45 protein-coding genes, 1 tRNA gene and 2 pseudogenes (1 of these 48 running past the window's edge) are annotated in these 57,671 nt (G+C 55.0%); 35 read left to right on the top strand and 13 right to left on the bottom strand.

Going from position 1 to position 57,671, the window contains the following annotated elements; genetic code table 11:
• The 3 genes in view from HMPREF9412_RS26130 to HMPREF9412_RS26120 are tightly spaced (at most 46 nt apart) and all read left to right on the top strand, a layout consistent with a single transcriptional unit that may run on beyond the window.
• On the top strand, positions 1-1,215 hold the 3' portion of the coding sequence (locus HMPREF9412_RS26130; RefSeq protein WP_009594814.1) for an ammonium transporter. The gene continues 225 nt to the left of window position 1, outside the view; the window shows 1,215 of its 1,440 coding nt (coding positions 226-1,440); its start codon lies off the left edge, out of view; its stop codon occupies positions 1,213-1,215.
• A 46-nt stretch (positions 1,216-1,261) separates the two neighbouring features.
• On the top strand, positions 1,262-2,341 hold the full coding sequence (locus tag HMPREF9412_RS26125; RefSeq protein ID WP_009594782.1) for a DUF294 nucleotidyltransferase-like domain-containing protein: 1,080 nt from the start codon (positions 1,262-1,264) through the stop codon (positions 2,339-2,341).
• Positions 2,338-3,078 carry a 3'-5' exonuclease gene (locus HMPREF9412_RS26120; RefSeq protein ID WP_009594792.1) on the top strand — a complete coding sequence of 247 codons (741 nt, stop codon included), beginning with the start codon at positions 2,338-2,340 and terminating at the stop codon, positions 3,076-3,078. Before HMPREF9412_RS26125 ends, HMPREF9412_RS26120 begins: the two co-directional genes overlap by 4 nt.
• A gap of 36 nt (positions 3,079-3,114) precedes the next feature.
• On the opposite strand, the gene HMPREF9412_RS26115 is transcribed toward HMPREF9412_RS26120, so the two are convergent.
• On the bottom strand, positions 3,115-3,648 hold the full coding sequence (locus HMPREF9412_RS26115; RefSeq protein ID WP_009594841.1) for a M67 family metallopeptidase: 534 nt from the start codon (positions 3,646-3,648) through the stop codon (positions 3,115-3,117).
• A 493-nt stretch (positions 3,649-4,141) separates the two neighbouring features.
• On the opposite strand from HMPREF9412_RS26115, the gene HMPREF9412_RS26110 reads away from it, so the two are divergent.
• Positions 4,142-4,693, top strand: coding sequence for a TlpA family protein disulfide reductase (locus HMPREF9412_RS26110; protein WP_009594850.1), 552 nt, complete (start codon positions 4,142-4,144; stop codon positions 4,691-4,693).
• A 91-nt stretch (positions 4,694-4,784) separates the two neighbouring features.
• Here the strand turns inward: HMPREF9412_RS26110 and cimA are convergent, their stop codons facing one another.
• Positions 4,785-6,401 carry a citramalate synthase gene (cimA, locus tag HMPREF9412_RS26105; RefSeq protein ID WP_009594856.1) on the bottom strand — a complete coding sequence of 539 codons (1,617 nt, stop codon included), beginning with the start codon at positions 6,399-6,401 and terminating at the stop codon, positions 4,785-4,787.
• A 352-nt stretch (positions 6,402-6,753) separates the two neighbouring features.
• On the opposite strand from cimA, the gene HMPREF9412_RS26100 reads away from it, so the two are divergent.
• The 6 genes from HMPREF9412_RS26100 (at position 6,754) to HMPREF9412_RS26070 (ending at position 12,773) form a co-directional block, all read left to right on the top strand.
• The gene (locus HMPREF9412_RS26100) at positions 6,754-8,076 is read left to right on the top strand and encodes a DNA polymerase IV (protein WP_009594849.1); all 1,323 of its coding nucleotides are present in this window, start codon (positions 6,754-6,756) and stop codon (positions 8,074-8,076) included.
• Between the two features lie 189 nt (positions 8,077-8,265).
• Positions 8,266-8,505 (top strand): ferredoxin, encoded by a 240-nt coding sequence (locus HMPREF9412_RS26095; RefSeq protein ID WP_009594795.1) that lies wholly within the window; start codon positions 8,266-8,268, stop codon positions 8,503-8,505.
• Between the two features lie 167 nt (positions 8,506-8,672).
• On the top strand, positions 8,673-10,079 hold the full coding sequence (locus HMPREF9412_RS26090; RefSeq protein ID WP_009594783.1) for a L,D-transpeptidase: 1,407 nt from the start codon (positions 8,673-8,675) through the stop codon (positions 10,077-10,079).
• Between the two features lie 328 nt (positions 10,080-10,407).
• Positions 10,408-11,502, top strand: a complete 1,095-nt coding sequence (locus HMPREF9412_RS26080; RefSeq protein ID WP_175320810.1) for a quinone-dependent dihydroorotate dehydrogenase — start codon at positions 10,408-10,410, stop codon at positions 11,500-11,502.
• A gap of 25 nt (positions 11,503-11,527) precedes the next feature.
• On the top strand, positions 11,528-12,340 hold the full coding sequence (locus tag HMPREF9412_RS26075) for a GTP pyrophosphokinase (RefSeq protein WP_009594858.1): 813 nt from the start codon (positions 11,528-11,530) through the stop codon (positions 12,338-12,340).
• Positions 12,330-12,773, top strand: a complete 444-nt coding sequence (locus HMPREF9412_RS26070; RefSeq protein WP_009594816.1) for a DUF309 domain-containing protein — start codon at positions 12,330-12,332, stop codon at positions 12,771-12,773. Before HMPREF9412_RS26075 ends, HMPREF9412_RS26070 begins: the two co-directional genes overlap by 11 nt.
• A 154-nt stretch (positions 12,774-12,927) precedes the next feature.
• On the opposite strand, the gene HMPREF9412_RS26065 is transcribed toward HMPREF9412_RS26070, so the two are convergent.
• Positions 12,928-13,383: a PCYCGC motif-containing (lipo)protein gene (locus HMPREF9412_RS26065; protein WP_009594847.1), complete on the bottom strand. Its 456-nt coding sequence runs from the start codon at positions 13,381-13,383 to the stop codon at positions 12,928-12,930.
• On the bottom strand, positions 13,380-13,907 hold the full coding sequence (locus HMPREF9412_RS26060) for a thioredoxin family protein (protein ID WP_009594843.1): 528 nt from the start codon (positions 13,905-13,907) through the stop codon (positions 13,380-13,382). The genes HMPREF9412_RS26065 and HMPREF9412_RS26060 overlap by 4 nt, the downstream gene beginning before the upstream one ends.
• A 160-nt stretch (positions 13,908-14,067) precedes the next feature.
• On the opposite strand from HMPREF9412_RS26060, the gene HMPREF9412_RS26055 reads away from it, so the two are divergent.
• From HMPREF9412_RS26055 to HMPREF9412_RS25995, 13 genes are all read left to right on the top strand, one after another.
• Complete coding sequence (locus HMPREF9412_RS26055) at positions 14,068-15,672, top strand: RsmB/NOP family class I SAM-dependent RNA methyltransferase (protein ID WP_009594851.1); 1,605 nt, start codon at positions 14,068-14,070, stop codon at positions 15,670-15,672.
• Entirely contained in the window at positions 15,669-16,430 is a 762-nt protein-coding gene (locus tag HMPREF9412_RS26050) for a pseudouridine synthase (protein WP_036673650.1), read from the top strand. The genes HMPREF9412_RS26055 and HMPREF9412_RS26050 overlap by 4 nt, the downstream gene beginning before the upstream one ends.
• 30 nt (positions 16,431-16,460) lie before the next feature.
• Positions 16,461-17,261 carry a Cof-type HAD-IIB family hydrolase gene (locus HMPREF9412_RS26045; protein WP_009594801.1) on the top strand — a complete coding sequence of 267 codons (801 nt, stop codon included), beginning with the start codon at positions 16,461-16,463 and terminating at the stop codon, positions 17,259-17,261.
• 255 nt (positions 17,262-17,516) lie between these two features.
• Positions 17,517-18,731: an ABC transporter substrate-binding protein gene (locus tag HMPREF9412_RS26040; RefSeq protein ID WP_009594859.1), complete on the top strand. Its 1,215-nt coding sequence runs from the start codon at positions 17,517-17,519 to the stop codon at positions 18,729-18,731.
• A 48-nt stretch (positions 18,732-18,779) separates the two neighbouring features.
• Positions 18,780-19,850 carry an ABC transporter substrate-binding protein gene (locus HMPREF9412_RS26035; RefSeq protein WP_009594785.1) on the top strand — a complete coding sequence of 357 codons (1,071 nt, stop codon included), beginning with the start codon at positions 18,780-18,782 and terminating at the stop codon, positions 19,848-19,850.
• A 9-nt stretch (positions 19,851-19,859) separates the two neighbouring features.
• Positions 19,860-20,732 carry an alpha/beta hydrolase gene (locus tag HMPREF9412_RS26030; RefSeq protein ID WP_009594796.1) on the top strand — a complete coding sequence of 291 codons (873 nt, stop codon included), beginning with the start codon at positions 19,860-19,862 and terminating at the stop codon, positions 20,730-20,732.
• Positions 20,713-21,498 carry a 2,3-dihydro-2,3-dihydroxybenzoate dehydrogenase gene (locus HMPREF9412_RS26025; RefSeq protein ID WP_009594793.1) on the top strand — a complete coding sequence of 262 codons (786 nt, stop codon included), beginning with the start codon at positions 20,713-20,715 and terminating at the stop codon, positions 21,496-21,498. Before HMPREF9412_RS26030 ends, HMPREF9412_RS26025 begins: the two co-directional genes overlap by 20 nt.
• 78 nt (positions 21,499-21,576) lie before the next feature.
• Positions 21,577-22,821, top strand: a complete 1,245-nt coding sequence (dhbC, locus tag HMPREF9412_RS26020) for an isochorismate synthase DhbC (RefSeq protein ID WP_009594820.1) — start codon at positions 21,577-21,579, stop codon at positions 22,819-22,821.
• A 3-nt stretch (positions 22,822-22,824) separates the two neighbouring features.
• On the top strand, positions 22,825-24,477 hold the full coding sequence (locus tag HMPREF9412_RS26015) for a (2,3-dihydroxybenzoyl)adenylate synthase (RefSeq protein ID WP_009594812.1): 1,653 nt from the start codon (positions 22,825-22,827) through the stop codon (positions 24,475-24,477).
• Between the two features lie 21 nt (positions 24,478-24,498).
• Positions 24,499-25,482: an isochorismatase family protein gene (locus HMPREF9412_RS26010; protein ID WP_009594821.1), complete on the top strand. Its 984-nt coding sequence runs from the start codon at positions 24,499-24,501 to the stop codon at positions 25,480-25,482.
• Between the two features lie 15 nt (positions 25,483-25,497).
• Positions 25,498-32,727: an amino acid adenylation domain-containing protein gene (locus HMPREF9412_RS26005; protein WP_009594807.1), complete on the top strand. Its 7,230-nt coding sequence runs from the start codon at positions 25,498-25,500 to the stop codon at positions 32,725-32,727.
• Positions 32,711-32,938: an MbtH family protein gene (locus HMPREF9412_RS26000; RefSeq protein WP_009594789.1), complete on the top strand. Its 228-nt coding sequence runs from the start codon at positions 32,711-32,713 to the stop codon at positions 32,936-32,938. Before HMPREF9412_RS26005 ends, HMPREF9412_RS26000 begins: the two co-directional genes overlap by 17 nt.
• Complete coding sequence (locus tag HMPREF9412_RS25995) at positions 32,935-34,383, top strand: MDR family MFS transporter (RefSeq protein WP_009594804.1); 1,449 nt, start codon at positions 32,935-32,937, stop codon at positions 34,381-34,383. Before HMPREF9412_RS26000 ends, HMPREF9412_RS25995 begins: the two co-directional genes overlap by 4 nt.
• 296 nt (positions 34,384-34,679) lie before the next feature.
• On the opposite strand, the gene HMPREF9412_RS25990 is transcribed toward HMPREF9412_RS25995, so the two are convergent.
• Positions 34,680-36,068 carry an RsmB/NOP family class I SAM-dependent RNA methyltransferase gene (locus HMPREF9412_RS25990; protein WP_009594818.1) on the bottom strand — a complete coding sequence of 463 codons (1,389 nt, stop codon included), beginning with the start codon at positions 36,066-36,068 and terminating at the stop codon, positions 34,680-34,682.
• A gap of 192 nt (positions 36,069-36,260) precedes the next feature.
• A complete protein-coding gene (locus tag HMPREF9412_RS25985) occupies positions 36,261-37,424 on the bottom strand; it encodes a GGDEF domain-containing protein (RefSeq protein WP_009594845.1) in 1,164 nt (387 codons plus the stop codon).
• A gap of 108 nt (positions 37,425-37,532) precedes the next feature.
• Here HMPREF9412_RS25985 and HMPREF9412_RS25980 point away from each other — a divergent pair, with 108 nt between their 5' ends.
• The 3 genes from HMPREF9412_RS25980 to HMPREF9412_RS25970 are packed head-to-tail and all read left to right on the top strand — an operon-like array spanning position 37,533 to position 43,195.
• Positions 37,533-38,669 (top strand): glycosyltransferase family 4 protein, encoded by a 1,137-nt coding sequence (locus HMPREF9412_RS25980; protein WP_009594786.1) that lies wholly within the window; start codon positions 37,533-37,535, stop codon positions 38,667-38,669.
• 9 nt (positions 38,670-38,678) lie between these two features.
• Complete coding sequence (locus HMPREF9412_RS25975) at positions 38,679-39,986, top strand: metallophosphoesterase family protein (RefSeq protein WP_009594825.1); 1,308 nt, start codon at positions 38,679-38,681, stop codon at positions 39,984-39,986.
• Between the two features lie 11 nt (positions 39,987-39,997).
• Positions 39,998-43,195, top strand: a complete 3,198-nt coding sequence (locus HMPREF9412_RS25970; RefSeq protein ID WP_254664116.1) for an AAA family ATPase — start codon at positions 39,998-40,000, stop codon at positions 43,193-43,195.
• 48 nt (positions 43,196-43,243) lie between these two features.
• Here HMPREF9412_RS25970 and HMPREF9412_RS25965 read toward each other — a convergent pair whose 3' ends face one another.
• Positions 43,244-44,290: a YkvI family membrane protein gene (locus HMPREF9412_RS25965; RefSeq protein ID WP_009594806.1), complete on the bottom strand. Its 1,047-nt coding sequence runs from the start codon at positions 44,288-44,290 to the stop codon at positions 43,244-43,246.
• A 253-nt stretch (positions 44,291-44,543) separates the two neighbouring features.
• Here HMPREF9412_RS25965 and HMPREF9412_RS25960 point away from each other — a divergent pair, with 253 nt between their 5' ends.
• The 4 genes from HMPREF9412_RS25960 to HMPREF9412_RS25945 all read left to right on the top strand — a co-directional run bounded on the left by HMPREF9412_RS25960 (position 44,544) and on the right by HMPREF9412_RS25945 (position 46,390).
• Complete coding sequence (locus HMPREF9412_RS25960) at positions 44,544-45,113, top strand: xanthine phosphoribosyltransferase (protein WP_009594853.1); 570 nt, start codon at positions 44,544-44,546, stop codon at positions 45,111-45,113.
• 211 nt (positions 45,114-45,324) lie between these two features.
• Positions 45,325-45,654, top strand: a complete 330-nt coding sequence (locus tag HMPREF9412_RS25955; RefSeq protein ID WP_009594840.1) for a hypothetical protein — start codon at positions 45,325-45,327, stop codon at positions 45,652-45,654.
• 118 nt (positions 45,655-45,772) lie between these two features.
• Entirely contained in the window at positions 45,773-45,991 is a 219-nt protein-coding gene (locus HMPREF9412_RS25950; RefSeq protein ID WP_009594842.1) for a hypothetical protein, read from the top strand.
• Positions 45,992-46,060: 69 nt separating this feature from the next.
• The gene (locus tag HMPREF9412_RS25945; protein ID WP_009594838.1) at positions 46,061-46,390 is read left to right on the top strand and encodes a carboxymuconolactone decarboxylase family protein; all 330 of its coding nucleotides are present in this window, start codon (positions 46,061-46,063) and stop codon (positions 46,388-46,390) included.
• Positions 46,391-46,458: 68 nt separating this feature from the next.
• Here HMPREF9412_RS25945 and HMPREF9412_RS25940 read toward each other — a convergent pair whose 3' ends face one another.
• Entirely contained in the window at positions 46,459-46,899 is a 441-nt protein-coding gene (locus HMPREF9412_RS25940; RefSeq protein WP_009594815.1) for a hypothetical protein, read from the bottom strand.
• Between the two features lie 178 nt (positions 46,900-47,077).
• On the opposite strand from HMPREF9412_RS25940, the gene HMPREF9412_RS25935 reads away from it, so the two are divergent.
• The 3 genes from HMPREF9412_RS25935 (at position 47,078) to HMPREF9412_RS25925 (ending at position 48,727) form a co-directional block, all read left to right on the top strand.
• Positions 47,078-47,161, top strand: a tRNA-Leu gene (locus tag HMPREF9412_RS25935).
• Positions 47,162-47,310: 149 nt separating this feature from the next.
• Positions 47,311-47,625: a DUF6944 family repetitive protein gene (locus HMPREF9412_RS25930; RefSeq protein ID WP_009594837.1), complete on the top strand. Its 315-nt coding sequence runs from the start codon at positions 47,311-47,313 to the stop codon at positions 47,623-47,625.
• 220 nt (positions 47,626-47,845) lie between these two features.
• Positions 47,846-48,727, top strand: a complete 882-nt coding sequence (locus HMPREF9412_RS25925) for a divergent polysaccharide deacetylase family protein (protein WP_009594787.1) — start codon at positions 47,846-47,848, stop codon at positions 48,725-48,727.
• Between the two features lie 178 nt (positions 48,728-48,905).
• Here the strand turns inward: HMPREF9412_RS25925 and HMPREF9412_RS25920 are convergent, their stop codons facing one another.
• A complete protein-coding gene (locus HMPREF9412_RS25920; RefSeq protein ID WP_009594832.1) occupies positions 48,906-51,146 on the bottom strand; it encodes a methyl-accepting chemotaxis protein in 2,241 nt (746 codons plus the stop codon).
• 204 nt (positions 51,147-51,350) lie between these two features.
• The gene (locus HMPREF9412_RS25915; protein ID WP_009594852.1) at positions 51,351-52,151 is read right to left on the bottom strand and encodes an N-acetylmuramoyl-L-alanine amidase; all 801 of its coding nucleotides are present in this window, start codon (positions 52,149-52,151) and stop codon (positions 51,351-51,353) included.
• Between the two features lie 148 nt (positions 52,152-52,299).
• Between HMPREF9412_RS25915 and HMPREF9412_RS25910 the strand changes: the two genes are divergently transcribed.
• Positions 52,300-52,491, top strand: coding sequence for a YqzE family protein (locus tag HMPREF9412_RS25910; RefSeq protein ID WP_009594854.1), 192 nt, complete (start codon positions 52,300-52,302; stop codon positions 52,489-52,491).
• A 291-nt stretch (positions 52,492-52,782) separates the two neighbouring features.
• Here the strand turns inward: HMPREF9412_RS25910 and HMPREF9412_RS25905 are convergent, their stop codons facing one another.
• The 3 genes and pseudogenes from HMPREF9412_RS25905 to HMPREF9412_RS25895 form a co-directional block, all read right to left on the bottom strand.
• Complete coding sequence (locus HMPREF9412_RS25905) at positions 52,783-53,898, bottom strand: hypothetical protein (protein ID WP_036673644.1); 1,116 nt, start codon at positions 53,896-53,898, stop codon at positions 52,783-52,785.
• 145 nt (positions 53,899-54,043) lie between these two features.
• Positions 54,044-55,005 (bottom strand): annotated as a pseudogene (locus HMPREF9412_RS25900) (YqhG family protein).
• A gap of 1 nt (position 55,006) precedes the next feature.
• Complete coding sequence (locus HMPREF9412_RS25895; protein WP_036673642.1) at positions 55,007-56,764, bottom strand: DEAD/DEAH box helicase; 1,758 nt, start codon at positions 56,762-56,764, stop codon at positions 55,007-55,009.
• 422 nt (positions 56,765-57,186) lie between these two features.
• Here HMPREF9412_RS25895 and HMPREF9412_RS25890 point away from each other — a divergent pair.
• Positions 57,187-57,671: pseudogene (locus HMPREF9412_RS25890) on the top strand (adenosylcobalamin-dependent ribonucleoside-diphosphate reductase); the annotation flags it as partial.

Here is a 57,671-nt window from a genome sequence, read left to right as displayed (position 1 = left end):
AAGACCTTTCTGACCTTCGGCATTTCGATCGTAGCCTTCTGGGCGCTAGGGTTTGGTCTAGCCTTCGGTAACGGCAACAGCTTTTTCGGATTTGAAGGCTTCTTCTTAAGCGGCGACAATGCAGCAGGCTCATTTGATTCCTTGTCCGCATACGATGTGCCGACGACCATCATGTTCCTGTTCCATCTGTCCTTTGCGGCCGTATCCTTGGCGATCGCTTGCGGCGGTATGGCAGAACGAGCAAAGCTGAGCGTTTATATCGTGTTTGGATTGCTGTTCACCATCGTGATTTACCCCATCGTTGCTCACTGGGTGTGGGGCGGCGGCTGGCTCGGCGCTCTGGGCATGCAGGACTTTGCCGGATCGACGGTCGTTCATTTGACAGGCGCAACAGCAGCACTGGTGGCTACGATTCTTCTGAAGCCTCGCCTTGGCAAATATAATAAAGACGGGAAGCCTAACAGCATACCGGGTCATAACCAAGTTTTATCCGTACTCGGCGTATTCATCATCTGGATCGGCTGGTTCGGGTTTAACCCGGGCAGCACCATCTCGGCACTCACAGACGGTTTCTTCGGTTTCGTGGCATTGAATACGAATATCGCAGCGGCGGCAGGCGCGCTGGCCGCATTGCTGATCTCTTGGGCGGTTCTTGGCAAAGCGGATATTCCTAGCATGCTGAACGGTATCCTCGCTGCATTCGTTGCCATCACAGGCGCTTGTGCTTTCGTGGAGCCTTGGGCGGCCGTCGTGATCGGTGCCGTAGCGGGTACGATTACGTTCTTTACGGCGCAATGGTTTGACCGCAAAGGTATCGATGATCCTGTATATGCATTCTCCGTACACGGCATTGCCGGTATGTGGGGTGCCGTGTCCACCGGATTGTTCGCGGCTCCTAGGCTTGTTGAAATCACGGGCGTAGGCAAGGAAGGATTGTTCTACGGCGGGGGCTTCGGCCAGCTCGGCGTTCAGCTTCTGGGTCTGATCGGCACGTTTGCATTCGTTCTGGTGATCTCGTTCATCATTCTGTATATCATGAAAGTTACGATGGGCATCCGCGTAACGGAGGAAGAGGAATTGATGGGTCTTGATATCAGTGAACATGGAACCTACGGATATCCGGAGCAAATGAAACTTTTGGTGGAATCCGAAGGGAAGTCTCCCGAGTTCCGTTCCGGAAGCAAAGCGGTTCCAGGAAGCGACGCGGCTTTATAAGCTCACAATTAATTGTTCATGAAATAAGTCAGAAGGAGGCCGCGGCATGAAACCTCTGAAATCCGTAAATCTGTTTCCGGCATTGTCGGAAATTCAGAAAGCAGCAACAGCCCAGCAATTACGAGATGAACGGATCGCTTGTCAGAACCATCTCATCGAGATGCGCAGTAACATGGAGCTGAGAGAGTGGATCGCATCCGTGAATACGATGCACGATCTGATTGGACAGCGTGCCGCGGCAATCTGTGAGCAGGACATGTGGGAGGCTGGCTTTGGCCGGCCTCCTGCGCGTTATGCTTTTGTTGCTTTTGGCAGCTGCGGAAGGCAGGAAGCTACGCTGTGGAGCGATCAAGACAACGGTTTGATCATTGGCGATGAGCTGGAAGAGGAGGCGCTCCCCTTCTTTCGGGAATTTGGGCTTCGGCTGGCGAATCTGTTGGAATATCTCGGGTACCCGAAATGCTCCGGAAAAGTGATGTGTTCCGAGCCATTATGGAGCAAGCGGCTTGGCGATTGGAAGAATCAGATCAGCGAATGGTGCGGAGACCGGCAGTGGGAACCGATACGAAACTTCATCATTGCTTCGGACCTGCGCCATATATCGGGCAATACCGAGCTCTCGGAGGCGTGGGTGGACCATTTCCGCAGCTCCGTCGAGCAGCATCCGGACATCGGCCATGCCGTGCTGCGGAACACGGTCAAGCATAAAGCAACGCTGAATGTCATGGGGCGAATCGTGACGGAGCGGTTTGGAGAGCATGCCGGCGAGTTTGACGTGAAGTATGGCGTTTATATTCCGCTGGTGAACAGCATACGCACCATGGCGCTGCAGCGGGGGATCATCGAAACCTCGACGCAAAAACGCATGGAGAAGGTGATGCTGCTTGAAGGCGGGAACCTGCTGCTGGAAAGCGTGCAGCGCGCTTTTTTGACGGCGCTTCGGCTGAGAAACGATACGCCCTTTCGGGTGGAGGACGGACTGATTACGAGCAGCGGGTATATCCCGCAGGAGCAGCTCAAGAACAAAACCATGCAGTACGAGCTTCGCGATACGCTTGGAGTGGTGAGACGGATACACCGGTCATTGCAGCGCGAGCATCGTTTTGCGGAGAGGAGAAGCCCATGACTGAACCGGGACAATCGAACGGCGGTTTCTGGAGATCGCTTCGTTCGGGTAACATCAATTCCGCCATCGCCTCCATGCGCGGGGCGCAGACAGCCCAGCAGTTGGCATTCATCCGATCCCAGATGAAGGATAACCGAAGGCCGGAGGTTCTGGGCACCCCGCTGGACGAGCTGGAGGTTGTCGTGTTCGATCTGGAGACGACCGGTTTCAACCACCAGCACGGCGATGAAATATTGTCTTTCGGTGCGATCCGGGTCATCGGTGAGCAGGTGATCGAGAATGAAACCTTTCATATGATCGTGAACAGCGGTGCCCCGGTGTCTCCATTCATTGCCGAGCTTACGGGTATCACGCAGCAAATGGTTGATGCAGCCCCGCCTTTAATGGAGGGGCTGCATGATTTCATGGCCTTTATTGGGGGGAGGGTGCTTGTTGCCCATGCGGCCGCGCATGACCGGGGATTCTTGAACGCAGCCTTGTGGAAGACCTCCAAGGTTCGATTAACGCATCGGCTGCTCGATACGATGATGCTCGCGCAGAGGTTATATCCCGAACAGAAGGATTACAGTCTGGATGAGCTGCTGCGAAGCAGCGGCATTCCGGTGGAGGGAAGGCACCATGCTCTGTCCGATGCGCGCATGACCGCCCGGCTGTGGGCGGATTACATGAAGGACATTCAGGCGCGCGACCAGGCTACCACGCTAGGAGATTTATACGTCTATCTAAGCGAGGGGTAGCATTGGGAGTGGAGATTGGTGGTGTCCGCCAGTTCGTCATTCCTTTAGGATCGCGAACGGGATCGGGGCAAGAGAATAAAATGCCCTTCCCTGAAGCGACCAGGAGCTTGGCGCCAGCTGGCTGAAGGATTCGCGTTCTTCCTCACTCCGGATAATTTTGTAGGCATGGAGCTGCAATGCGTTTAAGCCGGAGGCGCCGGGAACTGCAGGAGAAGCAATAGCATACACCCGGAGCAACCCGCCGAAGGATTGGAGCTGGAGCAGATCCTCGCCCGAGGGGTCAGGCATGGTATGCGGGTGACTGTGAAACAAACCGACGATGCCTTTTTCAGCCAATACCAAGCGAGTCCACTGAACGGGGTCCAGATGAAAAGAATGCAGCGGAAATTCCGCTGTATTTTTTACGGGAATATATTGCGTAACGGTGATTGACCGGCTTGCTTCATCGGCATGCCCGATAAGGACGCCGCAAGCTTCCTCCGGCAAATTATGATGCATATGGTCCGACATATGCTCTTTGACGGCCTCGCGCAGCAGAAGCCGCTCCAGGGACGCGTGAGACGGGTTCATGTATAATCCTCCTGGATCATATAATTGGTCTGATCTTATGATGGTGTCGATCGCGTGTTTGAAAGATCAGGGTTTCAGGGTACAATAGGGACTATAAGTGCGTGTTCAAAAAGGTCGATTTTCAGCACCGAAGCTAATGCTTCCGATGTGCGTTTTTTCAAAACGCTTCAGTTGGATAAAGCTAGGGAGTGAGGAGCGGAGCTACACGTTTTCGCAGAAAACGCCTTCGAAAGCATCTGCTGTTTTGGGTACGTGAGCACCGGAAGGCCCGGCTGAATTCAAGATTCGATGCCGAGCTGCTTCCTGATTCGCTTCGTGTTAGATATAGAATTTATGAGTTATCAGTGGAACTGATGAAATTCTATATCGCAAGAAAACCTACCTATGCATCGCGGCCGCTCATCCTTGCAGTGGCCTCGATAGAGGTTTTCTTATCAAAAGCGGACTTTTTGAACAACCTCTATAACTAAGTTTAGCAAAGGAACCTATACCTATGAAACGTAATATCATCATTATCGTCCTGCTTCTGGTCGCGGCAGGCGCTGTTGTCTATAATCAAGCCGGCGACGATATCCAGGCCGTCTTCATGCAGGAGAAGCCGCTTCCGACGGAGACGGGGGCCAAAGCCGGCCTACTTGCCCCGACCTTTACCTTGAAGGGGATGGACGATAAGTCCTATTCCGGCGGCGGAGCCCGCGATAAAGCAATGCTTGTCAATTTCTGGGCATCCTGGTGCGAGCCGTGCAAGCAGGAGGCACCGGAGCTCGACAAGTTGGCTGCAGAGTATGCAAGTGAGCTCGAAATCTACGGCGTGAACGTGTCCAAGTATGACAATGCGAAGAAAGCGCGTCAATTTGTTCAGGATTTTAACCTTCAATACCCGATCCTTCTCGATACGAAAGGAGAAGTGTTCGAGGAGCTGTATAAAGGGCAGGTTTTCCCGACAAACGTGCTGATCGATCGTAACGGCGTGATTCAGGAAATCATTCTGGGCGCTCCCGATCCCAAGGATCTTCGTAAAAAGGTGGCCAAGCTGTTAAATTAATCGTTTGCTTAGCCAGCTGACAAAACCAAAAAAAAGCGCGGCCGCCATGTCCTGAACATGGTGGATACGCGCTTTTTATATTGGACATAACCTAATGATTTACCAAGCCTTGCCTTGCCGCAGACTCATGCACCTGCTCCGGGGAAATCTGGCCGAGCAGCGCATAACGCATACTGTCCACCAGCGCTTCCCAGCTGGCCTCGATGACATTGCTGGATACCCCTACGGTGTTCCAGGCATTCTCGAAGTTCTTGGATTCGATCAGCACCCGGACCTTGGCTGCCGTTGCATCCTTGTCATCCAGCACACGCACCTTATAGTCGGCAAGATGCATTTCCTTGAGCGTCGGGAAGTATTGGACCAGCGCTTTACGCAGCGCATTATCGAGCGCATTGACCGGACCGTTGCCTTCCGCAGCAGTATAGATGCTCTCGCCGGCGACGTTGACTTTGACGAAGGCCTCGGAGACGACCGGCTGTCCGGCCGACTTCTCGACCAGCATCTTGAAGGACTCGAAGGTAAACAGCTCCTTGAGCTCTCCGTTCGCTTCCCGAAGAAGCAGCTCCAGGGAAGCGTCTGCGCCCTCGAATTGATACCCTTCATGCTCGAGATCCTTGATTTTTCCGATAATATGCTTGGATTGCTCGCTTGCGGGATCAAAGTCAAGCCCCATGTCCTGCGCCTTTGATACGATATTGCTCTGCCCCGCGAGCTCGGAGACCAGCACGCGCTGTTTGTTTCCGACCTTCTCCGGTTCGATATGCTCGTACGTTCTGGAATCGCGCAGGATCGCGGAAACGTGGATGCCTCCCTTATGGGCGAAGGCGGCGTTGCCGACATACGGCTGGTTAACCGGCATGTTAACGTTGGCGATTTCGCTGATATACCGTGCGGTATTCGTCAGCGTGCGGAGTTTGTCGTCACCGATGCACTCATACCCGAGCTTCAGCTGCAGATTCGGAATGATGGAGCATAGGTTGGCGTTCCCGCATCGTTCCCCGTATCCGTTCATCGTTCCCTGCACATGCCGGACACCGGCCTGCACGGCGCTCAGGGTGTTGGCAACGGCAAGCTCGCAGTCGTTGTGGGTATGAATGCCGAGCGGAGCGCCAGGCAATGGACCCGTCAGCGACGTGACAATGTCCGAAATCTCGTGCGGGAGACTGCCGCCGTTCGTATCGCACATGACAAGCCAGTCGGCGCCTGCTTCCCGTGCCTTGGACAATACGGCAACAGCATATTCCGGATTGTTCTTGTAACCGTCAAAAAAGTGCTCGGCATCAAAAATGACCTCGAGGCCTTTCCGCTTCAGGAAAGCGATGGAATCATAAATCATGGCCAAATTCTCTTCGAGTGTCGTTTGAAGCGCCGTATGGACGTGGAAGTCCCAAGACTTCCCGACCAAGGTAGCGGCAGAAACGCCGGATTCCAGAATGCGAAGCAGATTGGCATCCTGGTCGGCAATGGAACCTTTGCGCCGGGTGCTGCCAAAGGCGGTTACTTTTGAGGTTAAGCCGAGATCCTGGACTCTTTTGAAAAATTCGATGTCCTTGCTGTTGCTTCCCGGGATACCGCCTTCAATATAATGAACACCAAGAGCATCGAGCTTCTTGGCGATTTTGACCTTGTCGTCCGCTGACAAGCTGATTCCTTCGCCCTGGGTTCCGTCGCGAAGTGTCGTATCAAAGATGGAAATGGACTTAGACATGATGTCCTCCTTTGGGTGTCCGGGATTGGACCGCATTGTTTATAATTTTGTATTATAGCATTTCTTTGCGGGAAAGTAACAGAGTAAAACAAACTTTTCCCTCAAGGGGCCCATCCTTGACCCTTGCGAAGGGGGACGGTATGCTGGAGGCGTTAATTCGGGGGCAGCCGTGCGTACATGATTCGCTTAGTGGACAAGATCATACAGGCATCGATCTCTAAAAACGGTATAATGGAAGAGGCACCATTGCCTCAAGTACCGTAACCGTCATTCAGACCGAACCCTAAATAATGGGGCGACCCTATTCCCTATAGATTATGAAGAACCGTACCGAAGAAAGAAGGAATTCTGCGTGGGACCAATCGACGATTATTATCCGGCCAGCGGCCGCGTTATCCTGCATGTGGATATGAATGCTTTTTACTGCTCCGTGCATGAGGCGGAGGAGCCGGAGCTCTATCGCGGCAAAGCCACGGCTGTCGCAGGCAGCATCGAGCTGCGCAAAGGCGTCATCGTCACCTGCTCCTACGCGGCGAGGTCGCTGGGGATCCGCACCGGCATGAACGTGAGGCAGGCGCTGCGAATCTACCCTGACCTGATGATCATCCAGCCGGATTTCCATCTGTACCGCAAGTATTCCAATGCGTTCATGAACATAGCTTATGCCTATACGCCGCTGCTGGAAGCGACTTCGATCGATGAATGTTACCTGGATATTACCGGCTCGAAGCAGTTCGGCACCCCTCTGGATATCGCTCGGGAAATCCAGGAGCGCATCCGCGAGGAGCTGTCGCTACCGTGCTCGGTCGGCATTGCTCCCAATAAATTGCTGGCCAAGATGGCCTCGGACATGAAAAAGCCCAACGGGCTGTCCGTGCTGCGAATTCGGGACGTCCCGCAGGTGCTTTGGAATAAACCCTGCGCGGAGCTGTTCGGCATCGGGAGCAAGACGGCCGACAAGCTGCGCAAGCTGAACATTCAGACCATCGGGCAGCTGGCTGCCGCCGACGAAAGCCTGCTGACCTCGACCTTTGGCGTGATGGGGTCATGGATGAAACGGGCGGCCAGCGGCATCGATCATGCCCCTGTCGTCGCGGAGCGGGAACAGAGCAAGTCCATCGGACACACGACCACGCTCCCGCAGGATGTTACCTCGGCTGAGGAGGCCAGAAGGGTGCTGCTGAACTTAAGCGATCAGGTAGCGCGCCGTCTCCGCAGGCAAGGCTTGGTGACCAGCGGCATTCAAATTACGCTGCGCACACCGGACATGAAGACGATCACCAGGTCGAGGCATCTTGCCATTCCGACGGAAAATACCGAGGACATCTACCGGGAAGCATGCGAGCTGTATAACCGGCATTGGAAGCAGGACAAGCCGCTCCGTCTGCTCGGCGTCACGCTGCAGCAGCTCACGGCGAAGGAGGAATCCGCCATTCAGCTGGACCTGTTCGACTACGAGAAGCAGCCCAAGAAAGAGTCGCTGACCCGGGTGATGGACGAGCTGCGCAATAAATTCGGCGAGAGCGCGGTACTGACCGCCGGCATGCTGGGCGATGACCCATCGTCCTTAATCCGCAATCATAAGCGGAGAGGTACATCTTTACAGATGGATTTTGCAAGGGAACTGGGGAACGATAATAAAAATGCCGATCGTCAGGACCGAGATCGCGATTAGACGTTTTTTTGTTCGTCACAGAACAGCTCATTGGCCTGCAAGTACAGCCGATTTTTGTCGGAAAATGTTAGGAAATTTATTTGTATTCCTAAAACAATTGTATTAATATATGTAGATGGTGGCGGCAGAACCGTCAGCTTATACTATGTTTATTGAGATGTTTATAGATATACAGGAGGAAGAGAGACTATGGCGAAGTTTACTTGGGTAGATAAAGATACCTGCATCGCATGCGGCGCATGCGGCGCAACGGCACCCGACATTTACGATTACGACGACGAAGGCCTGGCAGAAGTTATTTTCGACGGGGACAACAACCGCGGGGTAACGGAAATTCCGGAAGATATGCATGACGACATGCTGGATGCTTGCGACGGCTGTCCAACAGATTCAATTCGGATTGCAGACGAGCCGTTTAACGCAGAATAACAAATTCCGCTCGATCCCTGATATTCCATCTTGAACTTATACCGACGTCCTCTGCCCGACTAAGGCAGGGGGCGTTTTTTCATATCCGGGGACTCATACATAATCGGAGCGTTAATTCCGATATACAGGATAATAGAGGTAAAAATGTCATTATAGGAGGCTCTCGAATGAACAATTCGCTGTACCTCAAAAGATATGTGGAGACGCATCCTGATAATAAAATGGCCTGGTACCTGCTGGGCAAGGAGTATGAGCAGGCCGGCGAGCAGGGCAAGGCGAACTACTGCTACAACAAGGCCGAAGGGGTCTACGAAGCCTTTGAGCTGAGTCAGGTCCCGTCCGACATATGGAAAAATTACGAGCATCGCTTATTGGAGATGGAGAAGGACAAGGAGCGCAAGCGAAAGAGGACCCGGCGTTTGCTAGCGGCGCTGGTGCTTCTCCTGCTGGTTTTCCTTCCGCCCGCCCAGGCGCCGGGCTCCGCTACAGGGAATCTTGCGGAAGATTTGTTCCCGCCGCATGAGTGGGCGTCCGCCAATGCGCTTAACAAAGAGAAGCCGAATTCGCGCAAGGAACCGCTGTACACAGCCGTTCCTTCCGGCCAAGGCAAGGATTCCGCGGGTGCGCTGTCCTCATTGCTTCAGCATCCGCAGCAGCTGCCGAATTGGTCGGTTGCGCTGGGGATGAAGCATTCGGGCAAATGGCTGCTGTGGAGCCGGGACATGGAACGGTTATATGGTCTGCATCGGAATGATCAAGGCGCGATCGCTATTCAGCCTTACGAGGGAGCAGCCGAAGAGTGCGATTGCGAGCCTGCGGACAGTTCGAGGCTTAAGCGGAGCGCGGGGCAGTGGGCCGATCTGCAGGTTGAGACGGCCGTTCTGCAGGAAGCGGCCAAACAGTATAAGGCTCGGCACGGCCGCCTGCCCAAAAGCTTGGATGAATTGACACAGCCGTATCCGAATAATTGGCTGTCCGGCCGCTCGAAAGCGATGGAGCAGATGTTCGAAACGTTAATGCAGCAGCAATCCCAAGGAGCTGGCGGTCAAGGGCAAGCGGGACAGCAGCCGGGGAACAGCACGGAGGAACCTGGATATTGGGGGACTTCGCCGAGCGGAGACCCCTTTTTCGAACAGCCGCTTCAGGTCATCATTGACCGGAAACGGCATCGGCTGGCCGTCGTAAGCGGCGGCATCCTGCTGCGTAATTATGAGGTCGGGCTCGGCGGAGCCAAAACGCCGTTGGGTGATTTTCATATCAACGATAAGGTAGTCAATCCGAACGGAACCACGAAGGGTCCCTACGGCACGCGGGGAATGCAGCTTTCCGATACGCTGTACGCGATACACGGGACGCTGGACATGGACAGCATCGGCGCGAACGAATCCGAGGGCTGTATCCGTATGCTGACTGAGGATGTGGAGGAGCTGTTTGACTTGGTTCCGATGGGAACCGCCGTGAAAATAAGGGAAGGGGTCCTGCCCGAGGACCTGTGGACGCCGAAAGAGCGTTTTAAGCTCAAGCATACCCAGGGTCAGACCAACCCGGGCAAGGTGTATCACTGGCTGGATTAAGGCTGGGCGATCACAATCAGAACGATAATCAGGATAATCAGAAGAGCGATGCCGGAGCTGATCCATAGTATGGCCTTCTTATTAACCTCTTCTTTTTTTGCTGCAAGGTCGGAGGCTTACGTTTGGCTGACATGTCTTTCCCCTCTTTCTCTCATGATCGTGAAATGATTTGTACAATCTTCCTTTATTGTAAGGGGTTTGTCCTAAAATTGCCATATCGCTTTCAAGCCGGGACGATCGCTCAGTTTATGCCGAAGAACTTTCTTTTTGAGGAAGAAACGGATAAACTGAAGGATAGAGAAATAACTGGATGAGAGGAAGAGTGGATGTGCTGTACCGCAACATAGGCAAACCTATATTTTTTAGACTGGATCCCGAAAAAGCCCACCACCTTGTGGTTGGCGGCCTTGGACGTGCCTCCGGCGTGGTCGGCGCAGACGCTGTCATGCGGGGGATGTATGGTGTGAACGAAACGCCGGATTTGGCAGTGGACCTGTTCGGGCTTCATTTCCCGACGCCGGTCGGACTTGCCGCCGGGTTGGACAAAAATGCTCACGCCGTCAAAGGCTTCTCCTCCATCGGCTTCGGATTTATGGAAGTAGGCACGGTAACCCCGAAGGGACAACCAGGCAATGAACAGCCGCGATTGTTCCGGCTTCCTCCGGATGAGGCGCTCATCAACCGGATGGGCTTCAATAACGAAGGGGCCGAGGCCATGGCCAAAAGGCTGTCCGCACTCAAGGAACGCCGCATTCCGGTTGCCGTCAACATCGGGAAGAACAAGGCAACGCCAAACGAGAAAGCCAACGATGATTATGAAGCTTGCATTCAAGCTTTATTTCCGTATGGCGACTTTTTTGTTGTCAACATCAGCTCGCCGAACACGCCGGATTTGCGCAGCCTTCAGCATGGAAGCGAATTGTCATCCCTGCTGGAAGCTGTGATGAACGAAATGTCGCGGCAGGCGAAGATCCATGGGGGCGAGAAGGCCGTTCTGGTGAAGATTGCGCCGGATGTGAGCGATGAGGAGCTGGAATTCATGGTGGATACGATCAGCGCTAGCGGCGTTTCCGGCATTATCGCCACGAATACGACGCTTTCGCGGGACGGCCTGACGCACAGCAACGCCAAGGAAACCGGAGGCCTGAGCGGCAAGCCGCTGCGGAACCGCTCGACGGAGATCGTGTCGCGAATCTACAAGCAAACCGGCGGTTCGCTTCCGATTATCGGTTCCGGTGGAATTTTTACGGCAAGGGATGCTTATGACAAAATACGGGCAGGCGCAAGCCTGGTGGAAATTTATACAGCACTTATCTATGAAGGGCCAGAGGTGAATCGCAAGCTTCATTCCGGTCTCCGGGAGCTGCTTGCACGGGATGGCTTCAGCCATATTTCCGAAGCCGTCGGCGCTAATCATCGGTAAAGGGGTAAAGACAGGAGGCAAGGCGATGGACGTTAGAGACTGGGGGACATTTTTGCTTCCGTATGAGCAGACCGTTGAGGAATTGAAGGTCAAATTCAAGACGATGCGTTCCGAACTGAAAAAAAGGGAGGAATACGCACCCATCGAATTCGTAACGGGTCGGGTCAAACGGATCTCGAGCATACTGGACAAGGCGAAACGCCTCAATGTGCCGATGGACCAGTTGGAAACCGGGATTGAGGATATCGCAGGCATTCGCATTATGTGTCAATTCGTGGAGGATATTCGGCGGGTGGCCGAATATATCCGGGCACGGAAAGACCTAACTGTGCTATATGAGAAGGATTACATTACCAATTTCAAAGAGAGCGGCTATCGGAGCTTTCATATGATCATTGAATATCCGGTGCAAACGGCTTTGGGACAAAAGAAGGTGCTTGCCGAAATTCAGATCCGCACGCTGGCCATGAATTTCTGGGCTACGATTGAGCATTCCCTTAGCTACAAGTACCGTGAAAGCCTGCCGGATGACATTCGGGCGCGCCTGAAGAAGGCCGGAGAAGCGGCCAATACGCTGGATACGGAAATGTCGAGCATCCGTGAGGATATTCTGGAGGCGCAGCGGCAGTTCGAGGACGATTCCAATATTACCACGCAGGTGCTGAACGCGATACACAAGCTGTACTTTTTCCATCTGGTCAACGAGGCGATCGCATTCCAGAGCCGCTTTAATGCGATATGGCAGGCTCATGACATGGATGAGATGAAGGTGCTTCTGGACGAAGTGAAGGAGCTGCTGGCGGCAGCCAAGAAGAAAGTAAATGAAGATGAGCTATGAGCCGCTATATGTCGCTTACCTCGTCTATTTCAACCGGGACCGGGACTACTTCGAATGCCATGAGGTGTTGGAGGAGCTGTGGCTGGAACGGGATCGCGATCCCAGGTACAAGGGGCTGCTGCAAGTGGCAGTCGGGCTCTTTCACTTCCGGAACAACAACGTAAGAGGAGCATATAAGATGTTCACAAGCGCCGCCTCCCGGCTCGAAAGCTATCCCTGGGATGAACTCGGGATTTCGATGGGGAAGCTGGTGAGCGAGGTGCGGGACTACGCCAAGCAGCTGTTAACGTATGACGTTCATCCGTTTCCCTATAGGGATCTGACGATCGAAATTGGGGATACTGAGCTTAAGCAGGCAGTTCAGTTGGCATCGGAGCGCATCAAGCCGAACATTCCGCAGCGGCGCAAGCCGGAGCGGGCACATGCCAAGTAGCGCCGAGAGAATAAGTGAAAAAAGAGCTGCCCGTCTGTAGAAGGATCTACGTGTGGGCAGCTCTTATTTGTGATTTGCATTTATATGTCTTGGGGCCCCCCGCAAAGTAATTGGAATAAGCATCGAAGCATAGGCTCCACTTTGTGGGGCAATCTCAGGATTCGGTGCCTTTATATTTGTCATCGATGAACTGTTTGATTTCGTCAACGGATTTTCCTTCGTCATGGAGCCGTTTGGCATCCTGAAGCTCGGTCAGGCAGATGCCGCACTGGGCACCATGGTCCGTCCATTTGACTTCGCCGTCCTTGCTCTCGGCGATGAAGCAGCGGTGGAGGGAATCGTGATAGCCGGTCTCCTCGTCCATGCAGCCGCAGTAGCATTTGATTTCCTTGATAATGTCCTCAAGTTCTCCGACCGTGGCATAGGTTGCTTGCGTATTGTCGGTGTAATTGGACAGAAACTCCGGCATCACCGTCAGGCTGGCCGTTGTCTCGTATCGTTCGGAATCGGCGCCGTGCTGATGGCTGGCAGCGGATTCTTTGCCGCCGCATGCGGTTAGCAGCATGCCCGATATGACGAAGGTAAAGAGAATGGCGCGGGTGCGGTTCATTTCGTCACGCTCCCTTTGTATTTATCCAAGAATTGCTTGAAGTCGTCGATGGAGTAGCCTTCGCTGGAACCTTCCGGTTTCAAGCCGCCGACCATGCGTTCCTTCTCTACGCCGTTCTCGAAGTAAACGAGCGTCGGGGTGAACTCGATGTTGTATTCTCTCCAGCCCTCCTGATACTCGCGGAGATTGTACTGGTGCATCGTAATGCCGGCGTCATCGGCCAATGGCATCAATTCCGGGGTCGTCGCCCGGCAGTGCGGACAATCGGAAGCAAAGAAGTATACGAAGAAGTTCTCTTTGTTGTCGACCTTGCTCTTCAGCTGATCCGGCAAAACGATTTGCTGGTAATTCGGATCATTAAGGAGCTCCTGTGTAGCCGGGTTCAGGCTGGAGACCTTCTTGCCGCCGTATAAATCGCTTGCTTCTCCTTGACCGTTCAAGAAAACGAGTGCGGCAACCAACAGTACGAAGACTCCCCCGAAGGCGTATAACGCGGTGTATTTATTCTTTTTTTTGCGGTTCATGGATCCACCCCCTAATGAGTAATAATAAACAAGGACTTGTCCTTTTTAATGTAGTTTATTATACAATATTAAAAGTCGCAGCGGAACATGCGAAAGTTCGCTTCGGCTGTGCGAAAATACACTTCAAACCGATACGATACAGAACAGGTAGGTACTTAGTATGGCATTACGTCTGCCTTCGCCGTTTCTGGCGAAGATGAAATCGCTGCTCGGCGAAAACTATGACAATTTTATGAAGTCTTATGAACAACCCCCGTTTGCCGGCATTCGGGTGAACACGCTGAAGATCGGCAAGGCCGATTTCTTGGAAATATCCCCCTTTGCCCTTGCGCCCATCCCCTGGTGTCCAACCGGTTACTATATTCAGGAGGGGGAGCGCCCGGGGCGGCACCCTTACTATCATGCAGGGCTTTATTATATCCAGGAGCCGAGCGCCATGGCTCCCGTCGAGCTGCTTGATGTTACGCCGGGCGACCGGGTACTGGATTTGTGCGCCGCTCCCGGGGGCAAATCCACGCAGATTGCGGCGAAGCTGCAGGGTCAGGGAGTACTGATCAGCAATGATCTGCATCCGGACCGCACCAAAGCGCTGGCCAAAAATTTGGAGATGTACGGAGTACGGAATGCCGTGGTGCTGAATGAGGAGCCGGAGCGGATTGCCGGAGCTTTTCCCGAATTTTTCACGAAAATATTGATCGATGCTCCATGCTCCGGCGAAGGGATGTTCCGCAAAGACGAATCCATGCTGAAGTACTGGGAGGAATCGTCTCCGCTCAAGTTTGCGGAGATGCAGCGGGATATCCTGAAATCGGCGGCAGCCATGCTCTGCCCGGGAGGCCGGCTCGTGTATTCCACCTGCACCTTCTCGCCGGAAGAGAATGAAGGGATGATTGCGGAGTTTCTGAGCGAACATCCGGATTTTCGCGTGGTTCCGGTGGATCATTCGGAATTCTTTTCCCCGGGAGAAACGGATTGGATGGCGAGCCAAGGGAACGTGAAAGACGATGTGCTGGGGCAGCTTGCCGGTACCGCCCGATTGTGGCCGCATAAGGTCAGAGGCGAAGGGCATTTCATGGCCGTGCTTCAGCGGGAAGGCGAGCTGGACCTCCGGGAGGCCGAGAAAGACCAAGCTCCTTGGATCCAGACAGGCGGCCTGGACCACGGTTCGCTTGCTGTCTCCCCGCGGACCGAACCATCAAGGGAGCGTAAAGGAAAATCCGCGCTCCGGGAAGATCGGCCGGGAAAACCCGGGAGGGGCAGCAACGGCGCTTCGCGTCAGCAGGCATCCCGCCGAAGCGGAGGAGATCGTCAGTCGAATCCGACTTCGATCGACCCGTTCCATGCCTTTATCCATGAGCAGCTGCACGTTAAGCTGCAGGGATATCCCGTTATCTACGGCAGCCATGTGTACGTATCGCCACTGCCGGAGGAGCGTCTGAAACAGCTGAAGGCCATCCGTCCCGGATGGTACATGGGACAGCTGAAGAATGAACGGTTCGTGCCGGGGCATCCTTTGGCCACGGCGCTGCAAGCGGATGAGGCCGCCCGGCATGTGAGCCTGTCTTCACAAGACGGCGAAGCGGTCCGGTATTTGAAAGGGGAAACCTTGTCGATTTCGGAGGAACGCTTGACGTGCCGGTCGGGTGCTGAAGCGAAGGGTTACGTGTTAGTGTGTATAGACGGATACTCGGCCGGCTGGGGCAAATGGCAGTCAGGCATGTTGAAGAACGAGTATCCGGCAGGGTGGAGGTGGACATCGGTATGAGTGGCAAAGGCAGGAGAACGCAAAGATTGGACAAGGTGCTGTCCAATCTGGGATTCGGCTCGAGGGCCGAATTAAAGAAAAAAGCGAAGCAGGGGAGCATCGTCGTCAACGGAACGATAACGAAGGATCCGGGGAAACATGTGGATCCCTACGCGGATATCATTGAGTTTGAAGGGGAAACCATTCAATACCGGGAGTACGTGTATCTCATGCTGCACAAACCTCCGGGCGTCGTCTCGGCAACCGAGGATCTGCGCGATCGTACGGTGCTGGATCTGCTGGATGCGGAATATCGGGTCTTCGAGCCGTTTCCGGTGGGCAGGCTGGATAAAGACACGGAAGGACTGCTGCTGCTTACGAATGACGGCAAGTTGGCCCATGAGCTGCTGTCGCCCCGGAAGCATATCCCCAAGACCTATGAAGCGACCGTAGAGGGCCGCGTGGACGAAGAGGATGTACGTCGGTTTGCCGCAGGAGTCACATTGGATGACGGATACGTAACCTTGCCCGGAGAACTGGCGATCCATTCCCATGAGGAACGGGAGGACGGAGACCAGCTGTCCCGCATCTCGCTGACCATCCATGAAGGCAAATTTCATCAGGTCAAGCGGATGTTTGAAGCGGTAGGCAAAAAAGTCGTGTATCTCAAAAGAATCAGCATGGGCGAACTTCGATTGGATGAAAATCTCGAGATCGGAACTTACCGGGAGCTGACCGAGCAGGAACTGGCTTTGATCGGAAGAGCCGGATCAGAATAGAGAAATAGAGACTTAAAGGATGGATGGAGAATGGGATACAAATTGGTTGCGCTTGACGTAGACGGAACGCTGTTGAATGATCATCATGAAATTACGGAGAAGACCAGGAACACCGTGATGGAAGCCGCAAAACAAGGGGTAGAGATCGTACTGTGCACGGGCAGAGGACCGCTGAATTCGATTCCTTTCATGAAAAGCATGGGTCTTGGCGGTTATGTCATCAGCCATAACGGCGCGGCAACGGTCGAAGTGGAGACCCATCACATCGTGCATCAGTTCGGCATGGACCCGGGTCAGCTGGAACCCTTCATGAAATATTGCCGTGAGCACGGGGTGCATTTTGACGTGAATACCGCCTTCGAGATGTACGTGGACCAGGTGGAGGAGCTTGCCGGACCGGTACGTTCGATGTACGAGAACTATTTGATGCTGCCAAGCAACCTGCCGTCATGGGAGGAGCTGTCAGACCCGGTCGTGAAATTTACGGTATTCGGCGAATCCGCCGATATCGACCGCGTTTATGCGGATTGGAGCAAGTGGACCCTGCCCTTCAACATGCTGCGAAGCGGCGAGTTCTTTATCGACCTGATGCACAACCAAGCATCCAAGGGAAATGCGCTGAAGCAGCTGGCAGCCAAAAGAGGCTATCGGCCGGACGAAGTGCTGGCCATCGGCAATTACTTCAACGATATTACGATGCTCACTTACGCAGGCATGGGCATAGCGATGGATAATTCGCCGGTAGAGGTCAAGGCCGCCGCCAATGCGGTAACGGCTTCGAATAACGAGGACGGCGTACACGAGGCGCTGGTGAAATACTGCTTGTCGTAAAAATTGAATATTGCAGAAGCGAGAACCCGCCATAGGACACTTGAAAAAAAGTGCCCGAGGGCGGGTTTTTTGCGTGATTGGGAGCCGGTTAACCGCATTCTCTAAGAAGATGAAGACAAGCAGATCCTTCCAAATTTGGATTGACACGATAGAAGCGGCATGCTATTTTAATCAATGAAAATGATAATCATTATCAGTTATAAGAGCGGAAACACCACGCCGGCATATCGTTTTATCGAAAAAAGGAGGCAACTCATGCATACGGAAGAAGAGCTGATCATAGATAACGCATCGGATTCGGATCGCAGCGGAAAAACCAGCCTGGTGGAGATCAAGGAGTACATCGACAGCCACTATCACGAGGCGTTGACCATTGGCCGACTGGCCGGAATGGCTAATATCTGCCCCAAGTATTTCGTGGACCTGTTCAAGAAGACATTCGGCCAGACCACGATTGATTACCTGACGCATGTTCGCATGAATCACGCCAAGCGTTACTTGACCGAATCGGACGACCGGCTTCGGGATATCGCACAGAAGGTTGGTTATAAGGACGAGTTTTATTTCAGCCGGATATTTAAAAAGAAGGTGGGCATGTCGCCGTCGGAATATGCCCGAAATTCGAGGCAGCTGATCGCGGCCTGTTCTTCTTCGATCATCGGGCAGCTGGTGGCGCTGAACGTCATTCCAGCCGCCGCGCCGCTTGATGCGAAGTGGACCCCGTTTTATTACAATGCCTACAATTCGGAGATCAAGTCCCGCTTGAAATTGACGAGCCCTTATCCGGACAGCCGCTTTGAGGAGAATATCGAGCAGCTGTTCCGCGCCAAACCCGACGTCATTATCGGCATGGATCACCTTAGTGAAGAGGAAATCGCCAAGCTGGAGCCTATCGCCCCCACCTTCATTGTTCCGTCCCATGCAGGGTGGAAGAAGCAGCTGGAGCTGATCGCGGCATTCCTGAACAAGGAAGAACAAGCACAGTTCTGGATCGGACAGTATGAACGGAAAGTGGCGCAGGCACGCTCGCGAATGCAGGAAGTGGTGGGGAATGATCGTGTTGCCGCGCTGCGGATATATGGGCAAAACCTCTATTCCTACGGTAACCGGGGGCTTGAGGAAGTGCTGTTTAAGGATTTGCAGATCAAGGGAGCTTACCGATTTGATTCCAGCCGGAATCAGCAGATAACGATGGATGATTTACAGCAGTGCGATCCGGACCGGATTCTGATCGCGGTATGCCCGGAAGCCGCATCGCGGCGCTATTGGCTCGCGCTCCAGCATTCCGCCGAGTGGCATAGGCTTCGAGCCGTCGCTCAAGGAAGGGTCTATACGATCTCGTCCGATCCTTGGTTCGAATACTCCGCGCTTGCCGTGACGAGAATGCTGGACGAGGCGATGCTGCTGTTTACAGGAGATAATCCAAACGGACTTCTGGATAAAAGCCATGGTGAATCGTTTGCTACGTAATATATACTCGTCTTAATTGAGAATCATTATCACAGGAGGAGATACATTGTGGCAAAACGTTTCAATCGTGGAAAGAGAATTTGGAGGATCAATATAGCGGCACTTGCGTGTTGTGCCGTCATCATAGGCTTGCTGTCAGGCTGTGGGGATAAGGCGGAGACCGAAGCGTCCGGTGGCGATCAGGAGGCAGTGAAGACCGCAGCGGTGGAGACGTCCGGCAAAGCAGGGAGCAGCCAAGCGTCGACGGAGGAACCAGGGACGAACCGTGAGGAGACGTCCACGAAGGAGGAACGTACGGTAACGGATGAGCTTGGGCACGAAGTGAAGATTCCGGCTGAGGTGAACAAGGTGTTTGCGCCGAACATGGAAGATTCCTTGCTGAAGCTCGGCGTGAAGCCCGTTGCCCAATGGGCCAACGGCAAGCTGGGGCACTCTTATTTGCAGGAGGAGCTGGAGGGCATTCCCCTGATCGATTTTTCGGGAGGCTTGCCTTCGCCGGAGGCCCTGATGTCCTACGAACCGGATCTTATCGTGCTTCACACGGAGACTTACGCGGCGGACGGCACCTATGAGAGATACGCCAAAATCGCGCCGACGTACGTGTTCAAAAATGCTTCCGGGAATGTCGAGAAATCGCTGACCACCCTGGGCGATCTGCTTGGGAAGGCGCCGGAGGCCGAGACCGCCTTGAAAAATTATCAGCAAAAAGCAAGCGAAGCGAAGGCGAAGCTGAGTTCCGTTGTAGGGGACAAGAACGTGGCCATTATCCGATTCGCACCCAGAGGAGTCAGTTTGATGGGCGGAAATTACCTGTGCGGATATGTCATCCATCAGGACCTGGGACTAGGCAAGTCCAAGCTGGTTGAGAATGAAAATGCAGCTAACATATCTCTGGAAATACTCCCGCAGCTCGATGCGGACTATATATTCGTCATCAACGCCTATGATCAAGGAACGGAACGCATGAAGGAAATGACGGAAAGCCCGATCTGGAAAGGCATGCCCGCGGTCAAGAGCGGTCAGGTCTATGAAGCCGATAACGAATACTGGCTGGGAAGCGGCCTGATCGCTTACGAGAAAATCGTGGATGACGTCGTTCGCTCCATTACGGGGCAATAGGAGGAACATATGAGCCATCATACGACTTCCGTAGACATGATGAGGCACAGCGTGGTGCTGGCCCGTGCGGAGCATTGGGTGATGCACTCGAGGGGCGGGCGCCGCTATCGAATCATAACGGCACAGCCGACGGGACCGGCTCCGCCGTCCGGATATCCGGTCATCTATTTACTGGACGGGAACAGCGTGTTTCACACGATGGTCGAGACGCTGCGCCTGCAGTGCCACAGGCCGGACAAAACCGGGATATTGCCGGCTGTCGTTGTAGGCATCGGTTACGAGACGGATGGGCAGTATGCTTCGGACCGGTTCTATGATTACACGCCCTATCCAAACACGAAGTTCAGAAACAAGCTGGACGGGGATTCCGTGCCGGAGCAGGGGGGAGCGGCTGAGTTTCTGCAATTCATCGAGGAGGAGCTGAAACCGCAGATCGAGGGCGAGTTCAACATTGACCGGCATCGCCAGACGATATTCGGCCATTCCCTCGGCGGGCTGTTCACGCTCTATGCCATGTTCAGCAAACCGCAGGCGTTCTCGTGTTACATCGCCGGCAGCCCTTCTATTCACTGGAATTCGGAGTGTTTACGCGAGCTGGAGCAGCGCTATGCCGATCAGGTCAAGGAAAAACCTTATCCTGTCCGGCTGCTGCTTGGCGCAGGAGAGCTCGAAAGGCCCCATGTCACCGGCAATTGCATCCGTGCATCTGAGCTCGCCGAACGTCTGGCTGTACTGTCCGAGTATGGCATGCATGCCGAATTCAAGGAGTTTGAGGGGGAAGGGCATCTATCCGTGCTGCCGGTCCTCATCAGCAGAGCATTACGGTTTGCCCTTCATCCTGTACAGGAAGGAGATGATCACCATGGAGAGCACAGGCATTAGAGGGAAAGTAGCGCTCGTGACCGGTGCCGCCCAAGGAATAGGCGAAGCGGTGGCACGGGCCCTTGCCCGGCAAGGAGCCGTTGTAGCCGCCTGCGACCGGAAGGAAGACGAGCTGCTCCGCCTTGCGGCCGACCTATCCGGCTCAGGCGCTCATGCCGCGGCTTACAAGGCGGATGTGAGCCGCAGTGCCGAGGTTGAAGCGATGGTCGAACGGGTTGAGGATGAGCTCGGACCGATCGAGATTCTCGTCAACGTTGCGGGAGTGCTGCGGGTCGGCGGGGTCGAGTCGCTTACAGACGAGGATTGGCAGGCCCACTTCAACGTCAATACCCACGGCGTATTCTACACGTCACGCTCCGTCGTGAGACGCATGGCGAGCCGTCATTCCGGAGCTATCGTGACGGTAGGCTCGAATGCGTCCAAGGTTCCGCGGTCCCAGATGTCGGCCTACGCCGCCTCCAAGGCGGCGTCCACGATGTTTACGAAATGCCTGGGGCTCGAATATGCACGCCACCATATCCGTTGTAACGTGGTTTCCCCGGGCTCTACGGACACCGAAATGCAGCGTTTGTTATGGATGGATGATCAAGGTGCAAGGCCCATTATCGAGGGGGCGCCGGACTCCTTCCGCCTCGGCATACCGCTTGGCAAAATCGCGCTCCCTTCGGACATTGCGGATGCGGTCATTTTCCTCGTATCCGATCGGGCCGGGCACATGACGATGCAGGACGTATGCGTGGATGGCGGCGCGACGTTGGGATGCTGAGCATTTACGGGTTTTCATGCTTGATGATTTTCTAAATTCAATATACTAGGTAGGCTCATAAGCAGAGAGGAGACTGAAATGTTACACTATGATGCTCCAACCGCAGCGGAGGCTGCGCAACTTATGGAACAATACCAGGTCGGTTCGTCTTTCTTCTTCTCATCACCTCGCAAGACGCTGTTAACGCATGGAGAGTATTCCAGATTGCCGGTTCCCTCGGGGACCGGGCACAGATCGCTGCCGGAACGCGTCCGTGAATTGCTGGAATTCGCGAAGCAAGCGGGACGGCCGGATGCCGTTGTTGTTGGCGCCATACCTTTTGACATTCAAAAACCGGCCAGTCTGTTTATTCCGCTTTCGGCCCACTGGCACGATTCCCTTCTATACTCTGAAGGCAAGGCTCCGGAAATGCTCCGAATTTCCAGTTACAAGGTGCTTTCCGTTCCGGAGCCGACGGCGTTCAAGGAAGGCGTGAACCGGCTGCTGGACCTCATTTCTCAAAAGAAACTCCATAAAGCGGTGCTTTCCCGAACGCTGGATATCACGCTTCCTCATGCCCTGTCCATTCCACAGATATTGACTCATTTAGCTTATCACCACTCACATGGCTACACGTTTGCCGTACCGTTGGCACCCGAATCGTCCCACACTTCAAGCCCGGATGCCGTTGCATCCACCAGGACGCTCTTTGGCGCAAGCCCCGAGCTCTTAATAACGAAGAAGGGTTCGCGAATCAAAGGAAATCCATTGGCGGGCTCTGCGGCACGAAGCACCGATCCCGCTGAAGATCAGCGGCGGGCGGCAGCCCTGCTGTCATCCGCCAAAGACCGATATGAGCATGCCATCGTGATCGATGCCGTTGCATCGGCCTTGCAGCCTTATTGCAGCAAGCTGGAGGTTCCCGCCGAACCTTCGCTCGTACAGACCAAAGCCATGTGGCATCTATCCACCGAAATCAATGGCGTCCTGAAGGATGAATCGGTATCTTCATTGGAGCTTGCCCTGGCCATGCACCCGACGCCGGCAATCTGTGGCACGCCGACCGAAGCGGCCCGGGATGCCATACAAGAGATCGAGCCGTTCGATCGCGGCTTCTACTCGGGAGCCGTCGGTTGGTCGGATGCCAACGGGGATGGGGAGTGGGCGGTGACGATTCGCTGCGCAGAAACGGAAGGAACCTTATTGCGGGTGTTCGCAGGCGCAGGAATCGTGACCGGTTCCATAGCGGAGGCGGAGCTGGCCGAGACTTCGGCCAAATTCCGCACGATTCTGGCCGCGATGGGTTTGAATGAACAACAAACAACGATGTTGGAGGAGGAATGAGGAATGTTGGCAGGTTGTAAGGCTTGGCCGGAGGAATTTGCCGCCCGCTACCGGGAGGCAGGCTGCTGGCAGGGCGAAACCTTTGGAGAGCTCTTGCGGAAACAGGCTGCAGCGCATGGGGAACGGGTTGCGGTCGTGTGCGGCGACCGGCACGTAAGCTACGCCGAGCTGGACAACCGGGTGGATCGATTGGCCGCGGGATTTCTTAAGCTCGGCATCAAGGCACGGGAACGGGTTATCGTTCAGCTGCCGAATATCGCTTCATTTTTCGATACGATATTCGCGCTGTTCCGCATCGGGGCGCTTCCCGTCTTCGCTCTGCCCGTTCACCGCCGGAACGAAATCGTATATCTATGCGGCTTTAGCGAAGCCGCCGCGTATATCATTCCCGATATGGAATCGGGCTTCGACTATCGCGACCTGGCGGCTCAGGTTCAGGCATCGGTCCCTTCCCTCCGCCATGTCATCGTAGCCGGCGACCCGGGTCCGGGGGCGTTCGTATCCCTGGACGATTTGTACCTCGATGATTCGGAGTGCTCTTCGTACGGATCAGACGCGGAAGGCCCTAATCCCGGTGATGTCGCGTTTCTCCAGCTGTCGGGCGGGACGACCGGACTGCCGAAGCTCATTCCGCGCACGCATGACGACTATATCTACAGCTTGCGCATGAGCGCCGAAATCTGCTCGCTGGATAAGGATAGCGTTTATTTGGCGGTACTGCCCGTCGCGCATAATTTCCCGCTCAGCTCGCCTGGCGTGCTGGGGACGCTGTATGCCGGAGGCAGGGTTGTTCTTGCACGGTCAGCGAGTCCGGATGCGGCATTTCCGCTGATCGCCTCCGAGGGCGTCACGATAGCGGCGGTCGTTCCGCCCCTGGCCTTGATTTGGCTTGAAGCGGCACCATCCCGTTCCGAAGACCTCTCCAATCTGCAGGTGCTGCAGGTAGGCGGAGCCAAATTCAGTGCGGAGGCGGCCCAACGCGTGCAAACGGTGCTGGGATGCAAGCTGCAGCAAGTGTACGGGATGGCGGAAGGCTTGGTGAACTATACCCGGCTGGATGACCCCGAAGACATAACGGTGCATACGCAGGGGCGGCCCATGTCCCCGTACGATGAAGTGAGGCTGGTCGATGAGGATGATGTCGAGGTTGCCCCCGGCGAAGTCGGGGAATTGCTGACACGGGGGCCTTATACCATTCGCGGCTACTATAAAGCGGATAAGCATAACGAAAAGGCTTTTACCACGGACGGCTTCTATCGCACAGGTGACCTTGCCAGCATGACGCCTTCAGGTTATCTGGTGATCCAAGGCCGTTCCAAGGATCAAATTAACCGAGGGGGGGACAAGGTTGCGGCCGAAGAGGTGGAGAACCATCTGCTTGCCCATCCCAGCGTGCATGATGCTGCCGTGGTCGCCATGCCGGACGAGTATCTGGGCGAGCGGACCTGCGCCTTCGTTATCGTTCATCATGGCGCGGTTAGCGGCAATGAGCTGAAGGCGTTTCTCAGAAATAGAGGGCTCGCTGCGTACAAAATCCCGGATCGGGTGAAATTTATCGATTCCTTCCCCCACACGGGTGTCGGCAAAGTAAGCAAAAAGCAGCTGCGAGAGCTCGCGGCTCAGAATCAGGACGCACGGCTGAATCTTTCCAAATAACTTCGAAATGAGGAGATATGGATGGCACTTCCTAAGATTTTACCTTATCCCATGCCAGGGGAGACCGACCTGCCCAAGAACAAGGTAGCATGGACGGCGGATCCGAACCGTGCCGTGCTGCTCATCCACGATATGCAGCAATATTTCATCGACGCGTTCACGCCTGATCAATCGCCGGTCGTGGAACTGATCGCCCATATTCAGAAGCTGCGTTCCTGCTGCGCGGAGCTTGGCATTCCCGTGATCTATTCGGCCCAGCCCGGGGGCCAGGCACCGGAGCAGCGCGGCCTGCTGCAGGATTTCTGGGGATCCGGCATCAACGACGGTCCCTACCAGAAAAAGTTCGTGGACGCGGTAGCGCCGTCGGAACGGGATATGCTGTTGACCAAATGGAGGTACAGCGCCTTCCAGAAGACCGATCTCCATGAAATCATGCGCGAGCTAGGCCGCGACCAGCTTATGATCTGCGGGATCTATGCTCATATCGGCTGTCTGTTGACCGCCGGCGAAGCTTTCATGAAAGACATACAGCCGTTCTTCATTGCGGATGCCCTTGCGGATTTCTCGTTAGAGAAGCACCGCCTGGCACTTGTTTATGCAGCGGAACGCTGCGCCGTTACGCTGACCACGGAACGTCTGATCGCTTCGCTGACGCCGGCGCATCACCCCGTCTCGGGTCGTTCCGAAGCTCCAAGCGGAGAGGGAAGACCCGCAGATGCTGAGGAGGAGCAATCGCCGCTGACGCTGCAAACGTTGCGAGAGAACGTAGCGGAAATGCTGCAGGAACGGCCGTCGAGCATCGGCGAGGATGACCATTTGATTGAATACTGGGGACTGGATTCCATTCGCATCATGAGTTTGGCCGAGCGCTTCCGGCGCGAGGGCTTGGATATCAGCTTTGTGGAGTTGGCCGAGCAGCCGACACTGGCAGGCTGGTGGGGATTGCTGTCGGACAAGCAGAACGTGCGCGTGTCGCCGCCCAATTATGATTACTATACGGTGTAAAAGGAGGGAATTCGTATGCTTGAGCAAAAGAGGGAGCGCTGGTCCCTGTCCGGAGCGCAGCTGGGAATTTGGTATGCCCAGCAGCTGGACCCCGACAATCCGATATTCAACACGGCAGAATGCATTGAGATTCGAGGACCTGTAGATCCGGTTCTCTTCGAGAAGGCTTTGCGCCAAGTGGTGGGGGAGGCCGATGCTCTGTTTGCCCGCTTCGGCGAAGATGCGGACGGTCCTTGGCAGTCGATCGAACCGTCTCCTGACTGGCCTCTATGCGTGATGGATGTCAGCGGGATGGAGGATCCTCATCTTGCTGCCCAAACCTGGATGGAGCATGACCTTGCCCAAGCTATCGATCTAAGCCGAGGACCGCTGTTTACGGAGGCGCTGCTCAAGCTCGCCGCCGATCGCTACTATTGGTACCAACGCATTCATCATATCGCGATCGACGGATTCGGCGTATCGCTTCTGCTGCAAAAAGTTTCCGAGGTCTACACGGACTTAACGGGCGGGGGCGCTTCCGGCATAGGCGCGTTCGGCAGGTTCCGGACGATCCTGGAAGAAGATGCGTCCTACCGTATGTCGCAGCAGCTCGGCTCGGATCGCCAATTCTGGCTGCAGCGCTTTGCCGATGAGCCGGAGGTGGTCAGCTTAGGGGGACAGGCACAGCGTTCGGCAAGGAGCTTCCTGCGCCGTTCGGCGCAGCTTCCGGCCTCTTCAATGCAACGCTTGCAGGCGGCAGCGCAAGCTGCAGGGACAAGCTGGCCGGATGTGATTGCGGCTGCCGCCGCTCTATATGTCCATCGTATAACAGGCGCCGAGGAGATTGTGCTTGGATTGCCGGTGATGTGCCGCCTTGGCTCGTCATCCATCCGCATTCCGGGCATGGTCATGAATTTGCTGCCGCTCAGGGTGCGCGTTAGGCCCGATATGACCCTGATCGATCTGCTGCGGCAGGTCGCACGGGAGAACCGCGAAATCAAGCGGCATCAGCGCTACAGGCATCAGGACATCCGGCGTGATCTCAAGCTGCTTGCGGACAACCGCAGGTTATTCGGACCGCTCGTGAATGTGATGCCTTTTGCGGAGGAATTGAATGTTGGCGGTTTCCGAGGCAGCGTCCGCAATCTTGCGTCCGGTCCCGTGGATGATTTGACGATGAACGTGTACGGCGGATTGGGCGGGCACGGGCTGAGAATCGACATGGATGCCAATCCGATGATTTACGGCGCAGCGGAGTTAGAGTCCCATTTACAACGCTATTTGTATCTGCTGGACAGCCTTGCCGAAGCGGAGCCGAATGATCCCGTCGGGGGCTTGGCCTTTATTTTGCCGGACGAACGCGAGAAGGCGCTTGTTCGGTGGAACGATACGACCCGCGCGTTGCCGCAGCTGAGCGTACCGCAATTATTTGAGGAGCAGGCTGCGCGTACGCCGCAGGCGGAAGCGGTCATATGCGAAGGGTTATCCCTTTGTTACGAGGACCTGAACAGGCGGGCGAATCGCCTGGCCCGCTTGCTGATTGCCCGGGAAATAGGGCCTGAGCGAATCGTTGCTCTTTCGCTGCCACGGTCGGTGGATATGCTTGTAGCCATCCTCGCCGTGCATAAGGCCGGGGCGGCATACTTGCCATTGGATCCGGACTATCCGGATGAACGGATCGCTTATATGCTTGCCGATGCCAACCCGGCATGCTTGATAACGACCCGGCAGCTGTCTGAACATTTCGCGTCTGTCATGGAAGATAAGGGCGTAATCCTGTTGGATGCCCCGGCTACCCTTCAGCGATTGGAGCAGCAGGTCTTTCATAATCCTGTCGATGCTGATCGCGTACGTCCGCTGCTGCCGCTTCACCCGTCCTACGTTATTTATACTTCCGGATCAACCGGCCGACCCAAGGGGGTCATGCTCACGTTCGAAGGCCTAGCCAATCTGCTGTCGGATATGCGCGAACGTTTGGGCATCGGGGAGCGGGACCGCTGGCTGTCGGTCACCACGATGTCATTCGATATCTCGGTCATGGAGATGCTGCTGCCCCTGGCATGCGGTTCGACGCTCGACATCGTGATGCGGGATACCATTCTCGACGCAGCGGCGCTCATACGCCGAATTCGGGAGACGAGAACCACCATCATGCAGGCGACCCCGACATTATGGCAGTCGATTGTCGCTTGCCGCCCAGGGAAATTTGAGCGTCTCAAAGTCATTACCGGGGGCGAGGCGCTGCCGGTCAGTCTTAAGCTTGCGCTTCAGGACCTGAACTGCGAAGTGAACAATCAATATGGTCCGACGGAGACAACGATTTATTCGACGGCGGCAAAACTCGATCAAGCACCAGAAAAGCCATCCATCGGAGGACCGCTGTGGAATACGAGACTGTATGTGCTCGATTCTTCGCTCTCACCGGTTCCGCCAGGCGTAACGGGCGAGCTGTATATTGCGGGCTTGGGGCTTGGCCGGGGGTACTTGGGAAGACCCGACTTGACGGCGGATCGGTTTGTCGCGGATCCTTACGGCCCCCCGGGCTCCCGGATGTATCGAACAGGCGACCTTGCCCGCTGGCAGGAGAACGGCTGGATCGATTATTTGGGACGCGCCGACCATCAGATCAAGCTGCGCGGCTTCCGGATCGAGACCGGCGAGATCGAGTCCGTGCTTGTGGCTCATCCGGCAGTAGAGCAGGCCTTTGTCATGGTTCGCGAGGATCGAGTCGGAGATCGCCGGCTTGTGGCTTATATCGTTCCGTCGTCAGACTGGCCACATCCCATCGATTCGACAGATTTACGGAGTTATGCCGCAGAGAAACTGGCGGAGTATATGGTGCCGTCTGTCATCGCAGCCCTTGAAGCGCTGCCGCTCACGCCGAACAAGAAGGTGGATCGCAAAGCGCTTCCCGTGCCTGATGTCCGGCTGGCGGCCGGGCGTATGCCGCGAACGCCGCAAGAGGAGATGCTTTGCACGATTTTTGGTGAGGTGCTGGGCTTGCCGAGGGTTACCATCGACGATGATTTCTTCGAGCTTGGCGGTCATTCCCTGTTAGCCGGCCGGGTCATGGTCCGTATCCGGGAAGCATTCGGCGCAGAGCTAAGCATTGGCAGCCTGTTCGAAGCGTCAACGGCCGCGAGTCTCGTCAAACGGCTCGATCATGCGCAAGCAGCCAGAGAGGCCGTGCGTCCCGCGGCAAGATACGAGCGCTTGCCGTTGTCGTTTGCGCAGCAGCGGTTATGGTTTTTATATCGGTTGGAGGGTCCGAGCCCAACCTATAATATTCCTCTTGTGGCCCGTTTGTCGGGTGACCTCGATCTGGCATCGCTGCGTATGGCACTGTGGGATGTAGTGGCTCGGCATGAGTCGCTGCGCACGGTGTATCCTGAAAACGACGGGGCTTCGTATCAGCGCATTTTGGATGCCGAGCGGGCCCGGCCGGAGCTAATGGTAACCGAGATCCGCGAAGCGGAGCTTGCGGATCGATTGGCCGATGCCGTCAGGTACCGTTTCGAGCTTGCAGCCGAAACTTCCCTTCGGGCAGAGCTGTTCAAGCTGGGCGATCAAGAGTTTGTCCTGCTGTTGCTGCTGCATCATATCGCTGGAGACGGCTGGTCGCTTAACCCGTTGGCGCGGGATCTAGCGGATGCCTACGCGGCAAGGTGCCTGGGGAGTGAGCCGACATGGACTCCGTTACCGGTACAATATGCGGATTATGCCATGTGGCAGCAGAAGCTGTTTGGCCGCTCGGGCGACGAGAACAGCCTGATGGATCGCCAGCTGGCATATTGGACCGAAGCGCTGTCCGGCTTGCCGGAGCAATTGGAGCTGCCTACGGACTTTCCACGGCCCGCCGTGGCCAGCTATCAGGGCGGCAGCGTGCCGTTTTCGATATCCCGTGAGCTGCATCTGCAGTTGAATGGGCTCGCGCAGAGCAACAGGGCGACTTTATTCATGGTATTTCAGTCCGCGATGGCTGCGCTGTTTACGAAGCTGGGTGCAGGTACGGACATTCCGATCGGTAGCCCCGTATCGGGTCGGAATGACGACAATCTGGATCATTTAATCGGTTTCTTCATCAATACCCTTGTGTTTCGCGTGGATACGTCGAACGATCCGACGTTCGATGAGCTGCTGCGACGGGTGCGGGAAAAGAGCTTGGCAGCCTTCGAGCATCAGGACGTGCCGTTCGAGCGGCTTGTCGAGACATTGAACCCTCCGCGTTCCCGGGCGAGACACCCACTCTTTCAAGTGATGCTGGTGCTGCAGAACACGCCGGAAACTTCGCTTGAGCTTCCGGGAATCAGCTCGAAGCTTCAGCTGCAAAGCGTGGGCACGGCGAAGTTCGACTTAACCTTCGAACTGACCGAGCGGCGGGATCAAAACGGCGAGCCGGCCGGAGTGGACGGCCTCATAGAATTCAGCTCGGATTTGTTCGAGCGCGGCACGGCGGAAGCGATGGCGGAACGATACGTGCGCGTATTGGAAAGTGCTGTCGTTGAACCTAGTAAATCCATCAGCAAACTGGATATTCTAACCGTGGATGAACGGGAGGATATTCGTCAACAATGGAGCGCGCCGCTGCCAGTCACCGAGCAGGCAACCTTGTCCGAGCGGTTTGAAGCGCAGGTCAGCCGCTCGCCTCAATCGGTCGCGATTGTCCATGACGGCCAGTCTCTGAGTTATGAGGAGCTGAACGAACGCGCCAACCGGCTTGCCCATTTCTTGATTGCCTCCGGCGTCGGTACGGAGCAGATCGTAGCTCTAGCACTGCCGCGTTCGGTGGATATGGTCGTCGGCATTCTGGCCGTGCTTAAAGCGGGAGCCGCTTACCTGCCTCTGGATCCGGAGTATCCGGAGGATCGATTGGCTTACATGATGGAGGATGCTTGTCCGGTATGCGTCATGACGAGCGTTCACGTGATGGATCAGCTGCCGAGTTTCGGACGATGGCTGCGCGTTGTCATCGATGGACCTGAAGAGGCTATGCAATGGCAGCGTTATTCCAAGGAGAACCCAAGCGACCGTGAGCGTCTTGGAGGGCTTATGCCGCAGAATGCCGCTTATATCATTTATACCTCCGGTTCCACCGGCAAACCGAAGGGCGTGTTGGTGCCGCATCAGAATGTCGTCAGGCTATTCGATTCCACCCGGCATTGGTTCCAGTTTAATGAAACCGATGTATGGACTTTATTCCATTCGTATGCCTTCGATTTCTCGGTGTGGGAAATATGGGGGCCGCTCTTGTACGGCGGCCGGCTCGTCGTGGTTCCGCATACGGTCAGCCGTTCGCCTGAAGAGATGTTAGGCTTGCTGGTCCGGGAAGGCGTGACCGTGCTGAATCAGACGCCGTCGGCGTTCTATCCGTTGATTCAGGCGGATCGGGAGCAGCCGGAGACGGGTCGGCAGTTGTCGCTAAGGTACGTTGTGTTTGGAGGCGAAGCCTTGGAGCTTGGCCGGCTTACGGATTGGTATCGGCGCCATGCCGACGATGCCCCGCGTCTGATCAACATGTACGGCATAACGGAAACGACCGTGCATGTCAGCTACATGGAGCTGAACCGAAACCTGGCGCTGCCGGGAGCCGGCAGCCTGATCGGCGAAGCGATCCCGGATCTGCGGGTGTACGTGCTCGATGACCGGCTTCAGCCCGTTCCGTATGGCGTCATCGGGGAAATGTATGTCGCCGGCGCAGGATTGGCACGCGGGTACTGGGGACGTCCCGACCTTACCGCCGACCGGTTCGTGGCGGACCTATACGGCCCGCCGGGGACAAGAATGTACCGAACCGGCGATTTGGCGAGACGTTTTGCCGACGGCACGCTGGATTATTTGGGACGGTCCGACCATCAGGTGAAGATACGCGGCTTCCGGATCGAGCTTGGCGAAATCGAATCGGTCCTCGTGCGTCATGAGGCACTCTCGCAGGCGGCTGTCATCGTGCGTGAGGATCAGCCCGGAGACCAGCGGCTTGCGGCTTATGTCGTCGGCAATCCCGGCGAGTCGCCTTCGGGTACGGAGCTGCGCCGTTATGCCGCCTCGCTGCTTCCTGATTACATGGTTCCTTGGGCCTTCGTCTTGATGGACAAGCTGCCGCTTACGCCTAACGGAAAGCTGGATCGCAAAGCGCTGCCGGCCCCCGATATGTCGCCGGGTGCGGATGGGCGCAATCCGCGAACTCCGCAGGAGGAGGTGTTATGCGAGCTGTTTGCCGAAATACTCGGCGCCAAGCGGGTCGGCATCGATGACAGCTTCTTCGAGCTCGGCGGTCACTCTTTGTTGGCGGTCCGGCTCATCAGCCGGGTTCGCGAAGCGCTCGGCAAAGAATTGAGCATTGCAGCATTATTCGAAGCACCGACGGTAGCGGGGCTAGTCGACAAACTTGAGATGGGCGGCGGGAACAGCGCGCTGCAGGTCGTGCTTCCGCTTCGGTCGCATGGAGATCAAACCCCGCTGTTCTGCGTGCATCCGGCAGGAGGATTAAGCTGGTGCTACGCCGGTTTGATGAAGCATCTCGGCATGAATTATCCGATTTACGGCTTGCAGGCAAGGGGCATTGCCCATCCGGAGGAGCTGCCGGGATCACTGGAAGTGATGACGGCAGACTACATCGGCCATATCCGCTCCCTACAGCCAGCGGGGCCATATCGGCTGCTCGGCTGGTCCTTGGGCGGCAATGTCGCTCAGTCGATTGCGGTACAGCTGCAGGAAGCGGGTGAAGACATTGAATTGCTCGCTATACTGGATGCTTATCCGAGCCATTATTTGCCGATCAAGGAGAAACCCGACGAAGACGAGGCTTTGACCGCGCTGCTGGCGCTTGGAGGCTTCGACAGGGAGAGCATTGAAGCGGGGCTTGGAGACGCGCCGTTAACCATTGCAGCTGCCCTTGAACTGCTGCGTAACGAGAGCAGCGCGCTCTCGTCCCTTGAGGAAGAAACGATCATGAATCTGAAGACGACCTATGAAAATTCGGTTCAACTGCTAAAGGCTTATGTTCCGAAGCGGTTTGAGGGAGATATGTTATTCTTCCACTCCACGATCATCCCGGATTGGTTTGACCCCATCGACCCGGAGATGTGGGAGCCTTACGTGGGCGGCACAATCGAGCGGCACGATATCGAATGCCGTCATAAGGATTTATGCCAGCCGGGACCTCTGGATGAGATCGGCAAGACTATTCTAAACAAGCTTGAAGAAATGGCATCTAAAACAGAGACAACGAGGGACAGGAGGGAACTGATCTATGACCAATCCATTTGAGCAAGCCGACGGCAAGTTTCTTGTACTGATGAACCATGAGGGCCAATATTCGCTCTGGCCGGCGTTCGCGGCTATTCCGGCCGGCTGGAACCAGGTTCTGGGACTTAGCACGCGGGAGGAATGCGTCGCCTATATCAACGAGAACTGGGTCGATTTACGGCCGCGGAGCTTGTATGCCGATGCGGGAGCAAATCCGGAACCTGGACCATGAGCCATGGGCTGAATCCAAAAAAAGTAGTATGCATCGTCTATGTGGCCGCGATGTTTGTGGTTGCCATGGACGCCACCGTGCTGAACGTGGCGCTTCAGACGATCAGCAGGGAGCTTGAAGTGCCCCCTGCGGCTTCAGGCGTGCTGAATGTCGGTTATTTGGTCAGCTTGGCCATCGTTCTGCCGATGGCGGGCTGGCTTGGCGATACATGGGGAACGAAGCGTACGTTCCTCCTGGCACTGGGCCTTTTCACCGGAGCATCCGTATTGTGCAGCTTTGCAAACAGCTTGGCAGCGTTGACGCTTTTTCGCGTGATCCAAGGCATCGGCGGCGGCTTGCTGACCCCTGTCGGCATGGCGATGCTGTTCCGCATGTTCCCGCCGCAGGAGCGCGCGAAAATCTCCCGGGCGCTCATCCTGCCTATCGCGATTGCGCCTGCAATCGGCCCTGTTGTGAGCGGGCTGCTTCTTGAATATTTGACGTGGCGGTGGATCTTCTACGTGAGCTTGCCGATCGGCATTCCCGCTCTCGTGTTCGGTTTATTCTGGCTGAAGGAGCATCGGGAGCCGGATGCCGGCAAGCTGGACGTGCCGGGCCTGCTGCTGTCCGCACCGGGGCTTGCCCTGCTGATGTACGCTTTGAGCCAGGGGCCGCTGCACGGGTGGGACGCCCCGCAGGTATGGGGCGCCGGCCTGGCCGGCATCCTGCTGCTTACTGCTCTGGTGAAGGTGGAGCTAAGGACTGCGAAACCGCTGCTGGATTTGCGGCTGCTGGGCAATCGCTTGTTCCGAACGTCGGGTTTCATCGCGATGTGTGCATCAGCAGGTCTGCTGGGCATGCTCTACGTATTTCCCTTAATGTATCAGAACGCCCTCTACGTTTCCGCCTTGGATACGGGGCTGACGACGTTTCCCGAAGCCATCGGGCTGATGGTTGCCTCGCAGCTCGTACCCAGGACATATCCAAGGATGGGCCCTAGGCGAGTGATCATCATGGGATTTGCGGTTACCGCGCTGATTTTTATTATGCTCAGCATGGTGGACGCCGGGACGAATCCGTGGTTTATTCGGGCCCTGCTGTTTGGCGTCGGCATTTTCCTTGGTCAGACCGTGGGATCCGTTCAGATCGCTGCCTTCGCCACCATCCCGCCTGCTTCGATGGGGCGCGCCTCCACCTGGTTTACGGTGCAGAACAGGCTTGGTCCCGCCATAGGGCTGGCTGTTCTATCAGGTATCTTGGCTGCCGTTGGAACGGAGACCGTAAATGCGGCGGGGGAGATGGGGCCGAATCTGACGGCATATCGAGCAGCATTGCTTGGGGCCGCTGGCTTCCTGCTCATCGGTGCAGGCGCGGCGTTATGGATACGGGATGCCGATGCGGCGTCCACGATTCGCAAACCCGCCACAATACCAGCCAAGGAACAGGCGGCTCCAGCCGAGAAATAATCGTGCTAAATATCCGGATGCCATAGACGAGATCCCCTTGGATTTAGTGGAAATACGCTTAGTTTTCGGCGATGGCCGGATGGCCGTAAAAGCATTTCAAATGAAAAAGGGGCTGTACTCCTGCATGCTGGTGCAGAAGAGTACAGTCCCTTTTTACGAAATGAATCAGCAAGCACGCAATCGTCTGCTAATTTGATCTATTGGCCTTATCGTAGGCTCAATGTAATTTAAAATCGTATCCGTTGTATCGACAGTCTTTCTCCGTTTGCCACTTTATGAGGGATTAGAAAGGGGCGTTACTTGGGATTGCGCAGGCCCTTGGGCAGGTGATTCTTGAGCTGGCCGCCGCTGGCTTTGCCCCAGCCGAGGGGGAGTCCGTCCGTAGTCACCAAAGTCCAGCCCCGATATTCGGAAGGAATAGAGAGCACCTCTCCCCGCAAATAAGCAGCCGTTTCGGCAGAATCTGAAGGCAGATCCCAGCTTCTGGCGGCTTGGTCTGGAATCAAGGACATGGCAAGGGCATGAGTCGGCTCGATCCGATTCTTCTTCAGGTGGGCCAGATGAAGGCCGGCGCGCGGCATCTTCAGCCCCTTCAGCTGCTTATCGTGCCAAGGGACGCTCTCGCTGACCGGCAGCCAATATAATTCTTCGCCGAACAATATCGGCGTGCCGCCGCCAAGCTCAAAGCCGGGGAGGTCCTGTTTCGCCCAGTCTTGAAAGTCGGCCAGGGCGGAAAGCGCAGGAGCCTGTTTGCCGCCCCGGTTTGATTTGGCCTGAGCCTTACCGCTGTTGGTAAAGGTCTCTTGATCGTCGCTGTAAGCCTCGGCCGCCGGCGTTTTGACCAAGATGGCAACAAAATGCCCCTCGCCCCGCTCCAAATGTGGCCATAAGCGCTTCATTTGCTGCAGTTCCAAATCGGGATACTGCGAGAGAATGCGCTCGATCATCTCCTCATTTTCCGCCGTGTTGAACGTACAGGTGGAATACGCCAACGTTCCGCCTGGCTTGAGCATCCGGTAAGCCTCCTGGACAATGTCCCACTGCCGTGCAACGCACAGATCCACGTGTTCAGGCGACCATTCGGCAATCGCAGCGGCATCCTTTCGAAACATGCCTTCACCGGAGCATGGCGCATCTAGCATGATCCGGTCAAAGCAGGCAACGAAACGGCGGGATAGCTGATCCGGTGCCGCACTCGTTACGACGGTATTCGTAATTCCCATACGTTCCACGTTCTCGGCCAGAATGCGCGCCCGTTCGGGGTGGATCTCGTTGGAGACGAGCAGTCCCCGGCCCATCATGTTCGAGGCGATATGGCTTGTCTTGCCGCCGGGAGCCGCTGCAAGATCCAGAATGGTCTCCCCGGGCTGAGGATTCAGCAGTTCCACCGCGGACATTGCCGAGGGCTCCTGAATATAATATAGTCCGGCGGCATGATAAGGGTGCTTTCCTGGACGAACGCTTTCATCATAATAGTATCCGGTCTCACACCAGGGCACAGGCGTCAGCCGGAAGTTCCGGATGAGTTTTTTGACGCTGTCTGCGGCATGAACCGCTTTCAGCCGGTTAAGACGCAGCCCATGGGTGCGGGGCGAATCGTAGCTGTCCCAAAAGTCACACGAGGCATCCCCAAGAATTTCGTTTATGCTGGTGACGAAACCGACAGGCAATAGTTCCTTTCCCATTCGTTGATAGCTCCTTCTTTAGAATAAGGTTCATGTTGCTGCGTTAAGGCAGTTAATCCCTGTTCAGAGCTCATTTCTTCTTTAGTCTCTAAGGAATCGGTCATTAGTTTATCACGTTGCCGCAGGGGGAGTAAAGAAATGTCAAGCAAAAAAAAGACCGCCCCTTCATATCGTGGGCAGTCCGCGCCAGTGTTATCCGGCGGATTCCGTTGGTTCGGTGGATGAGGTTTTGAGGGACCGGTAATCGGATACCTTGTTTTTGCCGGTCGTCTTGGAATGATACATGGCTTTGTCCGCCTGTTTCATCAGTTCATCGCCGCGAACGCCTTTGCGCAGAACGCTGTATCCGATGCTGATGGTTACGATGCTCTCGCTCGCCACTCGGGCTCGGATCTTCTCGGCGACCTGCGCGGGTTTGGCTTTGCGGTCAACGACCAAGGCGACCAATTCCTCGCCGCCATACCGGCCCGTAATTCCGATGCCTTCAAGCTCTTCCTCCATGATGGCGGCGACCTGCTTCAGCACTTCATCGGCTCTGGCGTGTCCCTGGGTATCATTCAGCTTCTTGAAATTGTCGATGTCGCAGAAGATGGCGGATATCTTCAGCTCCTGTGCCGCGTAATGGTCCAAATGCTTCATAAAGTGCCTGCGGTTGTATAGCCCGGTTAATCCGTCCGTAATGGCGGACCGGTAAATGGACTGCATCAGCTCCACGATGCGCCTGAACAGAATGAAGAACACGATGCTGTAAAAGAGCACAGGCAGCGCGAGCGCCAGTCCCTGAAGCGCAGGCGACAGGCTGCCGGAATAGGTATGTACCGCTTGCAGAATCGTCCAGATGACGTAAACGGCAAGCCCGAGCGCGTATTTGATCGGCTGTCCGATCCGCGGGGTTACTTGGGTGTAGGCCAGGTAGAGCGCAGCGAGCTGCAGCACGTCAAAATATATGCTTTGCCATATCGGGTCAAGGGTGTATGGAAGGAATGAGGGAAGCATGAATGGAAGCATAAGCAGTGCGGCCGACAACAAGGGAAGCCAATAATGCATGGTTTTGATTTTGCGGTACAGCATGACAACCGAGATGTTCAGCAGAACGAACGAAAATAGCTGGATGAAACGCAGAACGTCCGACTCCGGTGAGAAAACAGGTTTTCCCGTCCATGCCGAATGGATGTTCAGACCCTCGTATGTCATAATGAAGAAGAAAGCTGCCGCCATATATATGTAAGCATTCTTGCGTTGCTTGCTGTACATAAAGAGACACATGATCAGCATCATGAGAGCGATATAAGCTCCGCATACGGCAAATATGGTGGGTAGTGGAGAAGTGGACCAGTAGTTCAATTCATAGGACAAATCGATTCACTCCTGAATAGGGATAGGTTTCCTTTGCATGAAACATATGTTCTAATATATCATATCGAAAAAGAATCTGAAAAGAGATTTAGAGAAAGGGGGATCCCCATGAAACTTCTTCAGGCGTTATTCTTCCCTCCTGAACAGCCGGGCGGCGTCTCGTCCATGATTCCATATTTGCAGGAGCGCTTTCACTCCTCCCGCTGGGAGATGGAGATGTTCTGGCTGCCTAAGCGGATCCGCAACAAAGGCCAGGAGGATCCGGTATTCCACACGTTTGATTGGAGAGAGTTCGAAGGGAGCCCGATCGTGGCCAAATACCTTCAAACCTACCGGGATTATCTGTGGTGGACCCGTCTGCGCATTCAAAAGCCTTATGATCTTATCCATAGTCATCATCCGATCGCAGGCATGTCGATGAAAGCCGTATTCCCCGAGGTGCCGCTCATCCAAACCGTGCACTCCAGTTACGAGCGCGAGCTGATCCTCAACGGAAGAATCAAGGAGGGAGGGCTGGAACACCGGTTCCTGGTGTCTTTGTACAAGGAGCTAGAGCATATCAGCGACCGACTGCTGACCGTGTCGAACTCCTTCAAGGCGTATATGTCTCCCTACGTGAACACGCCCGAATCGATCGGCGTCATCCATAACGGATTCGATGATAAGAGATTCAAGCCCGTTCCCCATGAAAATGCGGTGCCTCAGCTGATTACGGTATGCCGTCTGGTGCCAGCAAAAGGATTGGATATTCTGCTCCAGGCCTGCGCGGAACTGAAACGGAAGGGATATGATTACGTCCTTCATATTATCGGCGACGGACCTTCCCGCCAGGAGCTCGAGGAGATGGCCAAAACGCTGGGCATCTACCAGGAGACGATTTTTTACGGCTACACGCTGCATCCGGAGGAGTTCATGCCGTTCTTTGACATCTTTGTCCTGCCTTCGAGAGCAGAGGCGTTCGGATCGGTGTTCGCGGAAGCGGCGCTCAGCTGTCTCGCCTTGGTAGGGACCGACGTCGGCGGCATCGCCGAGCAGATTGAGGACGGGGTCAACGGTTTGCTTGTACCGCCTGAAGATCCGATGGCGCTCAGCGTGGCGCTCGAGAAGGTCATCAGCGATCCGCTCTATCGTTACGAGCTAGCCCGGACCGCTTCGGATAAGGCAAAGAACCAATACTCCTTGTCCAGATCCGTGAACGAACTGAAAAAAATGTATTTGAAATTTCAACCCCAGATAGAGAGTTAGGGATCGGTTATGGCTTCTTTTCGATTTATTCACGCTGCTGATTTGCATCTGGACAGTCCGTTTATCGGAATCAGCGGACTCGATGAGGATCTGCGGTCCTTCGTTCAGGAATCGACCTTCCGTGCGCTGGAGCGGCTTGTGCAGCTCGCCATCGGGGAGCAGGTTGATTTTATCGTCATCAGCGGAGACGTCTACGACAGCTCCAACATTTCGCTGCGGGCCCAGCTTCGCTTCCTGGATTCCCTCAACCGCTTGGGGCGGGAAGGGATCGCGGTTTATGTGATTCACGGCAATCATGATCCGCTCGACAGCACGAAGCTGTCCATGACGCTTCCCTCCCATGTCCATGTCTTTGGGGCAGAGCCTGCAGCCGTAACGGCTGTTCGCCGTTCGGACCATCAAGAAGTGGCGGTCATCGCCGGCATGTCGTACCCGACCTCGAAGGTCACGGATAATATTGCGATCCGCTATCCTGCTCCCTCACCGGGGCTCTATCATATCGGACTTCTGCATGCGAACGTGGACGGAGATCCCCAGCACGAAACCTATGCTCCCTGTACGAAAAGGGAGCTGGTTCAGGCCGGGTTCCACTACTGGGCGCTGGGGCATATCCACTCCCGCCGCACCCTGCAGGAATCTCCTTATATCGTGTACCCGGGCAATATCCAGGGACGCCATGTCCGGGAGACGGGCCCGAAGGGATGTTATGTCGTCGATGTGGACGGCAGCTTCAACACGAAGCTCAGCTTCCATGAGCTCGATTCGATGCGATGGAACATCGTTGAAGCGCCTATCGATGCTTGCCGGGACGTCGACGAATGGCGACGCTCCCTGGAGTCCATCCTCACCGAAACAGCCAGAGCGAACGCGGATCGGCTAAGCATGATCCGCGTTCGGATTACGGGACGAAGTCCGGTTCATCGTCAGCAGGAGGGCGGATACGTGCTGGACGAGCTGCTGACCGATCTGCGGAGAAGAGAGGCCGCAAAGGGCAAGACATGCAGCTATCGGGGCTGCGTCTGGATCGAGAGCTTCTCGCTTCAATCCGGGGATGCGATCGATACGGAGAGGCTTCTGGCGGAGGACAGCTTTACGGGGGACTTGCTTCGTCTTATCCGGAAGGAGCAGGAACGAATTCATGATCCGGACGGGGTTGTTGCTAAGGGGTTGGAGCCTCTTATGGAACATGCGGAGATCCGCTCGTTGCTTGACGAGACGAGTCCGGAGGAAATGCTGGATTGGGTTCGCAGGGCGGAGGAGCTGACTTTAGGGTTATTGCTGCGAGACCGTTCGCGGGAGGAAGGTGCCGGAAGATGAGGCTGGAACGGATGAACATACAAGGTTTCGGAGCCGTCCGGGACATGAGCATTTCCATCGATGCCCCTGTAACCGTGCTGTATGGGCCGAATGAAGCGGGGAAGAGCACGGTCCTGCATTTTATCAGCGCCATGCTCTACGGGTTTCCGGGCAAGGGCTCGCCGGCGGAACGCGGAGAGCCCTCCGGGGAAGGTGTTCACGGAGGCGAGCTGCGTTTTCTTGATAAGGAGGGGATACCTTGGGTGGTCCGGCGCTATAACCGGTCCAGGGACGGGGATGCCGCCTCCGGCAAGGGCGAACGTGTACATATTCATAAACAAGCGGATAACGGGCTCGTGATCGAGCTCGGGCAGCAGGAGCTGGAACAATACGCCTTGGGCGGCGTGTCCAGGGACATGTTTCGCCAGCTGTTTGCCATCTCGTTAAGCGAGCTGCAGGAAATCCGCAGTCTCCAGTCCGCCGAGATGAGCGGCTACCTGTTCCATGCCGGGATCGGCGGCGGAGCCAACATCCTGGAGGCCGAACGCAAGCTGTCCCAAGAGATGGACAAGCTGTATAAGCCTCGCGGGAAGGTACAGCAGACCGCCAAGCTGCTGCAGTCCATAGAGGATTTAAGAACCCGGGTTGCAGATAGCCGGGCTTACGTATCCCGCTATAACGAGGTCGTAAGCTCCATTCTGGATATAGAGCGCCGTTTAAACTTGCTGGAGCAGGAAGGTGCCAGGGCTGGCGAGGATTTATCGCTGCTTCGCAAAGCGCTGGAGATCCGTCCGGCTTGGCTGGAATGGCAAGAGGCCGGGGTGGAATTGAAGGACCTGATGGACAGCAGCCATTTTCCCCCGGATGGAATGCCCCGTTATGACAAGATGCTGGAGGAAGAGCGGGTCCTCCTTGCCCAGTCCATCCGCGTTGAGCAGGCGATCGAGGATGCGGAGGATAAGCTGGCGGCTCTACCCGTGAACGATTTCTTGGAACAATACGGCGAGCGGATTGAGGAGCTGTGGGCAAAACGAAGTCTACATGAAGCCGGGAACCGCGAGCTTGCCGAGCTAACGGCCGAATATAAAGCTCAGGAAAACCGGCTGGAGCAGCTGCTCCGGGATATCGATCCGGCATGGACCCGGCAAGAGCTGCTGTCGTTGCCGGTGTCCGCCTCAGACCGTGAGGAGGTACGGCGGATCGGTGCTGCCTTTGCCGGGTACGATCGCCGGATGGAGGCGCTGTTCATTGAACAGCGCGGGGCCCAGCGCTCGGCGGCTGCAGCCGAATCGGCGCTGCGGGAAGCAAGGCGGCAGCTGCGCGAGGAGTCGGAGAGGGGCCAGGAGGCCTTTGCGATGATTAAGCCTGCTGCGCCGCAGGAGACGGCTGCGTTGTGGAATCAGCTGCAGCTGGAAATCGAGCGTTGGCGCGAGCGCAGACTGTCCGGTGCCGGGCCCGTGCCTGCTTCGACACGCCGGCCGGGGAGAGGACGACTCCCCCGGATGTATGCGGGGCTGCTATCGGGCATGGCGGTCATGACGCTGCTGCTTGCAGCCGTGTTGTTATGGACGGGAGCCGCGGAAGCCGCCGTGGTCTCGGGCATCGTGATGCTGCTTGGTATGGGATATATCTACTGGGGCGCTCAACGCGGGCGCGAGATTCAGGATGAAGCTTCGGAAGGCACTTCCATGCTGGACGGTCAGGGAACGGAACATGTGGACCATCTTTACTCCAGTCTGGTCTCAGCTCCCTATGCCGCGGCAACAGGGAGCACGATTCCGGGCAGCCGAAGGGATCGAAGTGCTGCATTGACTCGTGACCCCCTCATGGTGGAGGCGAGAATGCGCGAGCTTCGGTCCGTGATGGAGGGCTGGCAAGCCTGGCGTCAGCGGCTCGATCGATTGACGTCTGATTGTGCGGCGGCTGAGGAGAAGTCTGCCCTGCAAGCAGCTGAATTAAAAACGATCCACGGCGCCATCGAGCAGGAAGAGAAGCGGTATTTGGAGCTGGAACGGCAGTGGGAGTCCTGGCTGATGTCCCGGTCACTCCCGCAGAGTCTGTCGCCTGACGTGATGCTGGATGTATTCGTGAAGGTTGAGCAGGGACAGGAGCTGATCCGGCAGCAAAAGTCGCTTGGTCTGAAAATGGATATCCTGTTAAGAGAGGCAGAGGATTATATCGTCCAATGCCATGAGATCACGGCGGCGGATCCAGATGCCGACTCTGACGGCAGCCGAAATCCGGGCGTGGCTGAACTTAGCGGCATCCATTCCCGATGGAAGGCGTACCAAGAGGATTCAAGGCAGCGTAAAGTCCTATCCGAGCGAATCCAGGAGCTGCGTAAAGAGGCGGCAGCGATGGAAGAGGAGCGGGAAGGGCTGCGGCAGCGCAAAGCGGCCTTAATCGCATCGTCCCGATCGGCGGACGAGGAAACCTTTCTTCGCATGGGAGCTGCTGCCAAGCGTCGGGAGGAGCTTGTCCGCACGATCCGCCATCATGAAATTACCATGTTCAGCGGGTGGGACGAGACGGGCCGCAGGCAGCTGGAGCAACTGCTTGAGCTCACCGATGCTGCCGAGCTCGAAGCTCAGTGCGTCGAGAAGGAGGAGGCCGCATCGGCCGCGCACCGTCTTCGAGACGAGCTCCAGGAACGGCGCGGGCGGCTGCTTCAGGAGAGGGAGTCGCTGGAATCGGCGGGTAACCAGGATTCCGCCCTGCAGCAGCTCGAGGAGCACCGATCCGCCCTGCGGGAACTCGTGTCCCAATATGCGGTGCGTTCGATGGCCTCCGAGTTTATCAAACGCACTCGGCGCATGTATGAGGAAGAGAAACAGCCGCAGGTGCTGCAGCTGGCTTCCCGGTACTTCTCGATGCTGACCGGCGGTATGTACAGCCGGGTTGTGATGCGCCTGGGAGACCAGATCCTGCTGGCTGAACGCCCGACGGGTGAGCTGGTGGAGAGCAGCCGATTGAGCCGGGGAACGGCGGAGCAGCTATATTTGGCCATGCGGCTCGGTTTGATCCAATCGATGCCGCATGCGGCGGGGCTGCCGCTGCTGCTTGATGATCTGTTCGTTAATTTCGACGGCGATCGGCTGCGGCATGCGCTCGGGGCTATCTCGGAACTGTCCCGTAATCGGCAGGTTGTCATGATGACGTGTCATCGACATGTCGCCGAGCAGACGATGGAACTCATACCGGATGCACGGCTCATCCCGATGCAGCCATAAGATAGGGCTCCCCAAAGGCAGGCGTTACGCACCTTTGGGAGAGCCCTTTTATTTACCCCTGATTTCAGGTGTTCCGAATAAAGTCAGCCGGAGCACCCAGAGCAGGCACAATCCCCCGAACATCGGATAGAGCAGAGAGAGCAGGGAGCTGAAGCCGAACTGGCTGAAGAAATAACAGAACACCATGATGCCAAGGGTGATCACTCTCGGGGAGAGCGAGGTTCGCTGCTGAACCTGGAGGGTGATGCCGTAAATATTGGCAACGAAGGTGCTGAAAATTTCAAGGAAGATCAGGATGAGATAGATGATCTGTACAAACCAGCCCAGCTGGTTGGCGATGCTGCCCATCGGAATCTCGTATTGGCTAATGCCGGGCATATGGGCGGACATCGCAAAATGCGCCGCCATTAGCATAAACCCTACGCCCGTTCCTCCAATGATGCCCCCCCAGGTTACGGTTCGCGCGCTTTCGGTCTGGCTGCCGAGCGGGACCAGCACCGGCATCGCCATCACCAGGTTAAAGGCGGTGTAGAGCAGCGGCGCAAGCCAAACCGAAGGCAGGCTGTGGTCGGTGGTCAAGGTTAAGAAACGGGTGGCGCCCGGGGACTGAAGCGTTTGAGAGATCACCGCCACCGATAAGGTCAGCATCATGGGCACGACGAGACTGTTCATCGTCATGATGGACTGGATGCCTTTTCTGAGAATAAAAAAAGTCCCGATCATCGTGACAAACAATCCGGTCTGATAACTCAAATTCAGATGCTCCACAAACACAGATCCGGCACCGGCAAGCATGATGCTGTTCACCCCGAGCAGAATGACAAACATGAAGAGGCTGATCCAGACGCCGGCTTTCTCGCCAAACAGGAATTTGTTCAAATCCTCAAAGGATTTGGCTCCGATCCGCCTGGATATTGTCATGATTTTCGTGCCGAGCCAAATGAATAATCCCGTCGTAAGCACAATGGTCAGTGTAGCCCAGTGGCCGTACTGGGTAAAGAATTGAAGGATTTCCCGGCCGGTAGCAAAGCCCGCGCCAACGACGGTTCCGATATATGTAAAGGCGATCTGTAAAACACGCATAAAATTACGCAAGCCTCGCGTCCCCCCTTGAAAGTTAATCGTTCTGCATAGTACAAGGTATGCTTGGCTGAGCCGGGACATGACTTTAACTTGTCCAAGGCCTGCGTCTGGAGGGGATTTGGAGGCATAGCGCCAAGCAGCGGAAAGCTATGTCAGGAATTGTGACGGGAACTAGCAAGTTAAATGACGGAGCATCCGTTTGTACTTGCCGTACAGGGAGGAATATGTTACTTTTACGACAAAGGAATCATGGGAGGTCTTTGGGATGGATTGGTTAAAGGAGCGGATTGTTAAAGAAGGCGTCGTGTTGTCGGATCAGGTGCTGAAGCTGGATGCCCTGCTGACGCATCAGGTTGATCCGGCATTGATTATGGACATGGGCCGGGAATTTGCGGCGAGATTTAAAGAGAGCGGCGTGACCAAGGTCGTTACGCTGGAATCCTCCGGCATATCGGTTGCCTTTGCCGCAGCGCTTGAATTGGGAGTCCCCATGATATTCGCCCGGCGCAAAAAAACGCTGCTCGCCGATCCAGACGCCTTATGCGAGCGTGTGCCGTCTTTCACCAAAGGCATTGTCACGGATATCATGGTGTCGCGCCAGTTTATCGGCGAGGGCGATAAAGTGCTCTTCATCGATGACATTATTGCAAACGGAGACGCCGCGAGAGGGCTGATCAAAATCATTGATCGGGCCGGGGCGGAATTAATCGGGCTTGGCGTCGTGATCGAAAAGAGTTTCCAAGCCGGGGCGAGAACGCTGCGGGAACAGCATGTTCACGTGGAATCGCTTGTCACCATATCGTCGCTTGAGGATGGGAAGATTTCGTTCAGCTAAAACTAAGGGGCTCCTTAGGCTTGTCTTCGATCGCTTGTCACGGGCTGGGTCTTAGGTCATGAACGGTTGTACCCTAGTCTAAGCGAAGAGAAAAAATGGTAATTTGAAGTAAATGATAATGGGATTTCCGCCTAAAATCTCAACTAAATCTTTTCGCCTCCGTGATTTTCGCTTATAATAAAGAGGTAGGCAAGAGAGAGGAGGCAGCACCATGGGGAAACAACCTGTAACCGAGCCGTTTTTGATTGAGAAGCTGAATGAAGCGAAGGTACATTTTGAACGTGCTTTGGATTGTAAACATACGGAGTTTGATGATCTATATCCCTATATGATTGAACATCCTCAGTTCTTCTGGTACAAACGCTATGTTGCCTGGTCAGAACTGCTGACGATTGCCGGATTGTGCGAGGAGGTTTCCTTCGAATGGAAGGAACAGTTTACGCCTCAGCAGGTCGAATATATCGAGAAGCGCGTCATGTCTTCCACCGTGCTGGATTATTGGTACGAGAAGAATGACAGCATCGAGCCGGCTCAGCGTTAATGGGTATATAGAACATCTCTTAATCGGGATGTTTGTCGATATCGCAACGCATTCAAAAGACCTAAATGATCTCATTTAGGTCTTTTTTTGCACAGTAAGTGATGAAGGAGGAATGGCGATGATCAGCGATGAAAGACTCAATGAGCTGCGGCTCTCCGGCGAACTGGTCCGGGTTGTGCGGGATGGGCTGGAGACCAATGATATTATAGGGTTCGTCGTAGCCTGGGACCCGGAGCAGGTTATCATCCGCCGCAGAAACCGGCGGGTCGTTAAACTGGATCGGCGCTACAGCTACCAGCTCAAAAAAGAGCCAAGAGTCAGCCCGGTCGAAGAATAAGCATAGATCTCGAATTCGTCGGACAACTTAACCTCGGAACTATTTTTTCGGGAAGAGGTGCTTTTGGTTATGGAAATGTCCAATGACAAGGTCTCGGCATACAAAAATGAAATTCAGAATTTGAAGCAGAGCATGCCGGACATGGCAGAAGCGTATCATCAGTTCACCGGCGTTTGCTTTCAGGATGGCGAGCTGGATGCGAGAACGAAGCAGCTGATCGCGCTGGGGATCGGATTGTTTGCCAACAATGAGCTGTGTACCTTCTACCATATGGAGGAGGCCCGTGCCAAGGGAGCCTCGGATGCTCAGATCATGGAGGCCGTAGCCGTGGCGTCTGCCGCCAGCGCGGGACATGCTCTCTCGCAGGGACTGACCCGCGTGCAGCATAACCTTCATTGATGTGTATGATAAAAATAACCGTCTCCCCCGCAGCGCTTGTTCAGTCGGGGAGGCGGTTATTCTTTCGTTTAAGGCACAGCGATGCTAGCGCGCGAAAGTAAAGCAGCGGCAGGAGGTTGGGCTTGCTCGGTGGACTCGCTCTCAGGCGGAACGAGCCCGAGATAGGCTCGCATGCGATCCATCATCTCCTCACGGAAGGATGGCCATAGAATGTTCATCGACCCAATGTATCCCCGACAGGCATATCGTGCCTGAATCCCGTCCTGGCTTTGCCCGATGTCATAAACCTTGATCGCCCGCTTGGTGAATTCCTGCTTCACCTCACGAAGGAGCACTGCGGCACGTTTGGCGCCGTTTCCCACAACCTCTACGTACAACTGAGGGGTTTTGAAAACCCCGCTCTCCTGTATGATACGGCAATCCCGCTCAAACACCTTATGAATGAACATCAGCAGCAGGTAACTCTTGATCAATGCCCGTTCTTCCGTTGTAACAGCCTGTATGGCCATCAACATCACCGCCTTTATATAGAAAATGGATATTGAATGAGAACTTATGTTCTTATTTTAACCGAAAACAAGGTTTTTAATCAAGTTCAAAAAAAGTGTTGACTCGATTTATTTAGCGTGATATTATATATCTTGTCGCCGCTGATAAGAGCTTGGCTCGAAGGTGGACAACATACATGCGGTCGTGGCGGAATTGGCAGACGCGCACGGTTCAGGTCCGTGTGGGCTTACCCCCGTGGAGGTTCGAGTCCTCTCGACCGCATCTAATGAGAAAGCTCGTAAACTGTTCTTGCAGTTTGCGAGCTTTTTTGCTTTGGGATTCTCTGGGACAGGATGAATGACTTAAACAAATACGAAGCATTCGCGTATTATATTAAATATTGATATGAATAGTTGAAAGAAGGGATTGCCTTGCCAGCCAAGTCATGGAGTCTCCAAGAACAGCTTGCCGCCTATGCTTGGCTGCAAGCATTGGGAACGAATATCGCCGCTCTGGGTCAAACGAAAATGCTGTCCAAAAGAAAGAAGCAGGAGGATGAAGGACAAAGGCTCTCCATCCTAGGGAACGCGATGCAATCGATCGCCAATGCGGCTCAGGCCGAAATTACCGCGGAGCTGCGCGGCACGGCAACGAATAAGAAAGCCAACGATCTTACGGTGGCCGGCAATCTTCTGCAATCCGTCGGAAATGCGCTGCAGGTGATTGCTGGAGCGGAGGATTCCTGATTAAACCTCCTTTTGGCTTTCGAACGAATCTGAGACGCAACTGAAAAAATACGAACAAGACGTTTTCCCAGCGACCCGGAAGCGTCTTGTTTTAATTTCTTGTGCCGGCCCCCATGCGGAATACAATCATTTATGCCTGTAATTACATATTTGAATAGCTTTTCTCAAACAATACGGTTAGGTAAGGCTATCATGATGATGAGTGGAAAGGGGCGTAACAATGCGGAAAAGATATAGAAAATCGATGATCTTGCTGTGTTTGGTATGGGGGATCTTGAGCGGAGCACAGATCGGGTACGGGGCGGGGGTGGTTAATGCTGCTGATTCGTTCAACCATGATACCCGAAACGTGCACGAAGAATCCGGTCACGGCAGATCCGCGCAGGAAAAGAAGCCGAATAAGCTGGCCGTCATTATCGATGATTTTGGCAATGATCAGAAAGGGACCGAGGAAATGCTCAATCTGCCTGTCAAAATCACGGTAGCCGTGATGCCGTTCTTGCCGACGAGCAAGAAAGATGCCGAGGCCGCGCACCAGCAAGGGCATGACGTCATTATTCATATGCCCATGGAGCCTAAGCAGGGCCGGTCTTCCTGGCTTGGACCGGGTGCTATCTTAAGTTCGCTCACCGATGAGGAAATTCGTAAACGCATGGAGGAGGCAATCGATTCGGTTCCTTATGCCGTTGGGATTAATAATCACATGGGCTCCAAGGTTACCGGGGATGAACGGGTCATGTCCATCGTGCTCGACGTTTGTAGGGAGAGAGGGCTGTTTTTCGTCGACAGCAAAACGAATTACTACAGCGTGGTCGGCAAACTGGCAGCATCGATGGGAATGCCGTCCATCGCCAACGATATCTTCCTGGATGACGTTCATACCGTACAGCATGTGAGCAAGCAGCTGCAGACCGCGGCGCAGCATGCGGTAGAGAGAACTTCCTGCATTGCAATCGGCCATGTTGGCGTATATGGAATCCGAACGGCAGAGGCGCTGAAAGGCACGATCCCGGAACTGCAAAAAAAAGTGGAGTTCGTCGGGATCAGCGATCTCGTCAGGGAGCACTCAAGCTGGCGGCCTGATCCGCTGCGCTCGTATTAGATCTTCCTTGAGCACCCGAAACAGGTCCGGAATCGAGTGACGAGACCGGTGGAAGGTTCAACCGTTAAGATCAGCCGAGACCGGGTTTGAATATAAAACGAACGGCCTTCCGCGCAAGAGTCCCGGTGATTCCGAGTTTCATGCTTGGAAGGCTGTTTATATGCTGCGCTCCTCCGTTTTATCGGATGCGGGCTTCGGTGAGTTTGAATTGACCTACCAGCTGCTGCATCGATTTCGCTATGGCTTCGACATTGCCTGAGGTGTACCTTACGCTTTCGATTTCCTGCGACAGCTCCTGCACTTTGCTCTCAACATCCTTGGAAATCTTTCGGTTCTCCTTGCTGACCGAAGCGATTTTCTCCATCAGCTGAACCACTTCATCTACGGCCTGGTGCTTGCGCAGATCGTCTTCGGCTGCCGCGGCAAGCAGCTCGGAAGCCGCGGAAACCAGAAGGTTTCCTTCTTCCACGACCCGGGTCCCTTCCTTCATCGATAGCACGGCGTGCTGGGCGTCCTGATAGATATGGCCGATAATCCGGTGGACCTCTTCCGTGGACTGTCTGGTCAGTTCGGACAGCTTGCGGATTTCGGTTGCAACGACGGCAAAACCTTGTCCGTGTTCTCCGACCCGTGCCGCTTCAATGGAAGCATTCAGGGCCAGCAAATGGGTTTGGGAGGATATTTGTTCGATCGCGTGCAGGACGCCTGTAACTTCCTGAACGGTTCCCATGAACGTGCGGATGGTCTGATTTGTTTCCTCGACTTTCGCAGAAATATGAGACATCTTGTCTCCGATCCGGACGACTTCATTCTTCGCCACATCAATCTGCTCATTCGCTTGGCGTTCCAGCTGGCGGAGCGTCTCCCGCATCCGTTCCGCGCTGTCCTTCACGGCATCGATATCCTGAAGCTGGCTGCGCATGCTGCGGATCATCTCGCTAATGTTGCTGCTGACACGCTGTGCGGAAGTAACGGTGACGGCGGTGGTGTCGTTCATTACCTGTTGGCTGGAGGAAACATCGCCTGCCGTCAACTTCACCTGCATCATGATGCTTTCCAGCGAATCGATCATATTGTTGATCCATTTGGCTAATTCGCGCGTTTCATCCTGATCGAATTGGCGGGGGTCCAGCCGCAGCGTCAGATCTCCGCTGCCTTCGGCATTCATGCGGATGAAGCGGTTGAGGCTGCGTAGACGATCCGCGATTCGCCCGATTTCTTTACGGCCGACCAGGGAATAGGTGAGAAGGCCGGTGACCAAGCAGGCTAACCCTCCCGCCGTGGCTGCGAATGCCGGAGATAAATAAAGAGCCGTAATAAAAACAATGACAGCCGTCAGGAGGCTCGAGACAAGGGTAGACAAGCCATGGAGCTTAGCATGTCTGAAGCGGATGCCGCGAATGCGGTAAACCTCTTCGAGATCGCCTTCGCACATCATCCCCCAAACATCCGGACAGTGGGGCAGGCGGAACGTCACGCCTTTGCCGATTACCGGGATGTGGCGGTAATCGGAATAACCGGGGAAGTCCACGAACAGATTGCTTCCGTTCGCGATGGTGTTGGCTACGCCTGGATGAAGCTGACCCGTTGCCGGGTCGGTGAACATCAGCTCCAGCTCCGTATGTTCGTGAACCGATACGGTCCCCCAGTCGGTCGTGACGCCGTCCTTCAGGTTCTCGCCGTGCGTGAAGGTCCGGTCTTCAAAGCGGCTTCTGGAAAGGGCCGTGCCCGGAGCAATATGCCGATTCATCTCGGGCTTGGCCATGAATATATAGTTGTCGCCGGAATCGGGATAGACGTGGCCGGATTCCCGTTGAATTATATCCCCGATCACGTCGTTTGGCACGCGGCCGCACAGGATGCCGGCGAACGTATCGTCGACGTAAAGGGCATTCATGAACAGCAGCGTCATTTTGTCGTGAAAAGCAGAGGAGCGGGGACCGATAGTGAACGTGACGGGATCCGCATACGGCCCGAAGAGCAATTTGCCGGTATCCGAGCCGGCGAGATGAATGATTGCGTGGCCCAATGGACTGCTCTTGCTGTAGCTGGTTCCAACGTGCGAAGCGTATGTAGAGTACGTGACCTCACCCGAAGGGTTCAGCAAGAATAATTCCGTGAAATCGGCAGCGCGCGAGTACAAAGCGGAGAAGAGCTGCTCTTGGTTCAATGGGGCCCTTGTAGAGAAGGGATGAGGATGCTCGCTGCCGACTGTTGAACCATGGGTCTTGTCCTTGTTCAGCTGCTCCTTCAATCGGTCCAGATGTCCCCAATATTCATGGCTCCAGGAGAACAGCAGCTCCTTGCGCGTCTCGGCAATGCCTTCGAATATGTCCTCGATGTCTTCCTTCAAATTACGATTCAGACGCCATGAAATCCAAAGCGGAAGTCCTTGGCGATACCCAAGCCAGTCAAACATACGATCTCCCCCAATTCCCATTCGATTCATCTATCTTAATTTATGTTAGATATACTATCATAATCTCCGGAAAAATCTAGTAAATATTTCGAAAAAAATGATGCTTTTTTCATATTGATGTTAGTTTTTATAACATAAAAATGGGTTTAAAGGCCTGGAATCAGGATTCTGTAGGCCAGACGCCCAACAAAAAACAGCTCCTATTTAAAGAGCTGTTAAATAACTGATAATCCCGTCAGCGATGGCTTCGGCAATTGTCATTTGGCCGTTACGGCTAGTCAATAATTTCCGGTCCTCCATATTGCTGAGGAAGCCGGTTTCCACGATGACGGCAGGTACTTGGGTTTGATTGAGCAGATAATAAGGCTTGCCTACGATGATGCCATTGTTGCTGCGATATACCAAATTCAATTGTTCCTGAATGGTTTCCGCGAGCAAGGTGCTTCGGCCCTCGGATTGATGCAGTACGATGCCGCCGCGCTTGGACGCATTTTTCCCCCAATTCACGTGAACGCTGACTACCAGCTTGGTCGGGATTTCGCTGCTGAGCTGCTTGCGCTGCGACAGATCGCGGCGATGCCTGGAGGAGCTTCGATGCCAGCGGTTATCGTCGCTTAGCGCGTAATCGGCGTCGCGATTCAGCACGGCATGATAGCCTTCCTTGCGCAGCAGCATGAACAGTCTGCGTGAAATGGCCAGATTGATATCTTTTTCGAGAATGTCCCCATACGACGTTCCGCCGTCGATTCCGCCATGGCCCACATCGATCAGCACGACATCATGTGCAAATGGGTGGAGGTGCCTAAGATGTGATTGGTCGATTTCCCGTCCTGAGGAATGGGTTGATTCCGGCGTTACGGAAAGCTGGGCTGCCGGCATCACTTTCGGATGAACGGCATGTGCTGGAAGCTTCAGGGCTTGCTTCTTTACTGGGCTTGCTTCCGTGACAGAACCGGGGAGTACCAGCGTCAAGAGAAGCAAACATACGCCTGCTGACTTAATCATGATGGATTCCTTCTTTCACGTAAAAATTTCGGCTTTATTAGAATGTGCATTAGGCAGAAAAATCATGCCGTTAAACAGGAGTCTAGAATCGGTCGGAATGGAGCACACTGATACTGGGACGTGGATAAACCATAAGGAGTTGATTCGTATGGCAAGCGGAGATGAATTGATCAAATATATTACCGAGCGCGTGGTTAACTATATAGATACGCCTAAGGAAGTTCGGCGCAAGGCGAAGGTGAAGGAATCCTGGACCACAAGGTGGTTCGGCATGATTCCGTTCTCCATGTCGCTGTGGAAAGACGACGTATCCTCCAAGCGCAAAAAAAGGCAAAAGTAAAGCTGCTGCTGTTCATTTGCCGTATGTTCCTTAATGGAGTCAGCTATTGTAGAGCGTGCGCACGGCACCCTGTACAGCCGGATGCCAGACTTGGGGCATGTTTTTGCATGGTATTGGCTGGCAGTCGACGCTAGGAAGTACGCACTGAAAAAAACCATGTGAAACGATGAAGGACGCGGGCCCTGATAAGGGCCGCGTCCTTTTGTCCGTCTGGGATGCTGAAGGAATGAGGGCTTATGGTTGGTTCGCATGAATGACGGACTTGTTAGCCCGCTTACTTGCACTTTCGCGTCATTTGGGTTGAGCATGGAACTGGCCTTGTCCGATCAAGCGGGATGCCGGCAGGAAGCGGAGGGTATCCGTGTTACGCAATGGAACCGACACATAGAGCGCTGCCGGATGCTTCTGAATCCCTGTCGACCAGCGGTGCCACCCGTTTAAGGTAAAAGGAGCTCCGTATGCGGCATTGCTTTTTTTGGATTTGAATATCAGGCTGGAGTGCTCCTGCAGTAGATTCCGCAGATCGGCACTGCTTCGGGCCGTCAGATTGCTTGAGGTCAGCCACAGCAGATTATCGTAAGGATCCCGGGAATCGCCGGCTGCAATGGTTGGCGCACCGGCAATCCAGCGAGCGGATGAAGTTACCAATCCCTTGCTTGCCGCCGGCATCGAAGCCGATACCGGCTTGACCGCCGTCGTTGTCTGCTGGAGTTCATCCGGAAGGACTTCGCTATTCAGTGCACTGATATAAACCGGCTTCTTGCCGGGAAGCTGAACCTGCCAGACAGGGGATACGTCATACAGCTTGCGCACGCTGCTTCCCTTCGGCAAAGATCCGCCGGCCTTCAGAAATCCCTCGGCCGCAAGCCGTTCATTCAGCGGTGCTTGACTGTAGGGAAGGGTGGAGCCGATCCCGTATTCGCTCAAGATATATCCACCGTCTTCTCCTGCGCTGATAATCATGTAGCCCTGAGGCAGTCCCTGATCGGAAATCGTGACCAGCCATCCGTGCGTGCCCGGACCGAGGGGGGTGAATTCCAGCTCTGCTCCGTCCCAGGCAGTAAATGGCGCATGCACCGATAGTTGATCCACGGTCTGTTCTGCATAGTCCACCAAACTTTCCGGTACTTGAGCCTGGATGCTGCTGTAGGCGAGGCTGGATGCAGACTGGACTGCAAGCAGAGCGTCTGCCGCACGGACGCCGCTCGCAGGATTGGGGTTGTCTGCTTCACGAGCAGCAGCCATGCCTGCCTGCGGGTGGATCGTGCTGAACCACAGCAGTGCCGTTACGATGACGGAGGCAGACCACCTTCGATATTGGATAAAGCGTTTGTTGTCGATTGATTTAGGTTTGCGCATGTTGTCCTTGTCATCCTGGTAATGGGGTTCCATGTTCCACAGCTTCAAATGTTTAACCGCCTTTCCTTGGCCCTTACGCGCCATGGATGTGATGGAATCATCATATCGGACAAGCTCTGCAAAGGCTGTTGCAAGCTGTCGCGGCAGGGGAAGGGAGAATGGTTCTTTTTTTGCCTGCTTTTGTAGAGAGGCGTCATGAAGACGCGCCCACGGGCGAACACAGATGAAACAGACCGCAGGTTATGGCGGACAGGCTCACTTTCGGCTCGTACTGCCACTGCATTTCCGACCGGCGGTTCTTGTACTGCTCCTCGATCTGCGCCTTTTTCTCTTCGTCCTGCTCTTTGAGCAATTCCTCGTAGTAGCCGTCGATGACCATGAGTTCGTCTTCGAGGCGTTCCTTAGCCTTCGCCGCCCAATCGTAATCCAGCTTGCTCAGCTTGTTGATCAGATGATTCTCCAGGGCAGCTACGGCCTGCTCCAGGGTGAGAGCTGCCGGTCTGACGTGAACGCTCTCCGGAAGGCGAGGAGTCAATTCGCGCCCATTCAGAATGGCAGGGAAGTCTTCGGTAATCGAGCGGCTGGACAGCGAGATTCCGAGAAAAACAATTCCTCCCGCTTCAGATCGCAGCTGAACTCCACCTTGAAGCAGACGCCCAGCCACTGCTCATAAGGCGTGGAACGGCCCCTGGGACGCGGTTCGGCATCCCGCTGCTGGAACAGATACACGCATTTGCCCTCTTCGCGGGAGGCATTCCAAATCTGGGCGAGCCGGCTGCTGCCGTAACCGATATTCTCCCGCTGAATGCGGCCTGGCCCCAAGATCGGCAGTACCGGGGCGTTCCCGTAATAGCGCGCCAGCAGCGGATCCTGCGCGGGTGCGTTGAGCTGGGTTTTGGCTTTGGCTTCTTCGGCCTTGGCGAGCCGTTCGTCGTATTTTTCCGGATCAAACACGAAGTTGAACGACAGCGTTTCGGCGGGAGCTCCGGTACGTTCCACGAACCCCCAGTAATAGGGGCGGTTGGTGAGCATTTTGTCGGCCTGCGGCGACAGTTTCACGGTGACATGCTCAGGCGATTTTTCGATGACGGTGCATTCGGTGGCTTCCAAATAGGCCATGAAGTGCTGCTGCACCTCCTGCGGCGTCATGGTCATATTAGGCTTCTTCCTCTCTGAGAGTTTCTTCGGCCGTGCTTTCCAGCTCGATGTCCTGCTTGATATGGTGAATGGAGTCGCCCAATGTGCTGATGCGCTGGCGGATTTCATCATCATTGCCGGACTCCAGCATGATTTTGTACAGGCTCTTCTCGATCGATTCCTTCTTCTCGAAGCGTTCCAAGATAACGTCTAGCCCGCCGATGACCATCTCGAACATGTTGATCTTCTCGTGCAGTAGGTTCAGGATATGCTCCTCGATGGTTCCCGAAGTCGACAGGTTGTAGATCTTCACGTCATTGGTTTGGCCGAGACGATGCACGCGTCCGATCCGCTGCTCGACCCGCATGGGGTTCCAGGGCAGGTCAAAGTTGATCATATGGTGGCAGAATTGCAGGTTGATGCCTTCGCCGCCGGCTTCCGTCGCGATCATGACCTGCGCCTTGCCGCGGAAAAGATCCATCATCCAGTCCTTCTTGCCGCGATTCATGCCCCCCCGGTACGGGACGGAAATCAGCCCGTGATCGCGAAAATAATTGAGCAAGTATTCCTGCGTGGCCCGATATTCCGTGAAGACGATGACCTTCTCGTTCATTTGCTGAATGAGCTCGATGGCTTTTTCCGCCTTGGTGTTAGCTTTGATGGCCTTGATGAGATAGACCAGTTCCCAGATTTTATCGCGCAGCGGAGAGTCCTCCGGCAGCTTCTTGGACAGATTAACAAGGGTTACGAAGACGGCATCCCGGCTGCTGCATACTTCCCGCTGCAGGGTGACGAGCGACAGCATACTGCTTAAATTTCCCCCAGCTGCCTGATACTGATCTTTGACGAAGGACGTAACGCCGTCGTATAATGACTGTTCTTCAGGCGAAAGGCTGAGTCCCACGTTGCGGACGGACCGCTTCGTGAACTTCACTTCCCCCTCGCCCCGGCGGTTGCGGATCATGACCTTGGACAGCTCATCCTTGAGCTGGTCCTGGTTCTTCGGTCTTCGTTTATCCACGACAAAATTAGCGGCAAACTGTCCTTGGCCGCCAAGCTGGCCCGGTTTCAGCAGCGTGATGAGATTGAAGAGCTCGCTGAGATCGTTCTGCACCGGCGTGGCGGTGAGCAGGAGACAGTATTTTTTGCGCAGCTTTTGGATGAATTGATAATTGGATGTTTTCTTGTTCTTGAGCTTGTGCGCTTCATCGATGATGAGCATGTCGTATTCCTGGTTCAGCAGAAGCTCCTGATGCGGATCGCGCTTGGCCGTATCCATGGAGGCGACAACGATGTCATTGCCCCAGGAGTACGCTTTTTTCTGCGCGACCGCGGGAATGCCGAACTTGGAGTTCAGCTCGCGGACCCATTGCAGCACCAGGGAAGCAGGTACGAGAATCAGCACTTTGGATACCAGTCCGCGCACGATGTATTCTTTTAAAATAAGACCGGCTTCAATCGTCTTGCCAAGTCCCACCTCATCCGCCAGAATGGCTCTGCCCGACATCTCGAACAAAACGCGTCTTGCGGTATCGGTCTGATGGGGGAGTGGGGATAAACCGCCAAGGTGCTTGAGGCACTGCAGTTCTTCAAAGCTTGTAACGAGGCGCGATTTCTCGCCCTCAACGGCAAGCTGGGCCAGACGATAGTCACCCCATGGACCTCCTTTGTCCAGTCGGCCAGAGAGATCGTCAAACCAAGAACGGTCGATCTGCAATGGAACGGGAAGGCGCGGGTCGAAAATCATGCCTGAGTCGGCAGATGGCTGTTGGTTCATGTCGATCTCCTCCTGTGATGAAAGATTCCGGGCCAGCGGTGTATATGTAGTATGCACGAAAAAAGAAGTCTTCATAACCTTGCACGGATTCGGGAGCCGCGGAATACCCTATAGAGCGCACGGCTGCTGGAATTGGATATTTTCATCCTTTTTTTTCATAGGGATCAGCGAAAAAGAGAGCGAGAGGAAGAAAGCGGAAGCTTGCGCGCGGGAGCTTGGAACTGTCGGCTTAATTTTCACATTATCGGCATAGTTAACCTATATATAGTGTAGTATAATGAATAAATAGCACTATATGTGGTGTATATAGTGGTTTTAGATGTTTGACCGGCTACATAACAGGTTATGTTGTTGGTGAGCACATACTTGGGAATCTTTTTAAATTTTATATCTTATATAGGAGGTAGTTGCACTTGAGTACGATGCAGAATCAGCGGCTGGAAGGTTTAAGCGAGAAGATCTTTTTGGACCGGTATGCCTGGAAGGATGCGGACACCAACAACGCCAAGGTCGGCGATGTGGTGCTCGTGCTGACGAAGGATGATCCTAAATTTCCGACCAAGGAAGTTGGCGAAATCGTGAAACGCGAAGGCCGCAAGGTCACCGTAAAGACACGGAAGGGCGAGCTTGTGGAGTCGGATGTGGAGAAGCTGACGTTAACCATCGAGAAAACGCCGGAAGAAATGTGGGATCGACTCGCAGCCGCCATGTCATCGGTTGAGGCAACGCCGGAACTGCAGGAAGAGTGGCGCGGGAAGTTCCGCGAGATTCTGGATGATTGGAAGCTGGTGCCGGGCGGACGGATTGCGGCCGGAGCGGGTGCAAGCGATGAATTGACGCTGTTCAACTGTTACGTCATTCCATCCCCGAAGGACAGCCGGGGCGGCATCATGGAAACCCTGAGCGA

Source organism: Paenibacillus sp. HGF5 (genome assembly GCF_000204455.1).
In the GTDB taxonomy this organism is placed as follows: Bacteria; Bacillota; Bacilli; order Paenibacillales; family Paenibacillaceae; genus Paenibacillus_AQ; species Paenibacillus_AQ lautus_A.
The sequence above is the reverse complement of the archived record's forward strand: the minus strand, read 5'-3'. Positions and strand labels throughout refer to the sequence as shown.

What these genes read in the sequence shown, in the direction of transcription:
- HMPREF9412_RS25990 (WP_009594818.1), bottom strand. Translation starts at nt 36,068, where the DNA reads ATGGGAAAGGAACTATTGCCTGTCGGTTTCGTCACCAGCATAAACGAA.
- HMPREF9412_RS26005 (WP_009594807.1), top strand. Translation starts at nt 25,498, where the DNA reads ATGCTTGAGCAAAAGAGGGAGCGCTGGTCCCTGTCCGGAGCGCAGCTG.
- HMPREF9412_RS26040 (WP_009594859.1), top strand. Translation starts at nt 17,517, where the DNA reads ATGCATACGGAAGAAGAGCTGATCATAGATAACGCATCGGATTCGGAT.
- dhbC (WP_009594820.1), top strand. Translation starts at nt 21,577, where the DNA reads ATGTTACACTATGATGCTCCAACCGCAGCGGAGGCTGCGCAACTTATG.
- HMPREF9412_RS25940 (WP_009594815.1), bottom strand. Translation starts at nt 46,899, where the DNA reads ATGGCCATACAGGCTGTTACAACGGAAGAACGGGCATTGATCAAGAGT.
- HMPREF9412_RS26010 (WP_009594821.1), top strand. Translation starts at nt 24,499, where the DNA reads ATGGCACTTCCTAAGATTTTACCTTATCCCATGCCAGGGGAGACCGAC.
- HMPREF9412_RS25955 (WP_009594840.1), top strand. Translation starts at nt 45,325, where the DNA reads ATGGGGAAACAACCTGTAACCGAGCCGTTTTTGATTGAGAAGCTGAAT.
- HMPREF9412_RS26000 (WP_009594789.1), top strand. Translation starts at nt 32,711, where the DNA reads ATGACCAATCCATTTGAGCAAGCCGACGGCAAGTTTCTTGTACTGATG.
- HMPREF9412_RS25960 (WP_009594853.1), top strand. Translation starts at nt 44,544, where the DNA reads ATGGATTGGTTAAAGGAGCGGATTGTTAAAGAAGGCGTCGTGTTGTCG.
- HMPREF9412_RS25920 (WP_009594832.1), bottom strand. Translation starts at nt 51,146, where the DNA reads ATGTTTGACTGGCTTGGGTATCGCCAAGGACTTCCGCTTTGGATTTCA.
- HMPREF9412_RS26110 (WP_009594850.1), top strand. Translation starts at nt 4,142, where the DNA reads ATGAAACGTAATATCATCATTATCGTCCTGCTTCTGGTCGCGGCAGGC.
- HMPREF9412_RS26115 (WP_009594841.1), bottom strand. Translation starts at nt 3,648, where the DNA reads ATGAACCCGTCTCACGCGTCCCTGGAGCGGCTTCTGCTGCGCGAGGCC.
- HMPREF9412_RS26015 (WP_009594812.1), top strand. Translation starts at nt 22,825, where the DNA reads ATGTTGGCAGGTTGTAAGGCTTGGCCGGAGGAATTTGCCGCCCGCTAC.
- HMPREF9412_RS26090 (WP_009594783.1), top strand. Translation starts at nt 8,673, where the DNA reads ATGAACAATTCGCTGTACCTCAAAAGATATGTGGAGACGCATCCTGAT.
- HMPREF9412_RS26050 (WP_036673650.1), top strand. Translation starts at nt 15,669, where the DNA reads ATGAGTGGCAAAGGCAGGAGAACGCAAAGATTGGACAAGGTGCTGTCC.
- HMPREF9412_RS26030 (WP_009594796.1), top strand. Translation starts at nt 19,860, where the DNA reads ATGAGCCATCATACGACTTCCGTAGACATGATGAGGCACAGCGTGGTG.
- HMPREF9412_RS26075 (WP_009594858.1), top strand. Translation starts at nt 11,528, where the DNA reads ATGGACGTTAGAGACTGGGGGACATTTTTGCTTCCGTATGAGCAGACC.
- HMPREF9412_RS26065 (WP_009594847.1), bottom strand. Translation starts at nt 13,383, where the DNA reads ATGAACCGCACCCGCGCCATTCTCTTTACCTTCGTCATATCGGGCATG.
- HMPREF9412_RS26055 (WP_009594851.1), top strand. Translation starts at nt 14,068, where the DNA reads ATGGCATTACGTCTGCCTTCGCCGTTTCTGGCGAAGATGAAATCGCTG.
- HMPREF9412_RS25895 (WP_036673642.1), bottom strand. Translation starts at nt 56,764, where the DNA reads ATGAACCAACAGCCATCTGCCGACTCAGGCATGATTTTCGACCCGCGC.
- HMPREF9412_RS25975 (WP_009594825.1), top strand. Translation starts at nt 38,679, where the DNA reads ATGGCTTCTTTTCGATTTATTCACGCTGCTGATTTGCATCTGGACAGT.
- HMPREF9412_RS25915 (WP_009594852.1), bottom strand. Translation starts at nt 52,151, where the DNA reads ATGATTAAGTCAGCAGGCGTATGTTTGCTTCTCTTGACGCTGGTACTC.
- HMPREF9412_RS26125 (WP_009594782.1), top strand. Translation starts at nt 1,262, where the DNA reads ATGAAACCTCTGAAATCCGTAAATCTGTTTCCGGCATTGTCGGAAATT.
- HMPREF9412_RS25995 (WP_009594804.1), top strand. Translation starts at nt 32,935, where the DNA reads ATGAGCCATGGGCTGAATCCAAAAAAAGTAGTATGCATCGTCTATGTG.
- HMPREF9412_RS25925 (WP_009594787.1), top strand. Translation starts at nt 47,846, where the DNA reads ATGCGGAAAAGATATAGAAAATCGATGATCTTGCTGTGTTTGGTATGG.
- HMPREF9412_RS25980 (WP_009594786.1), top strand. Translation starts at nt 37,533, where the DNA reads ATGAAACTTCTTCAGGCGTTATTCTTCCCTCCTGAACAGCCGGGCGGC.
- HMPREF9412_RS26025 (WP_009594793.1), top strand. Translation starts at nt 20,713, where the DNA reads ATGGAGAGCACAGGCATTAGAGGGAAAGTAGCGCTCGTGACCGGTGCC.
- HMPREF9412_RS25910 (WP_009594854.1), top strand. Translation starts at nt 52,300, where the DNA reads ATGGCAAGCGGAGATGAATTGATCAAATATATTACCGAGCGCGTGGTT.
- cimA (WP_009594856.1), bottom strand. Translation starts at nt 6,401, where the DNA reads ATGTCTAAGTCCATTTCCATCTTTGATACGACACTTCGCGACGGAACC.
- HMPREF9412_RS26120 (WP_009594792.1), top strand. Translation starts at nt 2,338, where the DNA reads ATGACTGAACCGGGACAATCGAACGGCGGTTTCTGGAGATCGCTTCGT.
- HMPREF9412_RS26045 (WP_009594801.1), top strand. Translation starts at nt 16,461, where the DNA reads ATGGGATACAAATTGGTTGCGCTTGACGTAGACGGAACGCTGTTGAAT.
- HMPREF9412_RS25970 (WP_254664116.1), top strand. Translation starts at nt 39,998, where the DNA reads ATGAACATACAAGGTTTCGGAGCCGTCCGGGACATGAGCATTTCCATC.
- HMPREF9412_RS26070 (WP_009594816.1), top strand. Translation starts at nt 12,330, where the DNA reads ATGAGCTATGAGCCGCTATATGTCGCTTACCTCGTCTATTTCAACCGG.
- HMPREF9412_RS26060 (WP_009594843.1), bottom strand. Translation starts at nt 13,907, where the DNA reads ATGAACCGCAAAAAAAAGAATAAATACACCGCGTTATACGCCTTCGGG.
- HMPREF9412_RS25945 (WP_009594838.1), top strand. Translation starts at nt 46,061, where the DNA reads ATGGAAATGTCCAATGACAAGGTCTCGGCATACAAAAATGAAATTCAG.
- HMPREF9412_RS26095 (WP_009594795.1), top strand. Translation starts at nt 8,266, where the DNA reads ATGGCGAAGTTTACTTGGGTAGATAAAGATACCTGCATCGCATGCGGC.
- HMPREF9412_RS25950 (WP_009594842.1), top strand. Translation starts at nt 45,773, where the DNA reads ATGATCAGCGATGAAAGACTCAATGAGCTGCGGCTCTCCGGCGAACTG.